At 44.7% G+C, this 57,671-nt stretch carries 50 protein-coding genes and 1 pseudogene (1 of these 51 only partly in view); 21 read left to right on the top strand and 30 right to left on the bottom strand.

Annotated features, from left to right (window positions below; genetic code table 11):
- Window positions 1-154 precede the first annotated feature (154 nt).
- Together AB4507_RS03020 and AB4507_RS03015 are read left to right on the top strand one after the other, a co-directional pair.
- Window positions 155-2,752: a molybdopterin oxidoreductase family protein gene (locus AB4507_RS03020; protein ID WP_372170871.1), complete on the top strand. Its 2,598-nt coding sequence runs from the start codon at window positions 155-157 to the stop codon at window positions 2,750-2,752.
- A 337-nt stretch (window positions 2,753-3,089) separates the two neighbouring features.
- Window positions 3,090-3,902 (top strand): DUF2971 domain-containing protein, encoded by an 813-nt coding sequence (locus AB4507_RS03015; RefSeq protein WP_372105136.1) that lies wholly within the window; start codon window positions 3,090-3,092, stop codon window positions 3,900-3,902.
- Between the two features lie 67 nt (window positions 3,903-3,969).
- On the opposite strand, the gene AB4507_RS03010 is transcribed toward AB4507_RS03015, so the two are convergent.
- Complete coding sequence (locus AB4507_RS03010) at window positions 3,970-4,368, bottom strand: hypothetical protein (protein ID WP_136974402.1); 399 nt, start codon at window positions 4,366-4,368, stop codon at window positions 3,970-3,972.
- A gap of 195 nt (window positions 4,369-4,563) precedes the next feature.
- Here AB4507_RS03010 and AB4507_RS03005 point away from each other — a divergent pair, with 195 nt between their 5' ends.
- On the top strand, window positions 4,564-5,043 hold the full coding sequence (locus AB4507_RS03005; protein ID WP_017068825.1) for an Sbal_3080 family lipoprotein: 480 nt from the start codon (window positions 4,564-4,566) through the stop codon (window positions 5,041-5,043).
- Window positions 5,044-5,208: 165 nt separating this feature from the next.
- Here the strand turns inward: AB4507_RS03005 and AB4507_RS03000 are convergent, their stop codons facing one another.
- Together AB4507_RS03000 and AB4507_RS02995 are read right to left on the bottom strand one after the other, a co-directional pair.
- Window positions 5,209-5,562 carry a membrane protein gene (locus AB4507_RS03000; RefSeq protein ID WP_017068500.1) on the bottom strand — a complete coding sequence of 118 codons (354 nt, stop codon included), beginning with the start codon at window positions 5,560-5,562 and terminating at the stop codon, window positions 5,209-5,211.
- 385 nt (window positions 5,563-5,947) lie between these two features.
- Window positions 5,948-7,525: an EAL domain-containing protein gene (locus AB4507_RS02995; protein WP_372105138.1), complete on the bottom strand. Its 1,578-nt coding sequence runs from the start codon at window positions 7,523-7,525 to the stop codon at window positions 5,948-5,950.
- 336 nt (window positions 7,526-7,861) lie between these two features.
- Between AB4507_RS02995 and AB4507_RS02990 the strand changes: the two genes are divergently transcribed.
- Window positions 7,862-8,272, top strand: a complete 411-nt coding sequence (locus AB4507_RS02990; RefSeq protein ID WP_372105140.1) for a lysozyme inhibitor LprI family protein — start codon at window positions 7,862-7,864, stop codon at window positions 8,270-8,272.
- Window positions 8,273-8,439: 167 nt separating this feature from the next.
- Window positions 8,440-9,231 carry a carbon-nitrogen hydrolase family protein gene (locus AB4507_RS02985; protein ID WP_372105142.1) on the top strand — a complete coding sequence of 264 codons (792 nt, stop codon included), beginning with the start codon at window positions 8,440-8,442 and terminating at the stop codon, window positions 9,229-9,231.
- Window positions 9,232-9,341: 110 nt separating this feature from the next.
- Here the strand turns inward: AB4507_RS02985 and AB4507_RS02980 are convergent, their stop codons facing one another.
- From AB4507_RS02980 to AB4507_RS02945, 8 genes are all read right to left on the bottom strand, one after another.
- Complete coding sequence (locus AB4507_RS02980; protein ID WP_372105144.1) at window positions 9,342-11,801, bottom strand: CHASE3 domain-containing protein; 2,460 nt, start codon at window positions 11,799-11,801, stop codon at window positions 9,342-9,344.
- Window positions 11,802-12,022: 221 nt separating this feature from the next.
- On the bottom strand, window positions 12,023-13,024 hold the full coding sequence (locus AB4507_RS02975; RefSeq protein WP_017071159.1) for a substrate-binding domain-containing protein: 1,002 nt from the start codon (window positions 13,022-13,024) through the stop codon (window positions 12,023-12,025).
- A 167-nt stretch (window positions 13,025-13,191) separates the two neighbouring features.
- On the bottom strand, window positions 13,192-14,121 hold the full coding sequence (gene rbsK, locus AB4507_RS02970; protein WP_372182211.1) for a ribokinase: 930 nt from the start codon (window positions 14,119-14,121) through the stop codon (window positions 13,192-13,194).
- 191 nt (window positions 14,122-14,312) lie between these two features.
- Window positions 14,313-15,191, bottom strand: coding sequence for a ribose ABC transporter substrate-binding protein RbsB (gene rbsB / locus AB4507_RS02965; protein WP_017060856.1), 879 nt, complete (start codon window positions 15,189-15,191; stop codon window positions 14,313-14,315).
- A 127-nt stretch (window positions 15,192-15,318) separates the two neighbouring features.
- Window positions 15,319-16,305, bottom strand: a complete 987-nt coding sequence (gene rbsC, locus AB4507_RS02960) for a ribose ABC transporter permease (RefSeq protein WP_017060855.1) — start codon at window positions 16,303-16,305, stop codon at window positions 15,319-15,321.
- Window positions 16,302-17,807 carry a ribose ABC transporter ATP-binding protein RbsA gene (gene rbsA / locus AB4507_RS02955; RefSeq protein WP_009844906.1) on the bottom strand — a complete coding sequence of 502 codons (1,506 nt, stop codon included), beginning with the start codon at window positions 17,805-17,807 and terminating at the stop codon, window positions 16,302-16,304. Before rbsA ends, rbsC begins: the two co-directional genes overlap by 4 nt.
- Window positions 17,808-17,906: 99 nt before the next feature.
- The gene (gene rbsD, locus AB4507_RS02950; protein WP_017060853.1) at window positions 17,907-18,326 is read right to left on the bottom strand and encodes a D-ribose pyranase; all 420 of its coding nucleotides are present in this window, start codon (window positions 18,324-18,326) and stop codon (window positions 17,907-17,909) included.
- A gap of 200 nt (window positions 18,327-18,526) precedes the next feature.
- Window positions 18,527-18,841 carry a transcriptional regulator gene (locus AB4507_RS02945; protein ID WP_372182210.1) on the bottom strand — a complete coding sequence of 105 codons (315 nt, stop codon included), beginning with the start codon at window positions 18,839-18,841 and terminating at the stop codon, window positions 18,527-18,529.
- A gap of 64 nt (window positions 18,842-18,905) precedes the next feature.
- Between AB4507_RS02945 and AB4507_RS02940 the strand changes: the two are divergent.
- Window positions 18,906-19,376 (top strand): annotated as a pseudogene (locus AB4507_RS02940) (porin family protein); the annotation flags it as partial.
- 115 nt (window positions 19,377-19,491) lie between these two features.
- Here the strand turns inward: AB4507_RS02940 and AB4507_RS02935 are convergent.
- Complete coding sequence (locus AB4507_RS02935) at window positions 19,492-20,535, bottom strand: endonuclease/exonuclease/phosphatase family protein (protein WP_372182209.1); 1,044 nt, start codon at window positions 20,533-20,535, stop codon at window positions 19,492-19,494.
- Window positions 20,536-20,871: 336 nt separating this feature from the next.
- Here AB4507_RS02935 and AB4507_RS02930 point away from each other — a divergent pair, with 336 nt between their 5' ends.
- The 5 genes from AB4507_RS02930 to AB4507_RS02910 all read left to right on the top strand — a co-directional run bounded on the left by AB4507_RS02930 (window position 20,872) and on the right by AB4507_RS02910 (window position 27,208).
- Complete coding sequence (locus tag AB4507_RS02930; RefSeq protein WP_372182208.1) at window positions 20,872-22,767, top strand: extracellular solute-binding protein; 1,896 nt, start codon at window positions 20,872-20,874, stop codon at window positions 22,765-22,767.
- 12 nt (window positions 22,768-22,779) lie between these two features.
- Entirely contained in the window at window positions 22,780-23,868 is a 1,089-nt protein-coding gene (locus tag AB4507_RS02925) for a microcin C ABC transporter permease YejB (protein WP_017102574.1), read from the top strand.
- Between the two features lie 31 nt (window positions 23,869-23,899).
- Entirely contained in the window at window positions 23,900-24,922 is a 1,023-nt protein-coding gene (locus AB4507_RS02920; RefSeq protein ID WP_017060847.1) for an ABC transporter permease, read from the top strand.
- 9 nt (window positions 24,923-24,931) lie between these two features.
- Window positions 24,932-26,554, top strand: coding sequence for a microcin C ABC transporter ATP-binding protein YejF (gene yejF / locus AB4507_RS02915; protein ID WP_372182207.1), 1,623 nt, complete (start codon window positions 24,932-24,934; stop codon window positions 26,552-26,554).
- Window positions 26,555-26,671: 117 nt separating this feature from the next.
- Window positions 26,672-27,208 carry an RNA-binding S4 domain-containing protein gene (locus AB4507_RS02910; protein ID WP_017064730.1) on the top strand — a complete coding sequence of 179 codons (537 nt, stop codon included), beginning with the start codon at window positions 26,672-26,674 and terminating at the stop codon, window positions 27,206-27,208.
- Between the two features lie 156 nt (window positions 27,209-27,364).
- On the opposite strand, the gene AB4507_RS02905 is transcribed toward AB4507_RS02910, so the two are convergent.
- The 10 genes from AB4507_RS02905 to AB4507_RS02860 form a co-directional block, all read right to left on the bottom strand.
- Window positions 27,365-27,808, bottom strand: a complete 444-nt coding sequence (locus tag AB4507_RS02905) for a F0F1 ATP synthase subunit epsilon (protein ID WP_019820614.1) — start codon at window positions 27,806-27,808, stop codon at window positions 27,365-27,367.
- A 14-nt stretch (window positions 27,809-27,822) separates the two neighbouring features.
- Window positions 27,823-29,208 (bottom strand): F0F1 ATP synthase subunit beta, encoded by a 1,386-nt coding sequence (gene atpD, locus AB4507_RS02900; RefSeq protein ID WP_017060843.1) that lies wholly within the window; start codon window positions 29,206-29,208, stop codon window positions 27,823-27,825.
- A gap of 44 nt (window positions 29,209-29,252) precedes the next feature.
- Window positions 29,253-30,122, bottom strand: a complete 870-nt coding sequence (gene atpG, locus AB4507_RS02895; RefSeq protein WP_017064727.1) for a F0F1 ATP synthase subunit gamma — start codon at window positions 30,120-30,122, stop codon at window positions 29,253-29,255.
- 46 nt (window positions 30,123-30,168) lie between these two features.
- A complete protein-coding gene (gene atpA, locus AB4507_RS02890) occupies window positions 30,169-31,710 on the bottom strand; it encodes a F0F1 ATP synthase subunit alpha (RefSeq protein ID WP_104216112.1) in 1,542 nt (513 codons plus the stop codon).
- 9 nt (window positions 31,711-31,719) lie between these two features.
- Window positions 31,720-32,271: a F0F1 ATP synthase subunit delta gene (locus tag AB4507_RS02885; protein WP_017060840.1), complete on the bottom strand. Its 552-nt coding sequence runs from the start codon at window positions 32,269-32,271 to the stop codon at window positions 31,720-31,722.
- An 11-nt stretch (window positions 32,272-32,282) separates the two neighbouring features.
- Complete coding sequence (locus AB4507_RS02880; RefSeq protein ID WP_017068483.1) at window positions 32,283-32,753, bottom strand: F0F1 ATP synthase subunit B; 471 nt, start codon at window positions 32,751-32,753, stop codon at window positions 32,283-32,285.
- Window positions 32,754-32,807: 54 nt separating this feature from the next.
- Window positions 32,808-33,044, bottom strand: coding sequence for a F0F1 ATP synthase subunit C (atpE, locus tag AB4507_RS02875; protein WP_004730405.1), 237 nt, complete (start codon window positions 33,042-33,044; stop codon window positions 32,808-32,810).
- A 47-nt stretch (window positions 33,045-33,091) separates the two neighbouring features.
- Window positions 33,092-33,862, bottom strand: coding sequence for a F0F1 ATP synthase subunit A (gene atpB / locus AB4507_RS02870; RefSeq protein WP_017060838.1), 771 nt, complete (start codon window positions 33,860-33,862; stop codon window positions 33,092-33,094).
- Window position 33,863: 1 nt separating this feature from the next.
- On the bottom strand, window positions 33,864-34,265 hold the full coding sequence (locus tag AB4507_RS02865) for a hypothetical protein (protein ID WP_017060837.1): 402 nt from the start codon (window positions 34,263-34,265) through the stop codon (window positions 33,864-33,866).
- A 717-nt stretch (window positions 34,266-34,982) separates the two neighbouring features.
- On the bottom strand, window positions 34,983-35,867 hold the full coding sequence (locus tag AB4507_RS02860; RefSeq protein ID WP_017060836.1) for a LysR family transcriptional regulator: 885 nt from the start codon (window positions 35,865-35,867) through the stop codon (window positions 34,983-34,985).
- Window positions 35,868-36,024: 157 nt separating this feature from the next.
- On the opposite strand from AB4507_RS02860, the gene AB4507_RS02855 reads away from it, so the two are divergent.
- The 7 genes from AB4507_RS02855 to AB4507_RS02825 all read left to right on the top strand — a co-directional run bounded on the left by AB4507_RS02855 (window position 36,025) and on the right by AB4507_RS02825 (window position 45,591).
- Window positions 36,025-36,423, top strand: a complete 399-nt coding sequence (locus AB4507_RS02855) for a RidA family protein (RefSeq protein WP_004730412.1) — start codon at window positions 36,025-36,027, stop codon at window positions 36,421-36,423.
- Between the two features lie 187 nt (window positions 36,424-36,610).
- Window positions 36,611-38,071 carry an aldehyde dehydrogenase family protein gene (locus tag AB4507_RS02850; RefSeq protein ID WP_102393758.1) on the top strand — a complete coding sequence of 487 codons (1,461 nt, stop codon included), beginning with the start codon at window positions 36,611-36,613 and terminating at the stop codon, window positions 38,069-38,071.
- A 206-nt stretch (window positions 38,072-38,277) separates the two neighbouring features.
- Window positions 38,278-39,273 carry a membrane dipeptidase gene (locus tag AB4507_RS02845; RefSeq protein ID WP_017060833.1) on the top strand — a complete coding sequence of 332 codons (996 nt, stop codon included), beginning with the start codon at window positions 38,278-38,280 and terminating at the stop codon, window positions 39,271-39,273.
- A 230-nt stretch (window positions 39,274-39,503) separates the two neighbouring features.
- Window positions 39,504-41,111 (top strand): BCCT family transporter, encoded by a 1,608-nt coding sequence (locus tag AB4507_RS02840; RefSeq protein ID WP_372182206.1) that lies wholly within the window; start codon window positions 39,504-39,506, stop codon window positions 41,109-41,111.
- Between the two features lie 254 nt (window positions 41,112-41,365).
- A complete protein-coding gene (locus AB4507_RS02835) occupies window positions 41,366-43,168 on the top strand; it encodes a hypothetical protein (protein WP_372182204.1) in 1,803 nt (600 codons plus the stop codon).
- Window positions 43,165-43,902 (top strand): DUF3726 domain-containing protein, encoded by a 738-nt coding sequence (locus tag AB4507_RS02830; protein ID WP_372182202.1) that lies wholly within the window; start codon window positions 43,165-43,167, stop codon window positions 43,900-43,902. The genes AB4507_RS02835 and AB4507_RS02830 overlap by 4 nt, the downstream gene beginning before the upstream one ends.
- 396 nt (window positions 43,903-44,298) lie before the next feature.
- Window positions 44,299-45,591 carry an alpha/beta fold hydrolase gene (locus AB4507_RS02825; protein WP_372182200.1) on the top strand — a complete coding sequence of 431 codons (1,293 nt, stop codon included), beginning with the start codon at window positions 44,299-44,301 and terminating at the stop codon, window positions 45,589-45,591.
- Window positions 45,592-45,762: 171 nt separating this feature from the next.
- Here the strand turns inward: AB4507_RS02825 and AB4507_RS02820 are convergent, their stop codons facing one another.
- The 6 genes from AB4507_RS02820 to AB4507_RS02795 form a co-directional block, all read right to left on the bottom strand.
- Window positions 45,763-45,945: a hypothetical protein gene (locus tag AB4507_RS02820; protein ID WP_004730424.1), complete on the bottom strand. Its 183-nt coding sequence runs from the start codon at window positions 45,943-45,945 to the stop codon at window positions 45,763-45,765.
- A 282-nt stretch (window positions 45,946-46,227) separates the two neighbouring features.
- Window positions 46,228-46,455, bottom strand: coding sequence for a PAS factor family protein (locus AB4507_RS02815; protein ID WP_004730426.1), 228 nt, complete (start codon window positions 46,453-46,455; stop codon window positions 46,228-46,230).
- A gap of 265 nt (window positions 46,456-46,720) precedes the next feature.
- Window positions 46,721-48,877: a c-type cytochrome gene (locus AB4507_RS02810; protein WP_372182199.1), complete on the bottom strand. Its 2,157-nt coding sequence runs from the start codon at window positions 48,875-48,877 to the stop codon at window positions 46,721-46,723.
- Entirely contained in the window at window positions 48,874-49,488 is a 615-nt protein-coding gene (locus AB4507_RS02805; RefSeq protein ID WP_017064719.1) for a cbb3-type cytochrome c oxidase subunit II, read from the bottom strand. The genes AB4507_RS02810 and AB4507_RS02805 overlap by 4 nt, the downstream gene beginning before the upstream one ends.
- Window positions 49,489-50,913: a cytochrome-c oxidase, cbb3-type subunit I gene (gene ccoN, locus AB4507_RS02800; protein WP_017069846.1), complete on the bottom strand. Its 1,425-nt coding sequence runs from the start codon at window positions 50,911-50,913 to the stop codon at window positions 49,489-49,491. It abuts the gene before it with no gap.
- A gap of 37 nt (window positions 50,914-50,950) precedes the next feature.
- Window positions 50,951-51,325 carry a cytochrome c gene (locus tag AB4507_RS02795; RefSeq protein ID WP_029235248.1) on the bottom strand — a complete coding sequence of 125 codons (375 nt, stop codon included), beginning with the start codon at window positions 51,323-51,325 and terminating at the stop codon, window positions 50,951-50,953.
- A 462-nt stretch (window positions 51,326-51,787) separates the two neighbouring features.
- On the opposite strand from AB4507_RS02795, the gene AB4507_RS02790 reads away from it, so the two are divergent.
- The gene (locus AB4507_RS02790; protein ID WP_017069847.1) at window positions 51,788-52,243 is read left to right on the top strand and encodes a hypothetical protein; all 456 of its coding nucleotides are present in this window, start codon (window positions 51,788-51,790) and stop codon (window positions 52,241-52,243) included.
- Between the two features lie 9 nt (window positions 52,244-52,252).
- Window positions 52,253-53,278, top strand: a complete 1,026-nt coding sequence (locus tag AB4507_RS02785) for a GGDEF domain-containing protein (protein WP_017069848.1) — start codon at window positions 52,253-52,255, stop codon at window positions 53,276-53,278.
- Between the two features lie 230 nt (window positions 53,279-53,508).
- Here AB4507_RS02785 and AB4507_RS02780 read toward each other — a convergent pair whose 3' ends face one another.
- Together AB4507_RS02780 and AB4507_RS02775 are read right to left on the bottom strand one after the other, a co-directional pair.
- The gene (locus AB4507_RS02780; RefSeq protein ID WP_372182198.1) at window positions 53,509-55,941 is read right to left on the bottom strand and encodes a putative bifunctional diguanylate cyclase/phosphodiesterase; all 2,433 of its coding nucleotides are present in this window, start codon (window positions 55,939-55,941) and stop codon (window positions 53,509-53,511) included.
- 3 nt (window positions 55,942-55,944) lie between these two features.
- Window positions 55,945-56,976, bottom strand: a complete 1,032-nt coding sequence (locus tag AB4507_RS02775; RefSeq protein WP_102393763.1) for a PotD/PotF family extracellular solute-binding protein — start codon at window positions 56,974-56,976, stop codon at window positions 55,945-55,947.
- Window positions 56,977-57,563: 587 nt separating this feature from the next.
- Between AB4507_RS02775 and AB4507_RS02770 the strand changes: the two genes are divergently transcribed.
- Window positions 57,564-57,671 carry the 5' portion of a PhzF family phenazine biosynthesis protein gene (locus tag AB4507_RS02770; RefSeq protein ID WP_065584627.1) on the top strand. Its footprint extends 693 nt past the window's final position, so 108 of the gene's 801 nt are visible here — the first part of the coding sequence; the start codon lies at window positions 57,564-57,566; the stop codon falls past the right edge of the window.

The raw sequence follows: 57,671 nt of genomic DNA, 5'->3' as shown, positions 1-57,671 counted from the left end.
TTAAGTTTCTATCGTGGTTAATTTCTATTTTTCTCATTTCTGATAGGTTTGTGTTTATTAAGTTCTTGTTTTTATTGTTAAATATTTCTTGCTTGTTGATTGCTATGAAGTGGCGTGTTATTTGCTTATTTTCAGTTATTACAATTATGGATAATTGAGCGAGAAACGGATGACCGATTCAAACAGCGGCTGGATAAAATCGACCTGTGCTTATTGTGGTGTAGGGTGTGGAATAGAAGCGAGACCGACATCGTTAGGAAAACTAGAAGTGCGTGGTGATAAAGATCATCCATCAAACTATGGAAAGCTATGCACTAAAGGGATTGCGCTCGGCGACACCGTCACGCCTTTAGGTCGTCTTACACAGCCTGCTCATATTCAGAATGAGCAAAAACAAGAGCTAGATTGGAACAGTGCCACTCAGTTGGTCGCAGACAAATTCAATCAAACCATCGAAGAATTTGGGGCCGATTCCGTTGCGTTCTATGTATCTGGTCAGCTGCTTACCGAAGACTATTATGTTGCCAATAAACTGATGAAAGGCTTCATTGGTAGTGGCAACATCGACAGTAACTCTAGGTTGTGTATGGCTTCAACCGTGGTCGGGCATAAGCGAGCATTTGGCGCAGACACAGTACCGGTTTGCTACGAAGATCTCGAGCAAGCCGAACTCGTCGTGATTACAGGTTCCAACTTAGCATGGTGTCACCCGGTACTTTTCCAAAGATTAAGAGCCGCGAAACAAGCCAACCCTGCATTGAAAGTCATCGTCATAGACCCGCGTTATACCGACACTTGTGAAATCGCAGACATTCACTTGGCATTGGAATCAGGCTCAGACGTCGCATTGTTCAATGGTTTATTGGGTTACCTCGATGATAACGACAAGCTAGATGCAGACTACATAGAAAACCACACCCAAGGCTTTACTGAATCGATTCGATCTGCGACTCACTACCGTTATACAGAGTCAGGTTATACCGAATCAGGCTGGGGCGACAAAAGTGTTCCTGAGCTTACAGGGTTAACAGAGCAGCAGCTAAAACAGTTCTACAGCTTGTTTGCATCGAACGAGAAGGTGCTGACCATTTACTCCCAAGGTGTGAACCAATCGACACAAGGGTGTGACAAGGTGAATGCCATTATCAACTGCCATTTAGCGACCGGGAAAATCGGTAAACCGGGCATGGGGCCATTCTCAGTAACAGGTCAGCCGAACGCAATGGGCGGGCGAGAGGTGGGCGGGTTAGCCAATACCTTAGCGGCGCATTTTGAATTTGGTGATCCGCAATCACACAAAACGGTGAGTGAGTTCTGGCAAACCGACAGCTTAGCCACACATGCGGGCTTAAAAGCGATTGACCTGTTTGATGCCATGAATGAAGGCAAAATCAAAGCGGTGTGGATTATGGCAACCAACCCAGTTGTGAGCCTGCCTGACAGTGAAAAGATCAAAGCGGCATTAGAGAAGTGCCCATTTGTGGTGGTGTCGGACTGCATTGCCGATACTGAAACCACTCGCTTGGCCGATGTGGTGCTTCCCGCGCAAGGGTGGAGCGAGAAGTCGGGCACCGTGACTAACTCTGAACGCCGAATCTCACGCCAACGCCGTGTATTACCAAGCCCAGGGGAAGCCAAACCCGATTGGTGGATTCTAAAAGAAGTCGCACAAAAAATGGGATTCAAAGAGCAATTTGAGTTCCGTCACGAAGGTGAGATCTTCAAAGAGTATTGCGAGATGACAGCGCTCGGCAATGAAACGGGCAAAGCGCGTGATTTGTGCTTAATTGGATTAACCAAACTGGATGAAAAAGGCTATGGCGAACTCACTCCACAGCAATGGCCAGTGTTAGAGTATCAACCAGAGATCATTGAGCAACGCATGTTCACCAATGGTGAGTTCTTTACCGAATCAGGCAAAGCGCAGTTTATTGCAGTTGAGCACGACAAACCGATTGCCGATACCAGCCTTGAATTCCCACTTATCATGAACACAGGCCGAATCAGAGACCAATGGCACACCATGAGCCGCACAGGTTTGGCGGCAGGCTTAGGTGAACACACCCCAGAACCGTTTGTCGCCATCCACCCAGATACCGTTTCAGAACTGAACTTGGATGAGTTTGGGCTAGATGCTTTCAACCACGCGACTATTAACCCTGTGGTGAAAGTGCGCAGCGCACAAGGGGAGTGCCAAGCGCGCTTAGTGGTGACCAAAGAGATGCGCCGTGAACAAGTCTTCATGCCTATCCATTGGAACGCACCGACTGCCAAAGACAGTAAGCCGTGTGACCTGATCCTACCTCATACCGATGCCGCATCAGGTCAGCCAGAATTCAAACACACCCCAGTGGTGGTTGAACCGTGTGGCTATCGCAGCGAAGCCGCACTGGTCAGTGATAAGGTGATGGATTGCAGCGGTTTTGATTACTGGGTGCGCCAAAGAGTGGAGGGCGGTTTTCTGTATCGCATCTCATCATCTAAGAACCCAATGGAGCTGGTGATTCAACTTGCCAACACCCTCGATGCCTTACCAGAACCTAACGCGGAGGCAATCAAATCACTCCATTACCACGGCAACAAATCATTCAAGAACTATGGCTCTGCGAAGCTAGGTCAGTCTGGTGTAAAGCAAGCCTTCGTGGTGAACAGTAAGCTAGACCATCAAAGCATTGAATGGCTAGTGGAGTGCCTAACAAGAGAAGCCGATGAAGAGTTCGAAGCCGAGTTTTTGAGTACTATGGCGAAGTAGTTACTTCCTCTTACTTATCCATACCTACAGCGTAAACGCCGACAATCATGTCGGCGTTTTTGTTTGAGAATACAACTTCCAAGATACAACCTTCATAGCCTGAACTGCGGTTTACTCACATATTGGGGAGTTTTCTGCATTTTGCCGGAACTATATGGAAAATTTCTGCTTTTCGTCATGTTTGATACAAAGATAAGTAGGTAAGATGATGTTATTAAATGAGTTATTAGACTAAGTGCAGCGAGTCTTGGAAACTAGACAGAATTGTTTCAGGGACAAAATGCAGAATTATTCTGTCTAATATAGCTGTTAGTTGCTTCGAGGAAATAGGTTAATCATGATTCTTTATAAATATATGTCATTTCAGTCTGCTTCGAAGGTAATGAAGAATAGCTCAATAGGCTTTTCTTGTTTAGAAGACCTTAATGATCCATTTGAAGGAACAGCTATCTGTTTTGAAGAATCAGATACATTGAGTCGTAAGCCACAGAAAAATCCACACCGCGAGCGCCTAAGTCGTAATTATGGGGTGTTGTCTCTTACGCGCAACCCGTTAAATCCTCTGATGTGGTCACATTATGGTGATGACCATAGAGGTGTCGTTATTGGCATTGATATGAGTAAGGCCAATTTGCTAGATGAAAGCTCATGTGTAATTCCTGCCCAATATGGTGAGATAGTTTACACATCAACCATGCCACAAAATATGCTCCCGACCTCAAGTGCTGAGTCACTAATGTCTGTAGGTACAGAATATAAGTGTTTCAGACATCATAATTACGATCTGTTTAAGAACGCATTTCTCATGAAAGATCTAACATGGGGGTACGAAGAGGAGGTGAGAGTTGTAAAAAGTATTAATGGCTCTCAGAAATCTCGTTACTCAGCATGTGAGTTTGTGAATGAAGCAGGAAAATGGAGTCAATTAACAATTATGGGGCGTCCACTGTATTGCTTATCAATTCCCAAAGAATCAATAGTTGAAGCATATTTAGGTTGCTCTACCTACAGCAATGTTACCCGTTTGGGTATGAGTGAAGATGATTACTTTAATATCCGCAAAGCTTGGCAATCAAGTGGTGTAAATGTTCAATTAGTACGTCGCAAGGAAGGCACTTGGAACTTAGAAGTTTCTGACCACAAAATTTAGAACGCAACTAACAAACGTTTAAGAATCAACCCAACCAAAGAGGGCGCCAATAACGGCGCCCTTTGTATTAGTTGGCAACGCTGTAAGTGTCGTAGTCGCGCAGTAAGAAGAGTGCGACACAGGCTGCGAGCATTGGCCAAGAGGCGAAGAATAGAAGGTTATTGAACGGGTCCATGTATTTTCCAAAAGAGGCGAAAGTTGAGCCTGCATGCAAGACCAAAATGGCTCCGTAGGTGTACTTTTTCCACATGCCTACAACGAATGCGCCTAAAAATCCGAGCTGCGCGACACCCAGAGCCATCATCGCATTGTTCGAGATGTCGATGCCGTAAAAGCCAGACAGTACTTTTGTCGCGTGCTCAGGGACAAGGATCTTATCCAAGCCCCAGAATAAGAAGACGATAAAAATGCCGATTCTCAGCAGTAGTAGGCTAGTCGCCAGTTTGGTTTGAAGTGTCTTTTCCATGATATCCCTTGTGATGCATTCAATGATGCGATGATTTAAATGTTCATCAAAGGAGACCCATAGCCTTCGCATTTTCTTTCGTTGTTTTTTAGTGCCTTATGTAACAAGGAATGTCTGATTAACCTTTGCTTATATAATATGTCATTTTTTTGATGTGGTATCATTCACGCAGTTAACTGTTAATGGATATATAACGTGAAAAAATACCTACTATTATCGCTTTCGGTTTTAATTTTGGCTGGTTGTGGAGCCCCTCGTTACACTGGGAGCGCGATTCCAGAACCTACGACTGAAGTTGATGTTGTTATCGTTAAAGACGCTGAAACACGTGAAGGGTTTTTAAATACTATGGAAACGTGGCTGCAAGATAACGATTATACCTACACCGTCGTACCTGATAAGTCGAAGCACGATCTTGATAAGCTGACATTGGAGTATGAAGGCCATTGGAGCTGGGACTTAGCGTTGTTCTTAAAGCAAGCGGAGATCAATGCTTATCAGAACGGACAAAGAGTAGGTGAAGTAGAATTTAAAGTCCCATACACGGCTAACCCAAACAAATTTGGTAATGCAGCTAAGCGTATTGGTTTTATGATGGATACGGTATTTGGTAAGAAAACTGCTGAAGAAGCAACGAAAGCAGCTAATTCATCAGATTCAAAAGCGACGAACTAGTCTAATTAGTTTACTAACTTATACCTTTGTTCGCTTTCTATTTTTCTTTAAGCTCTGCTCGAATAGACGAATAGACGAATAGACGAATAGACGAATAGACGAATAGACGAATAGACGAAGATGTGAAGCCGTCGCTTTAAAGCTGCGGCTTCGCATCTTTTCATATTAATTAAAACTCTTGTCTGAAGTAATTTTTGCTAAACCAGCAATCAACTTCCAAAGCGTGTAGATCGCGGCAACAAGAAGAACAACATAGCCAATAACAAAAACGGCTGTTAGAGCGCCAATGATAGTAAGCACAATCGAAACAAAGAATGTTTTGGTGATGTTGTCGTAGTGATCCGCAAAGACAGTCCCTTGAGCATCGGACTTTTTAACGATGCCCCAAATACCACCTGCAAGAAAACTAATACCAGTAAAGAAGCCTAATAGCATTAACGCATACGCGATGATGGCATGAGTTTTTGCATTTTTGTCCTTCTCTGAGAGCCCCGTATTAATTACTTCAGTATTTTCCATGTGATTGATTCCTAGGTTAATTTAATCACGCACATGATACGGTATTATCTTGTTGATGGTCACGAATTAGTTGCTTGTTGCATATGTTACATGCTGCGTTGTGATGTGTTTGGTATTGTGTGTAGAGTGTATGTCTCACTGGGTCTTTGTTGATAAAAAAGACATTAACGAAAAGATTGATTGGAACAAAAATCACGCTGATAGCATGCTAGCGATTACGAGTAGTCATAAAACCAACCAAAACACGCGTCGATAATTTAAGTCACAAATATGGTAAAAGCCTGCCTGGGTGTAAGAGTGGGGAAACGTACCGTAAGCTAAAGTGACGCGTTGTACTAAGCATTATTCTGAACTGTATCTTCAGCGCTTATCCCATCGAACCTGTTTAAAGCTGCTCACATTTTGGTGTTGAAAAGGATGATTCCTCAACGTTATCGGACTCAAAATGCTGCTGCCTGAGTAAGCTGACAGTCAGGTTTATCGGCATCGGCTTATAAAAATAGAAGCCTTGGATATAGTCGACACCGAGCTTAGATAAGATTTTCACTTGGGATTCATACTCGACACCTTCGACGATGACTTGCATGCCTAAGGAGCGTGATAGTTGAAGCATGGACTCTAGCAAAGGGAGACCAAAGCTGGATTCGTCGGATATGTTTTTCACAAACACGCGATCGATTTTGAGAATGCTGAACGGGAACTGTCTTACGAAATCTAACCCTGCGTAGCCTGTACCAAAATCATCAATCGCGACTCTGACGCCCCTGTTCGATAGCTTGGTTAGGTTGTCTCTAATTTTGACCATGTCGGCATCAGAACATTCACCATATTCGGTTACTTCAAAAACCACCTGCTTGAGGATCTCAGGGTGTCTTTTAAAGATGCTGATCACTTTGTTAGAGAAGTTACTGTTAGACACTACGTTGCGGCTGATGTTGACGCTGATGTACTTTGAGTCGAACACATCTTGATTGCTTTTCAACGTCATTAATACTTTGCGCAGCACGAAGTAGGTGAGCTCCTCAATTAAGCCTAAGCTTTCAGCAAGCGGAATGAAAATAGCCGGGGAGACGTTACCTTCAATTGGGTCGTTCCATCGTAATAGTGACTCACAGCCGACGATCTCATTGGTGTTTTGGTTAACGATAGGCTGCATGTGAACATGAAGGTGTTGGTTTTTTAGCGCACTTGAAAGCGAATATTCTAAGCTGCGTTGGCTCTGCTTTTTATGCTTGATGGAAAGGAGAATAATGGTGGTGATTCCGGCCATCAAAAAGCCAAACCATAAATAACTCAACATGAAGTGAAGATAAAACTGATACCCAATGTATGAGGTGATGGTCAATGGGTAGGTGTTTGATTGTATCCGCACCTTGGCGATTGATGAGTCAATATCGGTAGGGTGGATATCTCTTTTGATCACTTCAACTTTAGCCTGTATTCCATGGTTGCTCAGGTTTGATTCAACAAGGTCATAGATGAAGTGTGGCGGAATCATCAGGCTCACTCCGGCATCTTCTTTGTTCGAGAAAATGAGCATGATGGACTGAACTTGTGTGATGGCCGAGTTGGAATACGACAGGGTCGCTAAATTCGGGTCGTCATTGAGCCGCTGCCTGATGGTGCTGTATAGGCGAAATGAAACGTCACCATCGGTGGTTGAACAGTAAAATCGGTTCTCTTTATTGAATACCGCTGCTTCTTTTACCCAATCGGCTTCAAAAACGTTTTGTCGAAGCTGTCTAACGATCGCGTCGCATGACTGTTCAGGTCTAACTTCAGATAAAAAACGGTCGAACCTTGATTGGATCCCTTCTAACCTGGTTTCGACTAACCTTGATGTGTCTTCGGTTAATGTTTGGTAGTGATGCGGTGTAAAAGGAATGAGCATTGCCATGGAAAAAAAGAAAGAAATGGCAAAGTAAAATGAAGTCTTGGCAATGTTTTGGTACTTGATATCCATAGTTGGAGAAGCGTTACCGATTTATGTGAGCATTCGATTTAATTTATAAAGTTAACGATTACGTAGCAATATAAATAATTAATATTGTGAATGCAGGCACAAATTATTGATATAAATAATATGTTTTCTAGTTTTACCAGCAAAATCTGAGCGTTATCTCATTTATTTGAGTTGGCGAGGCGTCATTTTTGATGATTTATGCGGATAATAAATGCTTATATCCTGATAAATTTTATTGTTATTTGCTCTGGCTGAATGAGCTAAATATTGAGCCACGTTTAAATAAATAAAGTCACGACACGATTCGTTTTGGTGGTGGCAGCATAAAGGATGATTATGACAAAACTGATATCGGCACTCATAGCGGTGTGCTTCTCATTCTCTGCGTTGGCCTACGAAGGTGTTGTTGATTGCGAGAATGCGATGAATACCATCGAGATCAATCACTGTGCGGCAATTGAGTTGGAATCTGCACAAGCGGAACTGGATAAATACCTTGCAGCCAGCTTTGAGCACAATGCTTATGATGCTGAGCTGGTGGCGTCAATTAAGAAGGCTCAGGAGAGCTGGCAGGCGTACATGACAGCACATTGTGATTCTGTGTACACCCAATGGCGTGAAGGTTCTATTCGAGGGGGTATGGCGCTTTCCTGCAAGATGACGTTAACCAAGCAGCGCACGCATGAGGTGTGGGTGAATTTCTTAACCTATATGGACAGCACGCCTCCCGTTTTACCAGAGCCTTAATTAGCGCCGTAGGCAGGTTTAAAATACGTACAGGACTGTGCACCTGCTTCAACCTTTGGCGGGCGAATAAGAAAGCGATAGGGGATTGGCCTACTCTGTCGTTCTTAGTTCTTAGTCTCCAGCTTGAAGCATTACAGCTTTAAGTATTACCTAGTAAGGAATCGATTTTGAATAATGTCAGTATCACGCTTATTCAGCTTGAAGTTGAATACAAAAACAAACAAAAGAATATAGATTCGGTCTCTGATCTTTTGCAAGCGGAGCCGTCAGTTGGCGATATTACTTTACTGCCTGAACTGTTCACTACTGGGTATATTTTTAATGAGGCTGAAGAAATTCATGAATTGGCTGAAGACTTCGCCGACAGCAGTACTATTGATTCATTAACGCAGCTTGCAGCGAAGCATCACACCTTGATTGTTGCTGGTATTGCCGAGAAAGATAGCGGCCAATATTACAACAGCGTCGTGGTTGTGGATGCTTCCGGTTTACGACACAAATATAGAAAAATCAGTCAAACCAAATTCGATAAGCAGTATTTCTCGAGAGGGGAGGAACGCCTCTCGTTTGAGCACAAAGGCTTAAAGTTTGGTGTCGCGATTTGCTTTGATATTTGGTTCCCGGAGATCATGAGAGGGTATCAGTCGGTCGACGTTATTCTTCACCCTGCCAACTTCGGTGGGCATCATAGTTTTGCCATTGCTCAAGCGAGAGCCTTGGAGGAAGGGTGTCACATGGTTACTTGTAATCGCGTCGGGCAAGATGTGGTTAATGCGTTTACCGCGACTTATTGTGGTGGAAGCCGAGCCTACTCACCCAAAGGGGAGTTAGTGACTAAACTTAACGACAAGCAATCGGTAGAAACCGTGAGTATTCAAGATCCCTCGATTGCGCCACAATACAATGGCATTGATGTTGAAGATGAGATGCGGCAAATCACCTCTCTCTTAAACCGCTAAACCGTTAGACCGTTAGACCGTTAAATCGCTAGAACAGAGACTAGCTCGATATAAGATCGAAAAACGCAAGGTGATTAAGCCTTGCGTTTTAGTTTGGGAACGAAGCGTTCTTAAGCTTGATCGTTCATTTGATTCAGATGCTCGACTGAATGAGCATTTTTCATCCGCTGAGCTTGATGGATATTGACCATAAGGCGATTGAGCAGTTTTTGCAGTCGTTCAATATCCGGCAATTGTTGATTTTTTGCTTCGACTTCTAGCTCTAGTGCTTGCTTAGAAAGCATGTTAAGACCTAAGTTCAGCGACATGCCTTTAATGGAGTGCAGAGTACGACAAAGTGGCTCTAATTCTTTCGCTAAATAGTATTCAATGACGCGATCTACTGACTGTTCGAACTCAATAATGGTTGAGTCGATGAGTAAGCTGAACCCTTCCGTGTCATCTTTCAGTATTTGTATCACTTCTGAATGGCTGATCTCTTCTTCCGTTAACCTTAACGTTTCAATAGGCTTACGATGAAGCTCGACAATGTTTTCATTCTCACTCGAACCTTCGGCTGCGGTTTGTTTCGGTAATCGACTTGAGAACTGTTGTAGGGCGTCGAAGAAACTCTCTTGCTGCAGAGGCTTGGTCAGAATATGGTCGACACCCGCCTGAATAAAGTTGTCATGCGCCTCACGGAATACATCGGCCGTGTAAGCGAATATCAAGGTATCGAGTTTCAGTTTTTCACGAATGTAATTTGTTGTCTCGACCCCGTTCATTTCAGGCATATGATTGTCCATCAAGATAAGGTCATATTGAGTGGTTTTGAGGCGTTCAATCGCCAATTTCCCGTTCTCCGCATGCTCAACATGATGGCCGAGTTTTTCACAGAAGCCTTGTGCAACAATGGCATTAATACGGTTATCTTCCACCAACAGGATGCTTAACGAGTCAAAGCTGAGAGTTTCTGAATCGACTGTATGGGTCGCGATGTCTTTCGCTTTGCTTTCTTGCCATGTGATAGGCAGAGAGACTTGGAATTTTGTGCCAAGCCCGACAGCACTGGTTAATGTGATTTCTCCGTTCATGAGGTTGACTAGGTTCTTGACGATTGCGAGACCAAGCCCTGTTCCGCCATACTTTCTTGTTGTCGAAGTGTCGGCTTGTTCGAATGAATTGAATACCTGTTCGTGCTTATCTTTCGGGATACCAACCCCGGTGTCTGTCACCGTGAGGATCAGCTGGTTGTTGGGGCGGTTGAGGTCAGCTTGAATGGACACATGACCTTCTTTGGTGAATTTGGTCGCATTGCCGCCCAAGTTGAACATGATTTGGCGTAGCCTTGCACAGTCTCCGACGAGTTGGATGTTTTTCGGTATGTTATTTTCGATCAACAGGCGAATGCCTTTTTCATCGGCTAAGGGTTTTAGAGCGCTGCATACCGGCTGCATGACTTGAACAAAATTAAAGGGTGCCACATCTAGCTCAAGCTTGTTTTCTTCGACTTTTGAGAAGTCCAGAATATCGTTGAGTATCGTCATCAAGTGGTGACCAGAATCGAGAATGATGTTGATGTTCTCTTTTGTTTCGGGTTCTTGGGTCTGGCTTGCAATGATTTGAGATATTCCAAGAACCCCGTTCATTGGTGTTCTGATCTCGTGGCTCATGGTAGACAGAAAATCGCCTTTGGCTTTAACAGCGGCTTCTGCTTTGGTTCGTTCTGCTATTAGCTCCTGATTTTTCGCTCGCATTTCATTGTCGTTTTTTACCAGGTTTGTTGCCATTGTTTGAAAGCTATGGCTGAGGTGAGCTACTTCGTCTTGAGCGTTAATGTTTGAGGAAAGTTTGAGGGTCGATGCCCCTTCTTTTAAATGGCCAGCAGCAACTTGGTTTGCGGCTGCGAGCAGTATGTCTATTCTTCTTTTTATGCGGCTTGAAGACCAAGCGGCTACAACCAGCGAAATGAATACTGAAAACAGGGTACCGACAACCAGTACGTAAGTGGTTTGGTTGGCGGAGTTAACGGACTTATCGACTCTGACTCTGATAATTTGCTGTTCAATATCGATAAATTGAGCGATCTCTTTACGGATCTTATCGATCAGTTGTTTTCCGGTCTGTTGTTGAGTGAGGTAGACGACACTTTGCATGTCCGCTTCACCTTTATTGACGAGGTTGCGTTGCATGATCTCTTTTTCGCCCGACTCCTTTAGCCATGTCTTATGAATATCATCGATTCGTTTGAGGCGTTCAACTTGATGGGGGGTGTCACTCACTTGAGTTGATAGGCTTTGCATTTTTTGACGCCAAACATCCAGTGCCAGATGATAGGGCTCTAAAAATACGGGATCGCCAGTGATTAGGTAGCCGCGTTGTCCGGTTTCCATATCCACGATTAGGTTGAGTAGCTCTTGAGCTCGGGCTATGGCTTTTTGAGTGTGAACAACCCAATGGTTATCTTTCACAATAGATTGGGTGTTTTCATACACAGAGAAAGAGACGATGACCATCAAAGTGATAGGAATTAAAAAGCTGACTAATAGCTTTTTTTGTAGGGATATATTGTCAAACCAACCCGCGATCATACAACTACGCTCTCCATGCCGTTGTTATTTAATATTAGTGTAGATGATCATTAGTTGTTAAGTGCGTGAATAGTTGCTGAGTGCGTAAATACATACTTTAGCGTGTAAGTTTCGCATATTAACGGCATTTTAGGGGCGATTAAGCGGCGTTATTATGTTTCAAAGACAAAAAAGCTAGCTCAATAAGCTAGCTTTCAACGGTGTGGTGAGTGTGGCGAGTATTAAAGCGCTTTTACGCTGCTTCGTTCAACAAGAGTAGGTTCAAGTTCAACGACTTGTGGATAAGCATCTGGAGTTTGTAATCTGCTCAAAAGCGTATCCACTGCGGTTTTACCTAAACGATGTTTTGGCTGGTGGACAGTGCTTAACGCGGGTGTCATGTACTTCGACAGGTGGATGTCATCGTAGCCAATGATAGACAGATCATTCGGAATCGATGTGCCATCTTGCGCCGCAGCGTGAATCACGCCCATCGCCATCATATCGTTACTGACGAACAAGGCAGATGGCATTTCGCCACGAGTTTTCAGTGTCTGATAAGAGTCAAAACCACCGTCACATTCAAAGTTTGATTCAACAATCCACTTAGGGTTGATCTCTAAATTGGCTTCTTCCATTGCTTGCTTGAAGCCTTGATAACGAGACGAAGCTTGATTGCGGTGCAGTGGGCCAGTGATACAACCAATTTGAGAATGACCGTTATCTATCAAGTGCTTAGTTGCCATGTAGCCACCTTGGTGCGAGTTGTCTTGGATCTTATCGCTCGCAAACAACATAGGGCCCCAATCCATGACTACAACAGGCAGTTCTGGGTAGCGCTCGAATACATCGATATGTTCGCCTTCAAGGGTAGAACACATTAGCATCAGGCCATCGACTCGCTTTTGCAGCAAGGTATCGATAGAGGATTTCATGCGTTCGCTATCGCCTTCGGTGTTACACAAGATAAGGTTGTAGCCTTTTTCGTAGCAACGACGTTCCACACCTTTTACCACTTCGCCAAAGAATGGGTTGGTGGATGTGGTCACTAGCATTCCCAAGGTTTTGGTTTGCTTCATTTTCAAGCTGCGAGCCAATGCAGAAGGCGCATAGTTGAGTTCTTTAGCCGCACTGTTAACACGCTCAGCAATCTCTTCACTGACAAAGCGTGATTTGTTGATCACGTGGCTCACGGTAGAAGTCGAAACCTTTGCGAGCCGTGCGATGTCTTTCATTGTTGCCATAAAAAATCCTTGTGGGAATAACCTTCCACGTTGGGCGATATTCTGCCTGAAAACAGGGGCTTATTCTTGTTATTTGTTGTTACCGAATTTGAAGGCTAACATCCGTTAACCACGGTTTAGCTCAGAAGTTAGGCCTTCAAATAGGTATCAAACTAAGCAGACAGTTGCTATGCCAAAAACGCATCGGTTTCAGCACGGCTTGGAATCGACGTTTGAGCACCAAAGCGTGTCACAGAGATAGCAGCTGCAGCATGAGCAAATTTAATCGCACGCTCAAGTGGCATATCTTCAAGCAAGCCTGTCACCAACGCGCCGTTAAAGGTGTCACCTGCGGCAGTTGTATCTGTTGCTTCAACACGGAAACCTGCGATTAATTCACCTTCGCTGGCTTCATTGCCTTGACCGCGTTGACTCACCCACACGCCTTTCGCGCCTAGCGTGATCATTACCGTTTCTATGCCTTTAGCATGCAGAGCCAACGCAGCCTGATGAGCAGACGCGTTGTCCGTCACGGTAATGCCTGTCAGCACTTCTGCTTCAGTTTCGTTCGGTGTAATCACGTCAACACAAGCAAGCAGTGAATCCGATAATGGACGAGCAGGAGCCGGGTTTAGAATGACTTGCGTGCCACTCTCTTTTGCTACTTTCGCAGCGTATTCAATGCCTTCAATTGGCGTTTCAAGCTGAGTCAGCAAGTATTTAGCGCCGCGAATCTTCTCTAGATGTGGTTCGATTTGGTCGCAAGTCAGCTTGTCATTAGCTTCTGCAGAAAGACAGATGCTGTTTTCACCCGTTGCGGATACTTGGATCATCGCGATGCCAGTTGGCGTGTTGTCTGCCACGATAACACCGTCGATGTTGATGCCGTCTTTAGCGAAGTCTTGACGAATGTTGATGCCGAATGGGTCGTCACCGACACAGGCGATGAAGCCGATATCTGCGTTTAATCGCGCAGCAGCGACTGCTTGGTTTGCGCCTTTACCGCCAGGGATGACCTGATAGTTACCGCCAATCAAGGTTTCACCCGGACGAGGGAACGAAGGAACTTGCAGTACGTGGTCAGCGTTAACGCTACCTAAAACAATCAGTTGAGTCATGATACGAGCCTTATGATATATCGTATTTGAAAATGCATGGGTCTTTCTCATGGTGTTAAGTGCGCTCTCTTTTGTGAGCGGAATGAGAAACAGCGATGCACTGTCGGGGTTTGCTTTTGTTTGAGTCAGCGAGCCAATCAAAGCAGGGAGATAGGGAACTCCCTGCTTTATATCGCGTTACCTAGTAACGATTACTTAGCGATGATTTTTAGAGGTACTGGTACGTACTCGTCTACTGTTTCGCCTTTCAGTACTTTGTCTGCCATTTCGATACCTAGAGAACCGATTAGGTCAGGTTGTTGTGCAACTGTAGCGCCTAGTAGGCCGCGGTTAACAGCAGCGATGCCGTCGTCTGTGCCATCAAAGCCAACGATCATCACTTCTTTACCTGACGCTTGAACTGCGCGAAGTGCACCTAGTGCCATTTCATCGTTTTGAGCAAATACTGCTTGTACATCTGGGTTAGCAGCAAGCAAGTTTTCCATTACGTTCAGACCTTTAGTACGGTCGAAATCAGCAGGTTGGCTTGCAAGAAGCTCAAGGTCGCTGCCGTTTACTGCATTCATGAAGCCTTCACCACGTTCACGAGCTGCAGAAGTACCAGCAATACCTTCAAGTTGGATTACTTTCGCTTTTTCGCCCACTTTTTCCATGATGAAGTGACCTGCCATTTCACCACCGATTACGTTATCAGAAGCGATGTGGCTTACTACGTCACCACGGCTTGCACCACGGTCTAGTGTTAGTACTGGGATGTTTGAACGGTTAGCCATGCGAATTGCGTTAGACACGGCGTCTGAATCTGTTGGGTTGATCAGGATTGCCTTAACACCACGAATGGTTAGATCTTCAATGTTCGACAGCTCTTTGCTTGGGTCGTTTTGAGAATCCAGAACGATAAGCTTGTAGCCTAGCTCTTCAGCTTTCGCTTCTGCGCCATCTTTCATGGTTACAAAGAATGGGTTGTTCAATGTAGACAGAACGATTGCCATTGTATCTTGCGCCTGTGCAGACACAGATACTGTTGTAGAAAGAAGAGCAGCAGAAATAAGAGTCGCTAATTTTTTCATGGTGTAAGTCCTTTGTGTAGGGGGAGCTAAGAGGTGAGTCCTAGCTCGTTGTTACATTATTTATAGATTCTAATATTTTAAGGTAAAACAGGGTGTTACTTGTATTGACCTAGAGTGTGAATAGGTTTTATTTGTTTTTGTTGTCGACCAATACTGCCAGAAGAATAACCACTGCTTTTGCAATCATCTGGTAGTAAGAAGATACGTCTAGTAGGTTTAGGGCGTTGTTTAGGAAGCCGATAATCAGAGCACCAATCAATGTGCCCATGATACGGCCACGACCGCCAGCTAAGCTTGTCCCGCCAAGAACTACGGCTGCGATAGCGTCTAGCTCATAACCCATACCTGCGGTTGGTTGAGCAGATGACAAACGCGATGCCACGATGATGCCTGCCACTGCAGCTAGCAGACCACAGATTGCGTAAACACCGATTTTTACTTTGTCTACGTCGATGCCTGATAGGCGAGTTGCTGATTCGTTGCCACCCAGTGCGTAAACGTAGCGACCAAAGCGTGTGTGGTTAAGTAGGTACCATACTGCTGCGAATACCACGACCATGATCCATACTGGAACCGGTACACCCATTGCGTAGCCAGTACCGAACCAAGCGAATGCGTCTGCTGTGTCTGTGAAGCCTGTTGAAATAGGACGACCATCTGTGTAAACCATCGTTACGCCGCGAAGTAGTGTCATGGTGACAAGCGTTGCGATGAAGGCTTGAACCTTACCCTTAGCGATAATCACACCACTAATCGCACCTAATGCTGCACCTGCTACAAGAGCGGTTGGTACTGCGATCATCACAGGGATTTCCATGCCAATCATGCTGGCTGCGAACGCACCACAAAGCGCCAGTACAGAACCAACACTCAAGTCGATACCCGCGGTTAAGATAACCAGCGTCATACCTACAGCGATAATTGCGTTAACCGAGGTTTGGCGCAGAATGTTTAGGATGTTGTCGACAGTAAAGAAGTTCGGGTTTAAGAAAGAAACGACAACAATCAGGAAGAGCAAAGCAATCAATGACTTTTGATCAATCAGCCACTCTTTGCTGATTAACGGTTTTTTCTTTGGAGCTTCAGTTGTTTTGCTCATGGTTTTAGTACTCATGCTGCGTCCTCGTTGATCTTTTTACCGACCGCACACGCCAGTAATAATTCTTGGTTTGCTTCTTTAGCATCAAATTCACCGCTTACACGGCCTTCATGCATCACCATGATGCGGTCACTCATTCCTAACACTTCTGGCATTTCAGATGAGACTAAAATGATGCTCATGCCGTCGGCTTTAAATTTATTAATGAGTTGGTAAATCTCTTTCTTAGCACCGACATCGACACCGCGCGTTGGCTCGTCGAGAATCAGTACTTTTGGTTTGGTCATCAAGCCCTTAGCGATAGCCACTTTCTGTTGGTTACCACCAGAAAGGTTGCCAATAATCTGTTCGCGCGTCGGGGTTTTGATGTTGAATAGCTTGATGAAGTCATCTACTGCAATCACTTCGTCTTTATGTTGGATTTGACCGCTCTTTGTTAGTAGGTCAAGTGAACATAACGACATGTTTTCTTTAACAGAAAGCCCTAGAACTAAGCCATCGCCTTTACGGTCTTCAGAGATGTAAGCAATGCCATTGGCCAAGCCGTCTTTCGGGCTTACAGGGTTGATGGTTTTATTTTCTAGGTTGATGACGCCGCGTTCACTTGGAAGGGCACCGTAAATCACTTTCATCAGTTCAGTTCGGCCAGCACCCATTAGGCCAGATACACCCAGGATTTCACCGCGTTTTAGCGTAAAGCTCACATCGTGAACACCAGAACCCGTCAGGCCAATCACTTCAAGACAAGTTTCACCATGGCTCTGGCCGATACGTGGATATTGTTCGTCTAACTTACGACCAACCATCATTTCGATTAGGCCATCTTCGTCGGTGTCTTTTACTTCACACTGACCAATGAACTTACCGTCACGCAGCACGGTGATGTCATCACAAATCTCGAAGATCTCTTTCAAACGGTGAGAGATGTAAACAATGCCACAGCCTTCATCGCGCAATTCGTTAATCACCTTAAACAGAGATTCAGTTTCGGTATCGGTTAGCGCATCGGTTGGTTCATCCATGATGATGACTTTAGATTCAAACGATAGGGCTTTCGCAATCTCTACCATTTGCTGCTCACCAAGGCTCAACTGACCTAGAGGCGTTTTCGAGCTGTGTTTCACGTTAAGGCGTTTAAGTAGCTTGTCTGCTTCTTGGTACATCTCGTTCCACAAGATACGACCCATGGTGCCCGTGATTTCACGACCTAAGAAGATGTTCTCGGCGATGGTCAATTCAGGGATTAGATTCAGCTCTTGGTGAATGATGCTAATGCCTGCTTGTTGAGAATCACGTGGCCCTTTAAATGCAGCAGGTTTTCCTTGGTAGGCAATAGTGCCGCCGTCCAAGTGGTAGATGCCTGTCAGCACTTTCATAAGCGTTGATTTACCCGCACCGTTTTCACCCATTAACGCCATTACGCGTCCTGGATAAACGTTGAGGCTTGCCTTATCCAGTGCTTTCACACCAGGGAAGGCTTTCTCAATTGAGCTAAGTTCTAAAATGGCTTGAGTCATGTCGGTTCCTTTACTCGGGGCCAGTTGTATTTGATTGTTCTGTCTATGTATTGTTTTGGTTCAGTGATGTCACTGAGCTGTCGTTGCGTTTTGCTTGAGCTAAAAGGTTACGCCAGCTTGGAAAATAACATTTGCGTATGGTGTGCACTCACCGGTGCGAATTACCGCGCGGCTTTCATGCGTACGCTGTTTGAATTCTTCATGAGTGATGTAAGTAATAGAAAGCGATTTGCCACAACGCGCTTCTTCTGTCTTGATTAAATCAATCAGCGCAGCGTGGTGCTCTGGGCTTACTTTCGCAAACTCTTCTGCAATCACAACACCTTCGATTTGAGATTCATCCAGCATGGTTTTTACCGTTTGCTGAAAGCTTGGGACACCGTGAGTTAAAGCAAGATCAATACGAGTTACGTGGTCTGGAATTGGTAAGCCCGCGTCACAAATCGTGATTTCATCTGTGTGGCCAAGAGTCGCCACTAGGTAAGAGAGTTCAGAGTTTATTAGAGTACTTTTTTTCATATCACGACCTATCGAAAAATAACGCTTGATGGGTTGAGAACAACTCAAGAAAAGCCATCGAAACGTTTCGATAGTGATAATAGTGTCTGATTTATCATTTGCACGTTTGATTGTTTTAGAGTGTGATAATGATCATCGAAACGTTTCGATGGGGCGTTTTTTGGTGATCTTAGTCACCGCCATTGATTGCATAAATCCTTTTACGTGGGTTCAATCGATAGCGCATATTCGAACTTACTAATGGTAATGATCTGGACGTTGGATGCTCTTAATCGCGCGAACACATTGCATAGGTTATAGACTACGTTTGCAAGAACATGTGGTGACGAGAGTTGTCCGTCCCAACACACATCAACAATATGCTCTCTTGAAATCGGTCTTCCCACATTTTCCAATAACAAGCAGAGCACTGCTAATAGGCGAGGGCGCAAAGTGATTTTGTTTCCTTGCTGGTTGGTAATCGTTCGAGCGTCGATATCAATGATTAAGCCGTTGAAGTCTATTGTGTGGTTCATCGTGTTTTCTGTTCGTCTTATTCTAAATTGTGGAGATTGAGCAAATTGGCCTGCTGTTGGAGCGGGTAATTATTTAAGTGTGCTAATGGTCGAAGTGGGCGGGTTAACTGACACGATCAGTGAGCCTATTACTTTTAAAGCCGAAGACAATACTTACCGATTAATTGCTGGTTACAAATTTAACCGTATTGTATCGGTTGAAGCTCAATACACAGATTTTGGTGATATAGCCCTGAAAACGAAATCTGGTAATAAGGTTTTCACTTGGACACCTCAAATCTTTTCGGTAACGGCGAACCTCGGTTACACGTTTGATAATGGCTCTCGCCCGTCAGGAGATGGTTTTGATGATTCGGGAGATGGCATCCGTATGGGTGTTGGTGTTGAATACACGCCACCTACAATGTCTTCGTTGAGCTTTCGCTTAGCATACGAAGCCGATGCTTTTGATATCGAAGATTACGAAAACGGACACAAGACAGAAGATACTGTTGTTCTGGACTCTTTCTACTTAGGCGCAATGTACACATTCTAAGTTTCACACTTTGCTAAACGGTAAATCGGTTTCTAAATGGGGCGTCGGTTGGCTCAACCCGTTTAACTAAAGTGGAAGGCCGCAGTTTTTGACTGCGGCTTTTTTATGTTTAACTCTAGGCTTCACGAATATGAGCGGTAACAGACACGATGGCATGGTCCGTACTGAATTGGTCGTGTTCAAAGCTTGGATTGGTGAGGTGATGGTCTAACACTGTGTAGCTAGAGATCTCCATCAAACTAGACGAGTTCTGACAATCAAACTCGTTCGACATCAAAATGTAGTCCAGTACAGACCCAGATGCGCCGTAGTAATGGGTTGGCTTACGCTGTTCAAGCAAATCTTCTTCATGTAGCTGATGGTAAAGATCCCAGCTGTCTTTTAATCGAAAGTGGGATAGCCAATGCTTGCTGTTTTCGTCTCGGTTGATTGAGTAATTCAACAGCCCTTTAAACTCATAATTAAACAGTGGCTTATTAAAGTCACCCATCAACACAACAGGTTGCTCGGTTTGGTAGCGTTGGTTGGTGATGTATTGATGCAGCATCTGAGCTTCTAGACCGCGTTGGACACTTGATAGCCAAGAGCCAAGCTGTTCTTGGTGAAAACGAGTGAGCGTGTCACTTTGTGGTTTTGCACCTTGCTGAGTGTTGTCCGCATCGACAGATTCTGCTTTTGGCTCTGTCGGACGTTGTGATTTGAAGTGCACCACATAACAGTCGGTTGAACCTAAATGGGGTAACGTAATCGTCGCGTGAACAGGCGTTCTGTTGAATGAGAATTTGTCGTCAAGGTTGAATGCTTTCAGTAACTTCGAATCTGGCGTAACAGGCTGCACGTTTTCAATCGGGTAACGGGAAGCGATCCCAACGACTGGTGAGGTGTATAGGTAATCATCTTCAACGTTGGCGCTATCGACCACTGCAAAGTATGGATAACCTAGCTCGTTCATCAATAGCTCTAAAGATTGCGGGCTAAATATCTCTTGGAAGCCAATCACATCGCAATCTAATGAGCGAATCGCTTCAGCCATCCAATGTTGCTTCTTCTGCCATTCTTCGAAGCTGTAGATGTTCTCAAAATCATAATAAGCATTCGGTGGCTCGAGATAGTTCAGAAGGTTGAACGTTGCGAATGTTATTTGGTTTGGTTTGTTCAAAGTGTCATTCCATTTAGACCTAGGCTGCAAGGATACTCCAGTAAAAGTATAGTTTGTTGATTATTTAGAGCCTAAATTTCACTTTAGAAGCCAACCAAAGGAATCTTAGCCGTTGAGGCTTGTGTCATTCAGGCTAAGCAATCAAAGCTCACTGCATCCAATAACTTCGAGCGGTGACGAGTAATTTGTAAATAAACCGTCAGAGATAGAGTGCTGATGGTTTTATTAGTTATTACATGATGTTAGATTTGAACCTATACTTGATTTAACGGCATGCATTCAAAGCCGATAAATCAACTTGAATATAGAATTCATGACATTTGAAGGGAGAGTCAAATGGGAACAGTTTTTCGACGCAAAGCCTCGCAACGCACTCAGTTTTTCAGGTTTAATTTGAAGTCATGTGCAATCATGTTGCCGCTTATTGCTTTACAACCCTCCGTTACTTACGCTTCTGAAACCCAATCAACTCCTGCTGTCACCGTTATTGAAACCACACAACTGGTTGGTTTTGGTGAAGCAAAATATCCAGCCGATTTCACTCACTTCGATTACGTTAATCCTGATGCGCCAAAGCAGGGCAAAGTGACCTATGGCAGCATAGGTACGTACGATAGCTTTAATCGATTCGGTTCCCGCGGCGTTGCTGCAAGTTATACCGGAGAGATTTACGATACCTTGATGTTTTCTCCGAGTGACGAGATTGATGCGTACTATCCATTGATCGCTTCAAAGGTTCGCTACTCCAGTGATTTCACTTGGATGGAAATCGACATCAACCCAAATGCTAAATTCCAAGATGGCGAGCCTATCACTGCGCATGATGTTGCCTTTACTTTTGACAAGTTCTCAACCGAGGGCGTGCCTCAGTATCGTGTGTATTACAAAGATATTAAGTCAGTAAAAGCGGTCTCTGATTTGGTTGTTCGTATTGAAATGAACATTCCAAACCGCGAAAAACTGTTCAGCTTTGCGCAAAGCACTCGTGTATTACCGAAACATTTCTGGAAAGACAGAAAGCTGTCTGAACCTCTAAGCGAGCCACCAGTCGGTAGTGGTCCTTATAAGATCATCAGTTATAAATCAGGCCAAAGTGTTACCTATGGTCTAGATGAAAACTACTGGGCAGCTGACCTACCGGTTAACGTTGGTCGTAATAACTTCAAGCAAGTGCAATACGATTACTACCGTGACGACACGGTAATGTTGGAAGCCTTTAAAGCTGGGGAGTTCGATCTTCGAACCGAGAACTCGGCTAAGTTCTGGGCAAACTCTTATACAGGCGCGAACTTCGACAAAGGCTACATCATCAAAGAAGAGATTAACCATGAGAAGCCTGAAACGACTCAAGGTTTTGTCTTCAACATTCAATCTCCTGTGTTTTCTGATCCTAAGGTGCGCGAAGCATTAACCTACGCGATGGACTTTGAGTGGATGAACAAGAACATGTTCTACGGTCAATACAAACGTACTCGTAGTTACTTCCAAAACACAGACTATGAAGCGAAAGGCTTACCAAGCGAAGCTGAAGTAGAGTTGCTGTCTCAATACAAAGATCAGATTCCACCGAGAGTTTTCACAGAAGAATTCCAACCTCCGGTCACCGATGGTAGTGGCCGTATTCGTAGCCAAATGCGTACAGCTTTCAAACTCTTGAAGGAAGCGGGTTGGGTTCTGAAAGACAAAGTCATGACCAACGAAAAGACTGGCAAGCCGATGTCTTTCGAGTTGTTGATTTACAGCCCAACCACGGAGCGTATTGCAACGCCAGTTCAAAAGAACCTGAAGCGTATGGGTATTGAGATGAAGATCCGTACCATCGATACGACGCAATACATTAAGCGCTTGCGTGATCGTGATTTCGACATGGTTTCGTCGTCATTTTCTGCAAACCCTTATCCAAGCCCGAACTTAATGATCGTTTGGAACTCTAACTACATTGATTCTACTTACAATACGGCAGGTGTGATGGATCCTGTGGTTGATGCGTTAACAGAACAAATCGCACGTAACCAGCAGAACCCTGAAAAGCTACTTACGCTGGGTCGCTCGCTTGATCGTGTGTTGCAGTGGAATTTTTACAACATCCCTCAATGGCACGTTGGCGAATACCGCGTAGCGATGTGGGACAAGTTTGAGCGTCCGGATGTATTACCTAAATACGATTTAGGCATCGATACATGGTGGATTTCAGAAGAGAAGGCGGCTTTGCTTCCTGAAAAACGTCGCTAGGAGTTAGTTAGCATGGCCGCGTATATATTTCGGCGTTTACTGTTGGTGATCCCCACGCTGTGGGCGATCATCACCATCAACTTTTTTATTATTCAGATCGCGCCAGGTGGTCCGGTAGAGCAAGCCGTGGCTCAGTTAGAAGGGCACAACTCCGGTATCATGGAGCGCTTTTCTGGTGGTGGACAAGAAGTTGATTTAAGCGAAAGTGACCAAGCGTCTGCCAGTGGTTATAAAGGCTCTCGAGGGCTTGATCCGGAAGTGGTTGAAGAGATCAAAAAGCAGTTTGGTTTTGATAAGCCGATTCACGTTCGCTACTTTGATATGTTGAAAAACTACGCGACCTTTAACTTTGGTGAAAGCCTGTTTAAGGGCGGAAACGTGATTGATTTGATCATTGAGCGTTTACCTGTCTCCATTTCCTTAGGGTTGTGGAGTACGTTAATCATCTATGTGATTTCGATACCCTTAGGCATCATGAAGGCGATACATCACGGCTCGCGCTTTGATATTTGGTCGAGTGCGGTGGTGATTGTTGGTTATGCGGTGCCGGGATTCTTGTTTGCGATTATTCTGATTATCTTATTCGCCAGCGGTAACTACTTCAGTTGGTTCCCATTGCGCGGGTTAGTCTCGAGTAACTTCGACCAGCTTAACTGGTATCAGCAAATTGGTGATTACTTCTGGCATTTAGCTTTGCCTATTTTCGCCATGGTGATCGGTGGTTTTGCCACGCTCAGCATGCTGACCAAAAACTCCTTCCTTGATGAAATCAACAAGCAATATGTAGTAACGGCACGAGCGAAGGGTTTAGACGAGAACAGTATTCTCTACAAGCACGTTTTCCGTAACGCAATGTTGATCATTATTGCCGGTTTCCCAAGCGCATTTATTAGTATTTTCTTCACGGGTTCTATGTTGATTGAAGTGATGTTTTCACTTGAAGGCATTGGTTTACTTGGCTTTGAGTCGACCATTCAACGTGACTATCCCGTGGTGTTCAGTTCTCTCTATATCATGACCTTATTAGGCTTGGTTCTGAGCATTATCTCCGACCTGACTTATACCTGGGTTGATCCTCGAATTGATTTTGAAGCGCGTTAATGGCGAACGAATAACAAGGTATTGATAATAAATGTTTAACAACCCTTTAGCTGAAGCTCGTTGGTTACGTTTTAAAGCAAATAAGCGTGGTTTTATCTCCCTTTGGATATTTACCATCTTGTTTGGCTTGAGCCTGTTCGCTGAGATCATTGCCAATGATAAACCACTCTTGGTTTCTTATGATAATCAGTGGTTTGTGCCTGTTATCAATGAATATGCCGAGACGGAGTTTGGTGGTGAGTTTGAAACCGAGGCCGACTACAAAGACCCGTATGTTATCGAGCTCATTGAAGACAACGGTTACATCGTGTGGCCAATCATTCCGTTTAGCTACGACACAATAAACTTCGATATTTCAGGTGCGGTGCCATCGGAGCCCGATTCGGTGAACTGGTTAGGGACTGATGATAAGGGGCGAGATGTATTAGCTCGTATCATTTATGGCTTCCGTATTTCCGTTCTATTTGGTTTTATTCTGACCATTGTATCGAGCGTGATTGGTGTCGTGGTTGGCGCAACACAAGGCTACTACGGTGGCTGGGTTGATCTATTCGGACAACGCTTCATTGAAGTCTGGTCTGGTATGCCGACCCTGTTCTTGCTGATTATTTTGTCGAGTTTTATTGAGCCGAATTTCTGGTGGTTGCTCGGGATTATGGTGTTGTTTAGTTGGATGAGTTTAGTAGGCATCGTGCGAGCGGAATTTTTACGCTGCCGAAACTTCGATTATGTGCGAGCCGCGCAAGCCATGGGTGTTGATGACAAACGTATTATGCTTCGTCACATGTTACCTAACGCGATGGTTGCATCGTTAACCATGATGCCGTTTATTCTTTCAGGCTCGGTGACCACACTGACTTCGTTAGACTTCTTGGGCTTTGGTCTTCCTGCGGGTTCGCCTTCGTTAGGCGAGTTGTTGGCGCAAGGTAAAGCTAACTTACAAGCGCCTTGGCTTGGCATTTCTGCCTTCGTCGTGCTTTCACTGATGCTTACGTTACTGGTCTTCGTTGGTGAAGCGGTGCGTGATGCTTTCGACCCGCATCAACAGAAGTAAGGATAGGTTATGACTTCAAATACAACGCCTGCTTCTCCGGTTTTGACCATAGATAAACTGTCTGTCGGTTTCGGGCGAAAAAACTCGATAGAGCAAGTGACACAAGATGTCTCTTTAGAAATATACAAAGGTGAGACATTAGCGCTGGTGGGTGAGAGTGGTTCAGGTAAATCTGTTACAGCCAACTCGATTTTAAAACTGCTGCCTAAAGGCTCATCGCACTACTTAAACGGTAAGATTAATTTCTCAGGTACCGATATCCTGAGTTGCTCTGAAAGGCAATTGCGCGGGATTCGTGGTGGTCGCATCGGCATGATCTTCCAAGAGCCTATGGTGTCGTTGAACCCACTGCATAGAGTCGGAAAACAGCTTGTTGAAACCCTAGCGATTCACCGAGGTATGCGAACTAATAAAGCGCAAGCCTTGGCGATAGAGTGGCTATCCAAGGTGGGTATTCGCTACCCAGAGCAAAAGATTTCAGCTTACCCACATGAATTGTCTGGTGGAGAGCGTCAGCGTGTAATGATCGCAATGGCTCTGATCAACGAACCTGAGCTGCTTATCGCTGATGAGCCGACAACCGCATTGGATGTGTCGGTACAAGCGCAGATCCTCGACCTGCTTAAGGAGCTGCAACAAGAGCTGGGTATGGCGATGCTTTTTATTACCCATGACTTGAGTATTGTTCGTAAAATTGCTGACAGAGTGGCGGTAATGAAAGATGGTCGCTTGGTTGAAAGTAACGACTGCCAAACACTATTTAATGCGCCAGCTCACCCTTATACGCAAAAGCTTATCAACTCTGACCCGAAAGGGTTGCCCGTTCCAGTTTCTCCGGAAAGTGAACCTCTGCTCGATGTTAATCAACTTCGTGTTTGGTTCCCGATTACGGGCGGTTTATTCAAGCGAACCATTTCTCATGTCAAAGCCGTAACAGACATGGAGTTCACTTTGAAGAAAGGGCACTCAATCGGTTTAGTTGGCGAAAGCGGCTCTGGTAAATCGACAACCGGTATGGCGATACTCAAATTGGTGCAAAGTGAAGGTTCAATTACCTACGCTGATGAACAAATCCAAGGCTTAAACCGCCAACAGATGCTTCCGTTTCGAAGCCGTATGCAAGTTGTATTTCAAGACCCATTTTCTGCGTTGAATCCAAGAATGTCGGTAGCTCAAGTGATTGGTGAAGGTTTGTTAGTGCATCAACAATTGGATGAGAATGAACTCGACCAACGCATCTGTGACGTAATGAAAGAGGTCGACTTAGACCCAGAAACTCGTCACCGTTACCCAAATGAATTTTCTGGCGGACAAAGGCAGCGTATTGCGATTGCTCGTGCTTTGATTTTAAAGCCAGAGTTTATCCTGCTCGATGAACCAACATCGTCATTGGACAGAACCGTTCAAGCTCAAGTATTGGATTTGCTGAAGTCACTTCAAGAAAAGTATGGCCTGACCTATTTGTTTATCAGTCATGATCTGAATGTCGTGAAATCCTTGTGTCATTACACCATCGTCATGAAAGCTGGCGAGGTAATAGAGAAGGGCGACACTGAGACTTTGTTTGGTAATCCGCAGCATGAATATACTAAGCAGTTGGTGAGTCTTTCGAATGTTGGTGGTGTTTTATAACGCAGAGGGTTTGTTTAAAACAAATGGGCTCTGGTTGAATTCAACATGGTCATTTCGTTGTTTTAAGATTACACTGCGCCCAATATTTCAGAAGTACATATTTAGGTAGAGGTCACCATGGACCAAGAACATTACGAAGACGCTGATTACGAAGGCCAAGAGCTGGGCGAAGAAGGCGAAGAGATTGAAATTGAAGCAATTGGTATTGATGTTTCATCACAGCCAATCGAGCTCTACAAAGTGTTTAAAATTGCTAACCTAGTGAGTGGTGGCGGTGAAGCTAAGCACATCATCTCTGAAGGCTACGTAGCGGTAAATGGTGAGCTAGAAACCCGTAAGCGTCGTAAAATGTACGATGGCGACTTCTTTGAATTCAACCAAGAATACTATGTAGTGGTGTGTGATCAGCCAGTACAAGAAGAATCAGAAAAGCCGAAAAAGAAAGAAACGCCTAAAAAAGAGAACAAGGCGAAGAAAGGTCAGTCTAAAAAGGATTCTAAGAAGAAGGAATCTAAGAAAAGCAAAGCAGAAATGCTAAGCGCAAAGGCTGAACCAAAGAAAGAGAAAAAAGAGAAGAAACCGAAAAAGAAAGCGGATACGCCAAAGCCAACACGTGATGACAAAAGCGGCCGTAATTCGATTGAGTTCTTCTAAGTTATAGCTCTAACCTACTGATCTAAAGCTATTCTTTCAAAACGCAAGCAACCTTAGACTTAGGTTTACGTTAAGAAAATATCAAAAGGCTCACTATTTAGTGAGCCTTTTTTGTATTTGTTTGCTAGCACAGCTAACGGCAAATAACGCTTCTTCTCAGTGACGAGTGCGAGAAGATGTCAATTCTGATGCACGTAACTGAGCAACGGCTTTCGCTAGTTCTAGCTGAGCTTGTGCAAAGTTAATGTCTATGTTGCCCTTGTTGATGTTCTCTAGAGCGGCATATTTCGCTTCTTCTGCGCGAGCGCGGTCAATGTCTTTACCATGCAAGGCCGTGTCGGCTAATAACGTAACCACATCCGGCTGAACTTCCAGCATCCCACCAGAGACATACAGCACTTGGCCTTCTGATTTAGGGTCTGTAACGAACACGGTTACGCCCGGTTTGATCTTACTGAGAAGCGGGGAGTGACCGGGGCGGATCCCCAGTTCACCGTCAGCGCCAGAAACGGCTAGGGCATACGCTGGACCTGAAAACAGCGTACCTTCCGCACTTACAATATTAAGTTGAAATGTATTATCTGTAATTCCGATAGCCATGGTGCACCTGCCTCTTAGAGTGATTTTGCTTTGTTAAGCACTTCGTCGATAGAGCCACAGTACAAGAACGCTTGCTCTGGGATATCGTCATATTCACCGCTCAATAGACCTTTAAAGCCTCTTAGTGTTTCGCTTAGCGGTACAAAGACACCTTTCTGACCGGTAAACACTTCGGCTACGTGGTAAGGCTGCGTTAAGAAACGTTCAATCTTACGAGCGCGAGATACGGTCTGTTTGTCTTCAGTAGACAGCTCATCCATACCAAGAATCGCGATGATGTCTTTTAGCTCTTTGTAGCGTTGCAGCGTTGTTTGTACTTTTTGTGCAATGTCGTAGTGCTCTTGGCCTACGATCAGCGGATCTAACTGACGTGACGTTGAATCTAACGGGTCAATCGCAGGGTATAGACCCAGTGCCGCGATGTTACGAGACAGTACAACGGTCGCATCTAAGTGAGCAAAGGTTGTTGCTGGCGATGGGTCAGTCAAGTCATCCGCAGGTACGTATACTGCTTGGATAGACGTGATAGAGCCTTGTTTTGTTGACGTGATACGCTCTTGAAGTACGCCCATCTCTTCAGCCAGTGTTGGTTGGTAACCTACTGCTGAAGGCATACGACCTAGCAGAGCTGATACTTCTGTTCCGGCAAGCGTGTAACGGTAAATGTTATCAATGAACAACAGTACGTCACGACCTTCATCACGGAAGCGCTCAGCCATAGTTAGGCCTGTAAGTGCTACACGTAGACGGTTTCCCGGTGGCTCGTTCATTTGACCGTAAACCATGGCTACTTTGTCTAGTACACCTGCTTCTTTCATCTCGTAGTAGAAGTCGTTACCTTCACGAGTACGCTCACCTACACCGGTAAACACAGAAAGACCTGAGTGGGCTTTGGCGATGTTGTTGATAAGCTCCATCATGTTGACGGTTTTACCTACACCAGCACCACCGAACAGACCAATTTTACCCCCCTTAGCGAATGGACAGATAAGGTCGATAACCTTAACGCCTGTTTCTAGAAGCTCAGTGCTGTTTGCTTGTTCTTCATAAGAAGGGGCTTCACGGTGAATCTCGTAGTTTTCTTTCTGACCGATTTCACCACACTCATCGATAGGTTGACCAAGCACGTTCATGATACGGCCTAGCGTTTCTTCGCCGACAGGAACCGTGATTGGAGAGCCTGTGTTTTCAACCGTTAGGCCACGACGTAAGCCATCTGACGTACCCATTGCAATACAACGAACGATATTGCTACCCAGTTGTTGTTGTACTTCCAATACTAACGAGCTTGCTTCGTCGCTAGTCACTTTCAATGCATCATAAACGCGTGGGCTGTTGCCGCCGCTGAACTCGACGTCAACCACCGCGCCGATTACTTTAACTATTTTTCCAACACTCATTCTTAAATCCTCAAATTCTGTTCTTGACCCAGTCTTTTCTAGCCCTAGACAGCTTGGGCACCTGAGACTATTTCACTCAGCTCTTGGGTAATGGCAGCCTGACGCGCCTTGTTGTAGACCAACTGCAAGTCATCAATGAGTTGGCCTGCGTTATCAGTCGCCGCTTTCATAGCGACCATTCGGGCTGCTTGCTCACAGGCAATGCTCTCTACGATGCCTTGATACACTTGCGATTCGATGTATCGATGTAACAGTTCTGAGAGTATGTCTTTGGGTGCTTGCTCATAGATGTAGTCCCAACGACGCGCTTTTTTAGGCTCACCACCTTCCTCAGAATCCGAAGGGTGGGGGAGCAACTGCAAGGTCGTTGGCGCTTGAACCATGGTGTTGACGAACTGGTTGTAAACGAGATACAAGCTATCGATTTTACCTTCGTCGTAATGCCCGAGCATCGCATTCACCGTACCTAAGATGTCTTCTAACTTAGGTGTATCGCCAAGACCTGACGTTTGTGCAATAACGTTGCCGCCGCGTTGGAAGAACGAGATAGCCTTAGATCCCACTAAGGTTGTTTCTACCTCGACTCCCTTGGTGCGCCATTGCTCCATTTCTTCTAACACTTTCTTGAACAAGTTTGAGTTCAAGCCACCACACAAGCCGCGATCGGACGAGATAATGATGTAAGCGACACGCTTAGGTTCACGCTGTTGCAGGTAAGGGTGCTGGTACTCCAGGGAACCCGATGCAACATGAGAGATAACTTTTCGCATGTTCTCGGCGTAGGGCCGAGTTAGCGTCATGTTGTCTTGAACCTTGCGCATCTTACTTGCTGCAACCATTTCCATTGCGCTAGTGATTTTCTGAGTGTTACTAACACTGGCTATCTTGGTGCGAATTTCTTTAGTACTTGCCATAATCTGCTCCTATTTGTTTTGATTTCCAGCTAACAAACCGGAGCACTTACCAAGCTTTCATCCCAACAAAACCTTCTAGGATCTCTTTAAGAGCACCGTCGATTTCGTCATTGTAATCGCCTGTCGCGTTGATTTTTTCGAACAACGCAGGGTTCTGACCTTTGGCATAAGCAATCAGCTCTTCTTCAAAACGGGCAATGTTGTTTAGCTCAACACCGGCCAAGTAGCCTTTCTCTGCTGCGTAGATAACCGTTGCTTGCTCAGCGACTGACATTGGAGAGTATTGTTTTTGCTTCATTAATTCGGTAACACGCTCACCATGGTCTAGCTGTTTGCGCGTCATCTCATCTAAGTCAGAAGAGAACTGAGCAAAGGCCGCCAGCTCGCGATATTGAGCTAATGAAGTACGGATACCACCAGACAGTTTCTTGATGATCTTGCATTGCGCCGCACCACCCACACGAGATACCGAGATACCTGGGTCTACTGCAGGACGTAAGCCTGAGTTAAACAATTGGGTTTGAAGGAAAACCTGACCATCGGTGATTGAGATTACGTTGGTTGGTACAAACGCTGATACGTCACCCGCTTGAGTTTCAATGATCGGAAGCGCCGTTAATGAGCCAGTTTGACCTTTCACTTCACCGTTAGTGAACTTCTCTACATACTCTGCATTCACTCGTGCTGCACGTTCTAGAAGGCGTGAGTGAAGGTAGAATACGTCGCCAGGGAAGGCTTCACGACCCGGTGGGCGTTTCAATAGCAACGAGATTTGACGGTAAGCAACGGCTTGTTTTGATAGGTCATCATAGATGATCAGTGCATCTTCACCGCGGTCACGGAAGTACTCACCCATAGTGCAACCGGCATAAGGTGCTAGGTATTGAAGTGCTGCAGACTCTGATGCTGATGCCACGACTACGATGGTGTTTTTTAGCGCATCGTGGTCTTCGAGTTTACGAACCACGTTAGCGATAGTGGAGGCTTTTTGGCCAATCGCCACATACACACATTTGATGCCAGAATCTTTCTGATTGATGATCGCATCGATAGCTAACGCTGTTTTACCCGTCTGACGGTCACCGATGATAAGTTCACGTTGACCACGACCGATTGGCACCATGGTATCAACCGCTTTATAGCCAGTTTGAATTGGCTGATCAACAGACTTACGTTCGATTACACCGGGTGCAATCACTTCTACAGGGTCGAGTCGGTCACAACTTACTGGGCCTTTGCCATCGATTGGCTCGCCTAATGTGTTCACAACACGGCCAAGAAGACCGTTACCGACGGGGACTTCCAAGATACGACCTGTACCTTTCACTTTCATACCTTCAGATAGGTCAGTGTAGGGGCCCATAACCACCGCACCTACTGAGTGGGTATCGAGGTTAAGTGCGAGTGCGTATTTGCCACCTGGTAGCTCAATCATCTCGCCTTGCATAACATCAGCAAGGCCATTGATTGTGATGATGCCATCACGAACCGATACGATAGTGCCTTCATTGCGAGCCTCTGTGCTCACATTAAATTTCGAGATGCGTTCTTTTATTAGATCGCTGATTTCATTTGAATTTAATTGCATAATTGTTACCTATCTCGCGTGAAGTTGATGAGCCAATCGGTCAATTGATGTGTTTAAAGAACCATCGATAACGGTTTCACCCGCTTTGATGACCATTCCACCCACTAACGTGTCATCAATAACCTGCTTCATTTCAACCTGACGCTCTAATTTCTTCTCAAGTGCAGCTGTTAGTGACGTAACTTGATCTTGTGTCAGCATTTCTGAACTGGTGACAGTGACAGGCACTACACGTTCATGTTCGTCCTTTAGCTCGCAGTACAATTCAAACAGGTCTCTTACAACAGAAAGGCGGCCGTTCTCGGCCAAGACTCGAATGAGATTAATGACGTGGTCATCAACGAGTCCTTGGCAAATATGAATGATGAGGTTTGCCAGCTCTTCTGTTTGGTGTGTAGAAGCACCTTCTGCTGAAGAAATCTGACTAGCGATCGTTTCTTCTTCCGCGACAGCCACAAGAATGGACAGCATTGAGTGCCACTCTTGTAACTGGTTTTCACCTAAAGCAAATTCAAACGATGCTTTGGCGTAGGGATGAGCAATATTGGTGTAATCTGACATATTGCCTCTCCTTAGAGTTCGCTAATCATTTGGTCAACTAGCGCTCGGTTCGTTGCGGAATCTAGGTTTTTGCTAATCAGTTTCTGTGCACTTTGAATTACTGCGTCTGCCATATCTGCCTGAAGTTCACGGCGTATCTTTTGGCGTTCGCCTTCTAGCTCAGCTCTACCTTGTTCTAAGATGCGTGCCTTTTCTTGCTCGGCTTCTTGTTGCGCTAAGCTGATGATTTCATTGCGGCGTTTTCGGCCCTGTTCAATCAGTTCAGTCACATCTTTTCTTGCATCTTCGATGAGTTGCGCGCCATTTGATTTTGCTAGTTCTAGCTCTTTCGCAGCGTTCTCTGAGTGGCGTAAACCATCAGCGATTTCTTTTTGGCGCTCGTCTAACATCGCGGTGAGAGGGGGCCATACATATTTCATGCAGAGCCAAACAAAAATCACGAATGAGATTGCTTGTCCAAACATGCTTGCATTTAAGTTCATACCTTCCTCACTAAATCTTGATTATGTATAAATCGATCTTTCAAAGCGGTTTGATTAAGCCACGGCGAAGATGATGTATAGACCGATACCAACACCGATCATCGGTACTGCATCCACAAGACCCATCATGATGAAGAATTGAGTACGAAGCATTGGAGTAAGGTCTGGTTGACGCGCAACACCTTCAAGGTATTTACCTGCTAAGTTACCAATACCAGATGCTGCACCTGCTGCACCTAAACCGATCAGTAATGCACCTGCTACATATAAAACTGCGCTTACGATATCCATTTGTATCTCCGATAAATAATTTTTTAGTTAAATTTTTTAGTTATTAATTAGTGGTGTTCTTCTGTTGCCATACCTAAATAAACAACGGTCAGTACCATAAATATAAATGCTTGCAAGAATACGATTAATATGTGGAATAGTGCCCAAGGAACACTCAGTGCCCATTGCATCCACCATGGCATTAATGCGATCAGAATAAATATCATCTCACCTGCATACATGTTTCCAAATAATCGTAAGCCTAGTGATATAGGTTTTGAAATTAATGTTATTAATTCAAGAACTAAGTTAACAGGGTATAAAAGAGGGTTATCAAATGGCTGCGTAGTAAGCTCTTTGATAAAGCCTTTCAATCCTTTATTTTTAAATGTATAAGTCAACAGTAAGATAAATACACCGAGTGCCATCGACATTGGAATATTTACGTCCGCCGTTGGTAGATCTCTAAAGTGTTCTAGACCCATTGCACGACTTAATGCTGGTATGAAATCTATTGGTAATAAATCGACCGCGTTCATTAACAACACCCAAACAAAAGTGGTTAATGCCAGTGGCCCTATTAATTTATCCTCCGCTTGAAAAATCTCTTTTACTAGGTTGTTTACAAAATCAAATATCAGTTCGATAAAACATTGAAATCGACCTGGAACACCGCTGGTGCCCTTAGTCACTACGTATCGAAAAGCTCCAATAAACAGTAAACCCGTAATCCAAGATACCAACATCGAGTCGATGTTGAACGCCCAGAAACCATCACCTGTAGTTAAGAAGGTTAAGTGATGCTCTATGTATTCGTGAGCGGTAGTTACTTGATCCATACTACACGTACTCCGATCTTGTAGAGGCAGTAATAAATGGTGTTAAGAAGTACCCAACCATAGTGAGAATATATGCGTACAATATTACTGGGTTATCCAATTTGAAAAACTGGAACGCCAAGATAAACATTAAGAACGTATAAGTTATTTTCACGACACGACTCATTTGCATTAAGTCACGTAAACTATAATTAGGATTCTTGCGCACCTTTAGGCTTGCATATATAAAACCAAACAGCGGAGGTAGCATCGCAATTCCGATACCCAAAGCCGACGATTCCATATCTACTTTATTACCAAAAAACACTTCATATAAAACTACACCGACGGCTAATACTACTTGGCAGAGAACAACTCTTTTAGCAGCAACAAGAATGTCACCACTTATCCCATTAAGCCTCATAATAAAACCTTATATTTAACAGTGTAAGCTCATATAAAACACAGTTTGAATATGTCTTGCTACTCGCATTTACTTGTTAATAAAACTTTGCTTGTTAACAAAGAGATAATCTTGCTGGTCTTATATCTCCTGACGAAATAGAACGATATAAACTAGTTCGCTCTCGTTTCGACAAAATATAAACTACGCCTAAAATTATGTGATCAAAACGACAAATATTGATATCAATAATTCCATTTTTGAAATGAATGTTTTTCATTTATGAAAGTAATAGTTCTATCACTTTATTCATGAATATTTAAGATGCTTTATCCTTGTGAAAAAGAGGGTCTTTTTAGAAGGGAGTAGCGAGCTAAATTTTCAACTTATGATCTTATCAATTAAGACTATTCAAACACTTAGGTTCATTTACAAGCTGAGTTGTGAAGTGTGATTTTGGTAGGGGTTAAGCTTGTTTGAGGCAATGATGGAAGATCTGGTTTTTCTGGTAAATTAAACGTACGTCGCTCCTTATCAATAAGCGAATATTTTTTATATTGTCGTCAGCTTGTCACTATTTGCGTGCGCGAGAGTGAAAATTCAGCGCCTAAATGTTGATGATATAGGAGTGAAATGGGGGACTGGGTGTGCGAGAAGCATGGTGCGGAGAAGAAACACCGAGTTTTGAGGAAGTAAATGGCAGCAGAGCGCTGCCTAATTTACTTAATCTAGGCTCTCTTATGACTCTTCATAACTGAGGTATTGAATACATAAGTCATGGAAAGCCTGTGCTTGTGGCGAGATCGTACGATCAGACAGTCTGAAAATGCCGATTTGTCGTTGCAAGGGTGGGTCAATTAGCGGAATCCACACCAAGCGGGTTTCATTGGTTGGGAAAGCCAGCTTAGGTAGCGTGGTCACGCCTATCCCGAGCTCTAACACCGAAAAAAGCGAGGTAATGTTCTCGACAGAGTACAGGGCTTGTTCGCTGAGCATGCGCGCAGGTGTTGGGTCCAGTAGGGTGCAAGTCCCGTTACGAATGAAGGGCTGCTTTAACAAGGTTTGCCATTCGATTCCTTCCCGTTGAGAGGCGATAGGGTTATCTTTGAGGCACACCACACCGATAGGATCAGAAAGCAAAGGCGTGAAGTCGATGCTCTCTTCTTCTAAATGGGAGCTATTACCGAGGGCAACATCCACCTCGCCAGAGAGTAATCTTGCTTCTACCCCTGCCGCATTATCATCAATCAAACTCACTTCTACATTCGGGTACTGCTCACAAAATGCCCCTAAAACACTAGGGATGAGTTTTGCGGCCACCGAAGGCACGCTCGCTATTCGAACTCTTCCTTGTTGTCCTGCTGCCGCTGCGCGTAAGTCATTGTCTAATGCTTTGTAAACGTTCAGAAATTGAATGATCTTGGGCAAACATATTTCTCCAAAAGGCGTCAGTGTCGATTTGTTGCCTGTTTCAAACAGAGGTTGGCCGAGTATTTTTTCCAACTCTTTTATCGAAGTCGAAAGTGCCGCTTGCGATCGATTTGCACGGTGAGATGCCGCTCTAAATCCACCTTCTTCGACCACCAAAACGAAATGTTTTAACTGTTGTAGCTTAATACTCATGACTCCGATCCTTCTCTAGCCCTTGCTATACCTTACTTTTTGCAAGGTGATAGATTTTATTTATCAAATGCACAAAATTTACCGTTAGATTTATCAGTCGTCAAGGTGCAGTATTTAACTATCTTGAAACATAGTTGTTACAAAGTTGGATGGAATCGTGAACGCACAAACTAAAAAACACCCAGTAAAAACCGAGCTTTTCGCTTCAAAAGCACCCCTAGAGTGGGCAATCGTTAATAACGGCACTCTATACACCGCGCAGATTCCAATTGATGAAACTGGCGCAGTAGTAGAAGGCGGTATTGAAGCGCAAACGCGTCAGACTTTTAACAACCTTGTTCATACCTTGGAGTGTGCAGGCGAATCGATGGATTCTGTGCTGCAGGTTCTGATTTACGTGACTGACCGTGAATACCTGAAAACGGTAAACAGCGTATACGGAGAATACTTCAACGCACCTTATCCAAATCGTGCAGCAGTCGTTGTTGCAGGGCTAGCTAGAGAAGAGATGTTGGTTGAGTTCGTGGTTTATGCATCGGCGTCTCAACCTGAATAAATGGACTGTGAACTGAGGCAATTTGCCAATCAAAGCTGTTTGTCTACGCAGATCTTTACTGATACAAGCGAATAGTTTTACGTTTAGATACAAAATCAATACTTATTCTCTATATAAATTAACAATTTATTAATTAATCCGATGGTTGCCAGACTCAACCGCAACCTAACGTTACAAGGACAGAATGATGACTCACTTACAGAATGTTCAAGCAGAAAACGCACTTTACATTGGCGGCGAATGGCAAGCGGGTGTAAGCACCGTAGCGAACATTAACCCATCAGATATTTCTGAAAATATTGGCAACTTTGCACAAGCAAGTGCTGAACAAGTTCAACAAGCGATTTCAGCGGCGAAACACGCTCAACCAGAGTGGGAAAAAACGCCGATTGAACGCAAGCAAACGGTGCTTCAAGCGATTGGTGATGAGCTGATTGCCCGTTGTGATGAGCTGGGCACTTTGCTATCTCGTGAAGAAGGTAAGCCTTTTGCTGAAGGTCGCGGTGAGATTTACCGTGCAGGTCAGTTCTTCCAATACTTTGCGGCTGAAGTGCTTCGCCAAATTGGTGACAACGCAGATTCTGTACGCCCGGGTGTTTCTGTTGAAGTGACTCGCGAAGCGGTGGGCGTTATCGGCATTATCTCTCCTTGGAACTTCCCGACAGCAACAGCAGCTTGGAAAATTGCTCCAGCATTGGCTTTCGGTAACAGTGTTATCTGGAAACCAGCAAACCTAACACCAGCAAGTGCGGTTGCGCTTACTGAGATCATCCATCGCCAAGGTATCCCTGCAGGTACGTTTAACCTTGTATTGGGTAGCGGTTCAACAGTCGGTGATGCACTGATCAACTCTAAAGAAGTGAACGGTGTGAGCTTTACCGGTTCTGTTGACACGGGTCGTAAAGTGGCAGCGGCTACCGCACCAAACTTCGTTCGTTGCCAACTGGAAATGGGCAGTAAGAACGCGCTGGTTATCGCTGATGATGCAGATATCCAAACCGCAGTTGAAGCAACTATTGCCGGCTCTTTCTCTGGTGCAGGTCAAAAATGTACAGCGTCTTCTCGTCTTGTTGTTATGGATAGTATCCACGACCAGTACGTTGAAGCACTGATTAAACGTATGAGCGAGCTGAAAGTGGGTCACGCATTAGAGGAAGGCGTTTTCATGGGCCCAGTTGTTGACGGAAACCAGCTTGAAGCAAACCTAGGTTGGGTTGAGAAAGCGCGTCAAAGCGGCGGTGAACTGGCATTCGGTGGCGAACGCTTGAGCATGCAACACGAAGGTTTCTACATGTCTCCAACGTTGTTCTTGAACACTAAGAACGATTGGGAAGTGAACCAAGAGGAAGTGTTCGCACCAATGGCAAGTGTGATTCGTGTCGCTGACCTAGAAGAAGCGATTGCGACAACCAACGACACTCGCTTCGGTCTAACAGGCGGCATCATTACTCAGAGCCTACGTACTAGCGCAATGTTCAAGCAACAAGCGCAGACCGGTTGTGTGATGGTCAACCTACCAACAGCAGGCACGGATTACCACGTACCGTTTGGTGGTCGTAAAGAGTCTAGCTTCGGTCCTCGTGAGCAAGGTCAATACGCGAAAGAGTTCTACACAGTGGTTAAGACGGCTTACCAACGTCCTTACTAATCCACTTTCTAAATAAGAATTGGATAGCTGAATTAACTTCCTAGCTATCCAGCTATCGAATTGGCCTGATTCACAGAGTCAGGCCAACATTCAAACCAAAGCAGCAAACGAACTTAGACAAGTGATTTAACCCATTTTTGAAAACATGTTATTTGAGCGTGTTTTCAAAACCGAGCTAGAACACTGAGCTTTCAATAGGAGTGGTTATGTACCAGCAACGGATTGTTATAGATGGATTGCAATACTGCAATTGGAACAGAGAATATTTCCAAACACTAAAGGCGAGCGGCATTACAGCAGTTCACGCTACCGCGGTTTACCACGAGACGGCTCGTGAAACCTTATCTCGCTTTGCAGAATGGAATTTAAGATTCGAGCAGAACGCAGACCTTATCATGCCGATTCACTCAATGGCTGATGTCGAGACTGCAAAAGCGACTGGCAAAGTCGGCATTTTCCTTGGTGCTCAAAACTGTTCTCCAATCGACGATGAGATCGGTCTTATCGAAGTGATGCGTAAGCAAGGTCTTTTGATCATGCAACTGACGTACAACAACCAGAGCTTATTGGCGACGGGTTGCTACGAGAAGAACGACACAGGTATTACTCGCTTTGGTAAACAAGCCATCGAAGAGATGAACCGAGTGGGCATGATCATAGATATGTCTCACAGTGCAGAGCGCTCAACACTTGAAGCTATCGACTTGTCTTCTCGTCCTATTTGTATCAGCCATGCGAACCCGACGTTTGCTCATGATGCACTACGAAATAAATCAAACGATGTAATTAAAGCTCTAACCGCACGCGGCGGCTTAATCGGATTCAGCTTGTACCCATTCCACCTACCAAACGGCAGCCAATGTACCTTGGAAGATTTCTGCCAGATGGTTGCGACTACGGCTGACATGGTCGGCGTAGAGCACCTCGGTATTGGCAGTGACCTATGCTTAAACCAACCTCAAGCCGTTCTTGAATGGATGAGAAATGGTCGTTGGTCTAAAGCAATGGACTACGGCGAAGGCTCTGCGAACAACTCAGGTTGGCCAGATGCGTTGCCTTGGTTCTGTGGTAGTGCGGGTATGGAAAACATATATAACGGATTGATGCGTCATGGTTTCAGCGAGTCTGAAGCTGGGCAAGTCTTGGGAGAAAACTGGTTTAACTTCTTGAAAGATGGCCTAGAGCCTCAAACCAAGGGTTAACGGTTTCTCGCGAGCCATCATCGAATTAGCAGCCTTCTAACAAACGTTCAATAAGCAAGTGCTGCTTAAACCAATTTCACTATTCAAAAGGAACAACGGTCTATTTCGCAACGCGGTAACCCAAACATGGATCAGCCTGCCCAACACAAAAAACAATAGGGCAGGTGTTAAATACACCCTTGTAGTTATCATTCAAATGACAGCTGCAAAGAAACCTCTGGAGTCAGAGTATGTCTGATTTAACCAATAGCGTGAAATCTTCAAGCTTAAATGCGGGTCAAGCACACACAACAATTAATGCAAAAAGCAACACAAACGAGTCTGAGTCTACGTCAGACAAATTAGGCCTATCCAACCCAGCACTTTGGTACAGCGGCGGTTTTATCGCTCTGTTCGTGGCACTTGCTCTATTTGATGGCGAGCTGTTATCAAGCCTAGTAAATACGGGCTTTGCATGGTCTGTAAAAGTATTCGGTCCTTACTGGCAAATGCTTCTTCTTCTGACTTTTCTTATTGGTCTTGGCCTGGCGGCAGGGCGAACAGGCAAGGTTATCCTAGGCGGCATCGCTAAACCTGAAATGGACGGCTTCCGTTGGATGGCGATCATCTTCTGTACGCTACTGGCAGGTGGCGGTGTATTTTGGGCAGCAGCAGAGCCTATCGCTCACTACGTTAGCCCACCACCATTGTACGGCGCACAAGAAAACGCACAGCAAGGCGCGGTGAATGCTTTATCGCAATCCTTCATGCACTGGGGTTTTCTAGCATGGGCCATTGTCGGTAGCTTAACGTCTATTGTGGTGATGCACCTTCACTACGACAAAGGCTTACCGCTTAAACCTCGTATTTTGCTTTACCCAGTTTTAGGCGAGCGAGCATTGAAAGGTCACACCGGCGCATTGATTGATGCATGTTGTATTGTCGCAGTAGCGGCGGGCACCATTGGTCCTATCGGCTTCTTGGGCTTGCAAGTGAGCTACGCGCTGAACGAACTGTTTGGTATTCCAGATGGCTTCACAACACAGCTGATCATCATCTTGTTCGCTATCGTGCTTTACACACTGTCGGCATTAAGTGGTCTTAACCGCGGAATGCAAATGCTAAGCCGTTACAACGTAATTTTGGCGATGGCATTGATGGTTTACATCCTTATCTTTGGCCCAACGAACTTCATCTTCAATGGCTACATCCAAGGTGTAGGGAGCATGATTGATAACTTCATCCCGATGGCAACATACCGCGGTGACGAAGGTTGGTTGAGCTGGTGGACAGTATTCTTCTGGGGTTGGTTCTTAGGTTACGGCCCAATGATGGCAATCTTCATCGCACGTATTTCACGCGGTCGTAGTATTCGCCAATTGGTATCAACGATTAGCTTGATTGCACCGTTTGTTACTTGCTTCTGGTTCACGATTGTTGGCGGCTCTGGTCTTGCGTTCGAAATTGCAGATCCAGGCAGTGTAAGTAAAGCGTTCGAAGGCTTTAATTTACCTGGCGCGCTACTGGCAGTAACTCAGCAACTACCAATGCCAATGCTTATCTCTATTCTGTTCTTGATCTTGACGACGATCTTCATCGTAACGACAGGTGACTCAATGACTTACACCATCAGTGTGGTAGTCAGCGGTGAGACAGAGCCTAACGCAATTATTCGTACTTTCTGGGGTGTGATGATGGGGGTAACAGCATTGATTCTGATTTCCCTAGGTTCCGGCGGTATTTCAGCGCTGCAATCATTCATAGTTATCACAGCGGTACCGGTGTCCTTAATCTTGCTGCCATCACTTTGGAATGCACCTCAAATCGCAATCAAGATGGCGAAAGATCAAGGCTTATAAAACATCAATGCCGGTATAAAGAAGAAAATGTAGAGATAAAGCTCTCTAAAAACTGAAGATAAACAAGGTGTGAGCCTTTGAAAGAAGGCTGATACAAGATTCCGGAAGGAAGATAAAAACCGTACTGGTGAAGATACACCGGGCGGCACGTATTTAGGTCAATCGATCTAGTCAGGACAAATAATAAGGGGTGAGCTCGCTTGCCCCAAATAACGTGAAAGCTAACCAACACACTGTAACAACGAATGCTTCAAATGATGGCAACGATCGGTTCTGAATGGCTAGCAAAATCCTATAACTATAAGGTGGTGAGCAAAATGGATGCACATCGTTCTACCTACACTGAATCAGCACTACGTGACGCGACTGTCGTCATGGCACCGGAAAGGCTAGGTGCAATGCACCAAACACGTATCAGCTTCGTTAGAACTCTGATTCGTAAAATGGCGCAACAAGAATGGAAAGTGACCAAACATGAATGGCAATTAGACGCTCAAGGTTTTGGTCATGTTATCTATAAGCTTGCGACGCCAAACCATGTTTATCATTTGGTTGTTTTCTGCGATGAGATTGCAGATGACGAACGAAATGACCGTGTAATTGCTGAAAAGTGGGACGTAACGTTTGCGCTTGTTCTTGGTGATGTTGATGTCGCCCTACTTGAAAGACTTCGTGCGAATGTACCGCTTCAAGAAGCAGGCCGTAATCCAAATAACGTGCTTGTGTTGGCGCGTGCAAACAAAAGTGTACGTGTGTTTGAACATATCGTTAGTCACTTGGCTAAAGGTGTTCAACCAACGCCAAAAGAGCTGGCTGAAGTGGGTTACATCCTGCGAACGACAGCGGTATACGGTAATGGCAAATTTGGTATTGCTGACTTTAAAATCTTAGAGAAAAATGAAGATTTTAATCAGTCGTTTAGTGCGCAAATGTGTGCGGTTTATATGCTGCGTGAGTTCAGCCTAGATTGGGTTCATTACCTAGCTGAGCAGCAGGGCGGCGAACAAGCGATTACCTTGCACAGAGGATTACAACGTTACCTTGGTGTGGGTAATGCGACTGGTTTAGGTATGGCGCCATACCTTATTAACCACCCAAGTATTGTCGATCAATGGATGACAACACGTGAGCATGCATTGGCGGACGTGTTGGCTAGTCAGACCGATACGGCGTTGATCGAGCCACTACGTAGATACGTTAAAAAAGCGATTTGTCATTTAGAACAGGTTGTTACCATCAATGAAAACCAGCAAGAGTTGAACAAAACCGCTGTTGATGAGTTAAAACACGCAGAACAGTCACTAGAAGCTTCTGTAAACCATTGCGATACATGGGCGCAGTTAGTTGAACAATCTAAGCACATGAGTATGGAAGCCCAAGAAATCCTTATCTCATGCTTGATGGAATTGTACCCAGAATTAGTGGACGCCCATCAAGAGCATATGAATTGTAGCGAAACACTCTCGCTTCCTAGTGGCAAAAAGATCCAAGACCTTTTGGTTGTGTTAGAAGAAAAGTACCGTTGGGCAATCACCATCGACTTTACGAAAGCAGAAAATAACTACTGGTTCTGGTATCGCTCTCAAGACAAAGAAGAGCCAAGACTAGGTGTTCGAGGCGAGGAACTCGGCGAAGAGCGTGAACTGCCGTTAGATATCGGCCGTCAAGCTTACCGCTTGTACCATGCTTTATTGCCATTCGCGCCAGAGCTTTCATTGGCAGAGTTTCTTGTTAAGCAGCCCCAGCATCGTGCCATTGCGCGCCGTGTATGGACGCTAGGTAACAAGGCGATGGGCGACATTCAAATGAACGTGCTGCACCAAGACTCGCCACCAATGCACTTGCTGCGTTGCAAGCTAGCAATGTTTGGTGCGACTAAGTTTGATCCTCGCTCAGACCGTTGGGTACGAGTGACGTTTTTCCAAGGTGCACCGTTGCTTGATGAAATTCATCAGGACGAATGGGTGTTCCCAATCTTACCAAGTGAAGCGGAGATCGCTGACTCAAATAAAGTTCCTACACATATCAACGCTCAACATGGAGGTAAATCGTTATGATCGTTTCTCACAATGAACTGGTAGCGGCCGTTAATAAAGCCTTTCTGGGTATGCGTCGTACATGTGGTGAAGCCGATGTGATAGCGAACATGGTGGCAGATTTACAAATGGTTGGCTTGGATGGTGTTCGTCATTTTAACAATGCGAGCAACTTTATGGGGCTAGAAGACGATTGCCCTGTAGACATCCAAGTGACAAGCGACAACACAGTTGAAGTGGACCTGCACAAGGCGAGCTTAGCGTGTCATCTTCCTGTGGTGATGGATTACGCCATTGAAAAAATGGTCGGTAAAAAGACGCTGAAAATCGAGCTAAACAACTGCCATAACCGTTGGTTAGCGTACAGTGAGCTTGTAAAACTGGCAGCGAAAGGCATCGCATGTACCGCACGTTGGGATAATGGCTCAAATCCTAAGAGCACCTTGTATGTGCTTAACCGTGGTTGCGTTGCACCAGAACTGTTTTTATCAGATTTGCCTCTGGCATCGGACGATCATATCCACAATATGACCATCGAGCTTTCCGTCCAGGATTTCGATATCGAACGCTTGTCAGATGGCTACCAAACACATGTCACGTCGGAGTCGTTATTTAAGACACAAGAAAACGCGTGGCGTGATGGCATTGAGGTCAACGACGCAGAGTGGGCGACATTAAAAGAAACGGCCACCGCGATTCTGGTTGAAAACAGCCAACGTTCAATTCAAGGTGCAGGTGAGCTCGAGGCTTCTTAGCTTTGTTTTATAGAGCTATAAGTTACAGAAGCTCAGTTTATAGATCTTTGGCTTGTAGAAACTAAACCTATAAAGCCTGAGCTTGTTCAACCTAAAAACCTCATTTACAACAGATAAAACCAAAGAGCTTAACGTATCCTCACCTCGTTAAGCTCTTTTTATTTGTGTCCCACTTTTGTTCTTCTTCTCAATAGATCACATCTTAAACTCTCTGTTTTGACACAAGTTGTTACGCGTATAAAGCTAATTTGGCGATTTAATGAAGTACCTTCACATTCAGGTTCAACAAACGGTTTCATTTACAAGCTAGTATGCGTATCTTGCTAACTACGGTGCCAAAGGGTGCCATTTTTATTCGTACCAATGACTTTAGAATCAGATAAAAAGGAATGAAGCGTGCAAGCTAACTTTATTGATGGAACCACCCTGTACCGTCAGCACTCTTTCGAGTTGCCACTTGATTATCAAGCCAAAGATGGACAACAGATCCAAGTCTTCGCACGTGAGCTGGTTGATCTCGCTAAAGATGAGCAAGAGCTGCCGTGGTTGATCTACTTTCAAGGCGGCCCAGGTTTTCCTTCTCCAAGGGTGAGTGGTCAATCGGGTTGGCTAAAGCGTGCATTACAAAACTACCGTGTTCTGCTTCTAGACCAACGTGGTACTGGCAACAGCACGGTTATCAGCCATGAAACTTTGGCGCATTTGTCTCCAGAACAACAAGTCGAATACTTAACGCATTTCAGAGCGGATAACATCGTTCGTGACGCTGAAGCGATTCGTGAACAGTTTGGTATTAAGCAATGGTCGACGATTGGTCAAAGCTTTGGTGGCTTCTGTACACTGAGCTATTTGTCACTGTTCCCACAGAGCTTGCAGCGTTGTTATGTGACGGGCGGCATTCCTTCTATTGAACGAGAAGCTGACGATGTTTATCGTGCGACTTACAAGCGTGTAGAAGACAAAAACAGAGCTTTCTTTGCTCAGTTCCCACAAGCACAAGCTATGTGTCACGAGATCTCTGATTACCTGCTCAACAACGATGTGAGACTGCCAAACGGTCAGGTGTTCACAGTTGAACAGTTCCAGCTAATAGGTATTAATCTTGGTGGCGGCGAAGCAAACCTTCCAATGTATTTCACACTGGAGAGTGCGTTTGTTGAAGTGAACGGTAACAGACAGCTGAGCTACAGCTTCCTAAATCAAATGCAGCAAGAGCAGGGTTACTTAACTAACCCAATTTACGCAATCTTGCATGAATCGATTTACTGTCAAGGTACAGCGTCTAACTGGTCTGCACATCGTGTTCGTGAGCAGTACCCACACTTCAACTACCAATCGGGCAGTGAGTTCTGGTTTACTGGTGAAATGGTGTACCCATGGATGTTCGACCAACTTGAAACGCTGAAGCCACTGCGTGAAGCCGCGAACATGTTGGCTGAAAAGTCGGACTGGGGCACTTTGTACAACGCAGAGCAGTTGAGCAAGAATACAGTGCCAATGGCGTGTGCCGTTTACGCCGATGACATGTACGTTGAGTTGGATTACAGCCGTGAAACACTGGCGAATATTCCAAACTCGAAAGCGTGGATCACCAATGAATATGAACACAATGGTTTGCGAGTAGACGGCGAAAGAATTGTCGATAAGTTAATGACGATGGTGGAAGCGTTAGAAAATCTGCCAAAGTAATCAAGCTATTTGCACTAGAAACAAGATGCGTTAGAAGCTTTCTACTTTAGAAACTATCTACGTTAGAAATACGATACGCCAGAAACAAGAAAACGCTGCACCCATGCAGCGTTTTTTTATGTCATCGAACTATTCGATTTAAGGAACTAGGAGGGGTAGCCCTTGAAGCCTTTAAGGTTGGATGACGATATCTTGATTTTCAGTGGTCGATAAGCTGGCGCGGTTCTGTTCGATAAGCTGAGCCGCATAAGAGGGAGTTACAGCTTGAATTTCGCCTTTTGAACGAATCGTTAATGCTTCCCACGCATGATCACGGTATTTGCCTGTTTGTGTATATTCAATAAGTACTCTCATGATTCTTCCATCCGATGTGTGGTTAACGTGCTACTAACATTAGCGCCATTATTGTGGTTACACACCTGTTAAAAATGGAACATAAGATTAACCAAATGAGAATACGTGTAACTTGAAAAACAGACCTAACTGCACTTATCTTCTTAACCGCGTTTATCGCAACTAACCGTATTTATCGCAACTAACAGCATTTATCGTAACCAACCTTACTTATCGTAAATAGCGTCCATAAAAAAACGCTGCACAATGGCAGCGTTAAAGTTGAGATAGGTTGAAGATTGCTTAGCTGTTTTCTAAGCCAACAATCTTGCGTGCAGACATCACTGCACTATCCAAATCGGTCAATCTACCAGCACTTGCTGGACCAAGAACTGATGAATACAAAGCCAACTGCTTCTCAAATGATAAATCTAATTGGTTATATAGATTTTGGCGGATTTGAGCGTGTTGCTGAGGCTTTGCGCTCGACAGGCCTTCCAACGTATCGTAGATGAGTGTAGTTGTATCCATAACTGTCCTTAGTACATCTTTAGAAAATTTTGCATATTATGCACTTGGTATCATCTTTGTTCTGCGAGATTGATCGCATTATGTGCAGCTCTGCTTAATTGTGTAATCAGTTAGTTACAATTGTGTTGTACGGCAAAGTGTCGGAACTCGGGTTTGGGCAAAAGAAAAGGAGACACAGTGGTCTCCTTTTGGCTTGTTAGCAAAGATAAAAGTTACGTGCTGTTCGCTGTTTATTGAGCCAATCGGCTACGCACAGCTACAGCGCCTATCGTATGTTAATGTTCTTATCTCGATTTTCGTACATTTCAGGTGTGGTGTGTAATCCACCTGCATAGCCTGCTGCTTCAAGTGTTTCTCTTACCTCTCGAACATGCTCAGCCGTGACCGGTTCATTTCTGTCGCCAAGGTTTAAACGCACAAACGTGATTAACTCAGCTAAGCGTTGATCCGACAGTACATCCTCAAAACTTGCCATTGGCATGAAATTTCTGTCTTTGTCGAGATAGGTGGGTTGCAAGCCGCGCACCGTTACCGCAATGGTATTGAATGGGTCGCTGTGCATGATAATACCGTTGTTCAACAGAGTAGGGGCGATTGGATCGCGACCTTTACCATCGTCACCATGACAGGCCCCACAGGTTTGACGATACGTGGTGTAGATTTCACTGGCATACGCAGCTTCATCAAACCCTTTAGGCTGTAACTGAACGGCATCACTGGCAATGGTGTTGTTGATGTCCCCACTGAGTAGGTAATAGGACATCGACTCAATATCTTCACGCGTCATCAAGCTTAGGCTGTTTTTCACTACATCAGCCATACCCGCAAAAGCGGTGCCTTTGTCTGAATGTCCTGTGTGTAAAAAGTCTGTGAGTGTTGCTTCATCCCAACCATCGATATAGAGCTCATTGGCTGTAATATCAGGCGCGTTCCAACCGTCGATCAAGTTACCTTGGAAAATACGTTCTGGTATCAGTGCTTGGGCAATATTTCGAGGTGTATGGCACTCCGAACAGTGACCAAGTCCTGCGACCCAATATTTGCCTTGTTGCCACTTATCGACATTCTCAATTTCTCCTTTGAGTTCCTCTGGCACTTCATAATCAATAGGGTCGGTATCCATGAATACGATGTTCCAGCCAAGCAAACCTAAGCGAATATTGGATGGAAACATCATGCTGTTGTCATCATTGCGTCGCGGCACGGCGGTGATTGACTGCATGTATTCCCATAAATCCACCATGTCTTGGTCGGTGAGGTATTGATAGGAGGTGTAAGGCATTGCAGGGTACAGGTAACCATTCTTGCCTTTACCTGCGACTAACGCCGCTCGGAAATCATCGAAGTCATAAGTCCCAATACCTTCGGTAGTGTGTGGCGTTATGTTGGTTGAATACACGGTGCCGAAGGGGGTGACAAAGGGTAGGCCGCCAGCAAAGGGTTCGCCACCTTCTGCACTATGACAAGCCACACAGTCACCGGCATAAGCGAGATATTCTCCGCGCTCAACAGATGATGCTTTCAAACTCGCGAGCCGTTGTTGCTCTACGTCACCAGCGTGTCGGATATAAGCCCCAAGCGCGAGTATCTCGTTCTCACTGAGCTGCTCATCAAACGCAGGCATTAGGTTGTTCAAACCGTAATTGATGGTGTGCTGAATCTCTTCAATACTCCCTCCGTGAAGCCAGATATCATCGGAAAGATCAGGTACGCCAATCGCTGGGTTAGCGACAGCACCATCGGCATGACAAGACGAACAGTATTGGACGAACAAGGTTTTTCCGAGCTCGACTTTAATCTCCGGCACATCGGTATGACGTTGGTTGAGGGAGGCTAGATAGTAGGAGACTTTTGCCACCTCGTCTGGGCGCATGATTTCACTCCAACCCGGCATCGCTCCATTTCGCCCTTTGGCAATCGAATGGATCACAGCTTCATCACTGCCGCCGTATAACCATTCTTGGTCGATAAGATTAGGGAAGTGTTTCTGACCTTGTGCATTATCGCGGTGACAAGCGGCACAGTGAGTTTGGAATAGAATCCTACCGCTGTTCACGATCTCTGGGACAGCAGCTAATCCCTCTAACGTGGTTTCGCTGGTTTGTGCAAATTGCTCATTGAGAGTGGTGGATGGTGAACTGAGCTTATCGTCGCTTTGTTCCCAATCGACTAAGCCTTCCCATTCTCCAAGCCCGGGGTAGAGCACCAAATAACCCGCAGACAAAAGAAATGCCACTGCATAACCGATAAATAACAGCTTAGGTGGAGGCGCATCTTTCTCTTCAATACCATCAAAGGTGCCAATGGTGTGGTCGTGATCGGCCTTGTGATTGCTACGCCAGTATTTAACGACAACAGACACCATCAGAACAAAGAATATTAAGGTTAAGAGTACCGCCCATAGATTCCAGAATGTGCTCATTGTGATACCTCCTGTGACGTATCTTTACCCAGGCTTTGTAAATAGCGAATCAGAGCTTCACCTTTGGTTTTGCCTCTTACTTGCAAACGGGCATCACCAATTTCTTGATCGGTATAAGGCACACCTAAGGTACGTAACACTTCCATTTTGGCGCTAATATCATCGCCAGTCAGAGTCTGCTCAAATAGCCACGGGTAAGAGGGCATGATCGAGGTCGGTACGACTTTTCGAGGGTCAATTAAGTGAATAGCATGCCATTGGTCAGAATACTTTCTACCTAAGTTAGTGAGGTCAGGACCAGTACGTTTAGAGCCCCACAAGTTAGGAAACTCATAGATATCGTCTGCTTCTTGGTTCGGGCGACCATTACGCTTCACTTCTGGCTCTAGAGGGCGAACCATTTGTGTGTGACAAACATGGCAGCCTTCACTGATGTATATGTCTCGGCCTGCTAACTCAATCGGTGTGAGAGGCATCGCTAAGCTGCCTTTGGCAATATCATCGCCACGGACAATGCTTGGCACTACCCAGACCAATAAAGAGAAGGAGGCCACGACAACAGTGGTCAAAATTAAAATGACGATTGAATGTGTAAAGTCTTTACTCATCATTTAAGCTCCTTCATTAACAGTGTGTTTAGCATCATTTGTTACGGGCATACGAACCGTTTTGTACAAGTTGAAAGCCATTAAGAACAATCCAAGTACAAACAGCGCGCCACCAAAGAAACGCATGAATAGCCAAGGTGCTTTAAAGTCCATAGCTTCTACAAAACTGTAAATCAGTTCGCCATTTTCATTTTGAGCGAGCCACATATATCCCTCGCCGATGCCTGCGATCCAAAGTGCTATTGCATAGATGGCGACGCCAGCATGAGCAAGCCAAAAGTGCCATTTAATCAGTCGTCGTGACCATAGATCGGTTTGGCCCCATAAGCGAGGAATGAAGTAGTAAAAAACCGCTATCCCTGACATCCCAACCCATCCGAGAGCCGCGGAATGTACGTGTCCGATGATCCATTCGGTGTTGTGTGCCACCATGTTGAACCAGCGAATAGCGAGTAGCGGACCTTCGAATGTTGCCAAGCAGTAGTAAAGAATCGCTGAGAAAAAGAATAAAAGAATGTAGTCGGACTTCAGCTTTTCTTTATTTTGTAGGAGGGTCATTGCGCTATTGAACGCGCCTGCCCAAGAAGGGAGCCACAGGATCAAAGACATAACGATGCCGATGTTCTGAATCCAGATGGGAACAGAAGAATAAACCAAATGGTGCGTTCCGGCCCACGTGTAAAAGCCGACCAAGCCCCAGAAATGGATCACAGACAAACGGTACGAGTAGATAGGTCGATCCGCCGCTTTGGGTATGAAATAGTAGTTCATACCAATCACACCAGCGGTCAGCAAGAAACCGACGGCATTATGTCCCCACCACCATTGAACAATCGCATCTTGAGCGCCTGCAAACACAGAGTAGGACTTCATCGCCAACACAGGCATCGCGAGGTTGTTCACGATGAAAATCATTGCAACGACGATAATGAATGCAGCAAAGAACCAGTTAGCCACAAAGATATGGCTGACCTTTCGTTTAGCAAGGGTGCCAAAGAACAACACCGCGTACAGCACCCAAACCAACACAATCATCAAGTCGATTGGCCATTCAAGCTCCGCATACTCTTTTGAGGTAGTGTGGCCTGCGGGTAAGGAAATGACCGCAAGTAACAGGATGAATTGCCAGCCCCAAAATACCATCCATGAAAGGCTTTTGTTGAACAAGTCACAATGGCCTGTTCGCTGGGCAATGTACAAAGACGTCCCCATCAAGATATTCACGACGAAGCCGTAAATTACTCCAGAGGTATGTAGCGGACGCAGTCGACCAAATTGGAAATACTGAGAATCAAAGTTTAAGACTGGCCAATATAATTGCGCGGCGAGAATCACGCCGATGATCATACCTACAATCGCCCACACTAAGGATGCAATGATGAAGTACTTCACGACCTTAATGCTGTATTGCGTTGTCACTTGTTCCATAACAAGGCTCCTTGCCTAGAGGTTTTGAATCGCTGACTTAATTTGAATCGCTGAGCGAGCCTGCTTCGTTGCCGAGCACAGAATAGAAATAGGAAATGTCACGGATGTCTTGGTCTGAGAGCGTGTCGGCTTGTTGTTGCATGAGAATCGCTAAGCCACTGGTTCTTTCTCGAGTCTGGTAATCTTTCAATGAAGAGATGAGATAACCCACTTTTTGACCGCGAAGGTTCGGGTAGGGATCTTGTGTTGAGATGCCATCAGCGCCATGACAGGTCATACACACTTTAGCTTTTTGTTTACCTAATTCGAATTGTTCTTGATTAACTTCAGCAGAAACAGGAAACATGACCAGCGTCATTACTAGGGTAGAAAGTGTCGCCATGGGGTTAAATTTTTTTATATTCAAACTCATTCTCGATTCCCTTGATTATGAAATGAGTAAGCTTTCTAAGATCAATACACGAGATCAACTGGTGAAGTAGAAACGACTGGAACTCGTTATTAAGTCTCTTAAAGCTGCTTACGTTCGATTAAAGGTTATGCAGCAACCAGCATTCTCGCTACTGACTTACTCATATTTATTGTTAATTTTGTTGTTTCATACGTATTCATAGGGCTTATTGGTTTACTTACGCAGAGTAAAATACGAGTTTTTGTTACTAGACGGTTGAGAAGGAATACGTCAAGCGGGTAGGGAGTGCTGAACGAGAGCGGTGATGGAAGAGACAGAGAAACGGCGAAGTTATTGAAAAACAGCGAGGTGTAGGGGCATTAGGGATAAAGCGATACCAATCAATCTGAGTGGTATCGGTACAAGTTAAATGGTCAATTTATACTAGACTCAAATTAGTGACCTTTTTAAATGGAGTTTAGAATGAGAACTGTATTCTTGTTGATGCTTTGGCTTTGCTCGTTTTCGATTTTTGCAGCCTCAGAGTTAACGGTTTTCGACCACTCCGGGCAAAAGCATGGTTTTAGTAGAGAGCAACTCCTGTCACTTCCTCAAAAAGAAATTACTACCACCTTGCCTTGGGTCGAGGGTCTGACCGTTTATAGTGGTGTGACGTTACAAACGGTGCTTGAAAATATGGATCTACCGATATCATCACAAGTCACTTTCGTAGCATTGAATGACTATAAAATTGCGGTGCCCAAAGAAGATTTTGATACCTATGAACCCATCATTGCGATTAAAAAGAATGGGGAGTTTATGTCTGTGAGAGAGAAAGGCCCGTTTTGGTTGATTTACCCAATCTCTGCGAACCCTGAAACCAATACCCCTGATTTCCATGCCAAGATGATTTGGCAGATTCGTGATATTCACCTGTAGAGGCTAATTATGAAGAAGCTGTTGTCTATGGCCGCAATCAAAGTCGTTGTTTTGTCTTTGGCCGTGGTTGTTCTATCCGTCAATATCTACAGTGTCACTCGAATTAATGACATCAACAAGAGCTTTTCTAACCGCCAAAATGAGGCCACTTGGTTTGTTTTTCAACTCGTCAAAGAGTATGCAAACTTCTTGATGGTTAGCCACGCAAAGACGATCGATTATGATGAACTTTGGTTGGCATATGACATTACTTGGAGTCGTTTTGATATTCTGATCAACAGCACTGAATCGTCCAATTTTATTCGCTCAGCAAACTTTAAACCGTACTTTACCGCAGAGTTTGAAAAGTTTAAGTCGTTAGAATCCTCAATTAAGTTGGTGAATCAAGGCGCTTTGCCTAAGGAATCACTGCAGAAGAAAATTGATATTTGTTACAACACGCTGGTCGAATTTATTAACGAAAAGTTTCGACTTCAAAGCCCGGTTATTGAAGAAAACACCACAATGGTCGACAAGTTGGTGATGATGCATCAGATAAGCAGCGTATTTCTGGTGTTGCTACTGCTTGTGACAGGAGCGATTTTTTACGTCGACTTTGCAATCAAACGAAAACTTCATTCTACCGACTTCATTACTGGCTTTCGCAATCGAGTCTCGCTCATGCAGTTTGTTAAGAACAGCTATCCAACAAACGGTAATTTCGACCTTTACTTTGTAAGAATCAGAAACCTTAGTGAGATAAACCAAAAGTATGGACTTGAATATGGAGACTTGGTGGTGAGTTCAGCTGCTAAGTCCCTGACGGCAAAGGTACCGGAAAGTACTATCTCGTTTCGTAGTAGTGGCAGTCAGTTTCTATTCTTCATTCCTGAGCAATTGTACACAAGTGATGAGATACAGGAAAAATTCAATGACGTGCTTAAGGATTATATCTCTGCGGGGAATTTAGAATTGATGATTGACGCTGTAGTCAGGCATAAGAAGAACATCAGCTCTAAAGATATGATGGAGCTACTAACGACGATGCAGAGTTAATCCCCGCATCAGCGATAAGTTAGATCATTAGGTTTTGTTGACTGTACGCTCACCATTCTCCCGCTTCACTATCATGGCTTTTGCCATTCTTTATTTGCCTCCTCATTCAATGTGCAGCCAATAGAGAGCTCCTGCTCTGATGAAGATAGTTCTACTACTAGTTATAGCTATAGTGGCTTTCCGCGCTTGAATAGGAAGAGAGGCTTTGAGGTTTAGGTTTAGGTTTAAGGTTACTGCTTTTGAGTGAGTGCAACGATTCGCTCGTTAGATCTCGAACTGCTAACAGACTGCGGGTTTAAAATTGCTTGCGGGTTATGGTTTCGAACAAACTCGATGAATTCCAGATAAGTGAGTGGCTGACTGAAGAAGTAGCCTTGTATTAGGTTACAGTTGGCTTTTCTGAGGTAATGATACTGTTCTATCGACTCAACACCTTCTCCGACGACTAGCGTGTCACAAGAGTGGCCTAAGTTAACCATAGATTCGACCATCTTGCGGTCGGCCTTGTCGTCTACCATGTTATCGATAAAGCTCTTATCAATTTTGAGCTCATCCACAGGGTAGTGGAGAAGTTGGTTAAACGCTGTGTAGCCCGTACCAAAATCGTCAAGGGAGACCTTTAAACCTAAGCTTCTGAGGCTCTCGATAGTCTGCACCGTAAGCTTGGTACTTTTCACGTAACTGGTCTCGGTAATCTCTATAATAATGTTGCCAGGTGGCACTTGATAACGTTCGAGTACTTTACGGATGTTGTCGGCAAAATTACGGTTGTAGAGCTCCATCGCCGAGATATTAATTGACAGAGTGCCCTTGTATTTATGAAGTTCTGAAAGCTCTTTATAGCTTTTGATCGCGGTGCCAATGACCCACATGTCGAGCCTGGCAATAAGGTTACTCTTTTCTGCAACTGGGATAAATTCTTCTGGTCCCGCATCGATATCGAATAAGGCTGGGCAACGAATCAGGCACTCCGCGCCATCTATCTGAAGTGTCTTGGCGTTAAAAATAGGCATAAAGCGAAGTTCAAAGTTGTCACTTTCGCAGCACTCTAAGAGTCTTTTCTCTACAACGTCATGGCGTTCCAAGGTATGTAACAACTCTTCGCCATAAACAATACGACTTTCGCCATCACTATGAGACTTCGCATTAGCTAACATTTCATCGATGCATCGGTGCCAAATCTCATCGAACTTTGGCGTGTCGAGCGGTAAAACACCTGTTGCGAGTGATAATCGAAACCCATAGTAGTCAAGGAAGGTGGTGCCGGTCAGCGTATTGTTGATGTTCTCAATTTCTTCGTTTATCACTTGGTTCTTACCCATCTCCAAGATCGCGATAAACTGATTCCCTCCCAGTCTGGCTAAAGAGTAATCACTGCAACTAAAGCCCAAAGAGGCTTGTTGGTTTTGTAGTGTCTCTTTCAGTGCTTTAGCTAAGCTTATCAGTACATTATCACCAACTTTTGCCCCGTAGAGATCGTTAATTTTACGAAAATCGATGATGTCCCAACAAACCACATAGCAGTGTGGGCTCATCGAGCTTTTTAGTCGTACATCAAGGTGTCTGATGAAAGAGCGTCGGTTAGCTAGCTTGGTGAGTTGGTCGAATTCGGCTTCGAACTTCAACTCTGTTAATGAGTCTATGTACGCGTTCTTTAAACCATCAATTTCACTTTGCCCTGATGAGCGTTTGAAGTATCTAAGTTTGAGCCCGCCGATCGATATCTCTTGAAGTAAGTCTTTAAGCGGTCGCACGAGTTGGTAACGTACCACTAAATGTACGATCAACATGATCGTAAAGAGAGTACCAAAGCCACCTAACAAGGTTTGTTTAGCGATGATGGCTTTCTCATGGTTGAACTTTTGTTCTCGAATATTTACTTGCGCGATGAGATGTCGGCTGGTCATCTGCACATTGATATTATCTTGGGTTTGCTCAATTGATTTGATAACGAGTTGGGTATTTTCAATGTTGGCAGCGTCTGAGGATGGCTCGATTAAGAACTGAATATTGTCATCGTCATTGTATTTGATTAGCAGGCTAGAGAGTTGCATCAGAGGCCCGTCAGCAATCAAGATGTAGCGATTTAAACTGTTACTTGCACGTTTGTCTTGAGGAAGGAGGTAAGGGTCAATTGCTGCAACATACGAGTATCTGAGCTCTCCACTGATCGAGATATAAGAGAAGCCTTCGTAGGAGAGTTCATTTTTGCTTATTAACGAGGTGTATATATCGAAGACTCTTTCGTAAATCTTGTCAGGGATCTTTAGCCCCTCGAAAGGATCGGCTCTGAGAGTCGAAAGCGTTAATTTGAACTTAGGGTCCACGATATAAACATTGCGTTGCCCAAATTGATTGACGTGATTCTGGCTTAAGACTCGGAGTACTCGTTTTTCCAATAGCGATAGAGTCGTGTAGTCGCCAGGATTTTGAATGTAGCGGAGGAACTGCAACGAAGAACCGATATCTTTAACTAGTAAGGACAAGCCGAGCTGCTCGTATTCCGCCGCGACTAAAGCGGTGTTCACATCAGATTGCACCTTGTCCAAATACATGTGCTTAGCATGATTTGATGCGAAGTTGTACATCACGATTCCTGCTATCAGGAGCACAAATGTCAGCGTTGGTAAAAGTACAAAATAGAGCTTCTTCAATACTGGCATGAGTTATCTCAAACTGTCGACAATACGATTGCGAATTTGAATGCTACTCGGTTCTAACGGCTGATAAAGGTAGCTGCGATCTAATACTTCTTTATTCGGGAAAAGCTCGGGATCGTTTTGATACTCCTGAGAAGTGAGTGCTTTTGCTTTTGAACTTGGCGTTGCAAACCATGAATCCATTGCGTTTTGAGCGGCGATTTCGGGTTGCGATAAGAAGGAGAGAATCGTGGTTGCCTGTGGAGATCGCTCTCCGTTGTTAATTGCAGCCATACACTCTAACCATAAGGTTGTTCCTTCTAGAGGTACTGTGTAGGCCCAAGATGCCTCAGGTTCGGCATCATTAAGCACATAGCTGTCACCTGAGTATCCGTAGGCGAGGTCGATGTTGGCTAAGTGTTCGGGATGACGAATATAATCGACAACGTATTCATTACTTTCAAGGTGAGGCTTCTGTGCTTGTAGCGTTTTGTAAGCGACTCGAAGTTCTTGTTCGTTGTTGGTAAACGGCTCAAATTGATTCATCAGAAGCGCAGCACTCACCAAATCCGTAGGCTCATAATACATGCTGATTCGGCCGCTGGTTTTGGTTTCAGGGTCTAGAAGAGCGCCCCAAGACTTGGGAGTCTCAACTTTTCCGCTTCGGTATAAGATGCCGGATGTCCCCCAAGCGTAGGGGATTCCATATTCGCCACACCCATCCACCCATCTTGAGTCAAAGTTGCTTGAAAGGGATTGCTGCAAGTCGCTCAGGTTGTGGAATAAGTTCTGTTTAGCCAGCGCTTTCAGTTTAATACTTTCAATGACAACCAATTCAAACGCACCTCGTCGTTCACTCAATAGCACTTCATCACGAATGGACTCGTCAGAAAAATATTGCTGCTTTAGTGAGATGCCGTAGGTATCACTCAACTGGGTAACGACGCTGTCAGATAAAAATTCATCCCAATTGTAGAGATAAATATCATGCTGCTGGCCAAATACAGGGCTAGCCAAAAAGGATGTTGACGCAAGTATTGATACGCAAAACGCTTTCACTGACGGATTCCCTTTCGTACGTGATAACTAAATCGTAGCCCAAAATTTGCGACATGATTCAAATTTAGGCACTTAATTTAACTTCAACTTCAACTTCAACTTCATGCATTTCATGCAAATAGCAACTTGCTACTCCTACTTGATACCGAACCTTTATCGTGTGAGGCAAGGATGACTCCGTCGTATCGTATTCAACACAAGTACGTATTCCAGTTTATTGTCCGTGAATGGATTATTTAAATTAATATTCATCATAATATCCATTCTTACAAGTTATTATGCAAATATTAAGCATTAAATAATGATGCGGTGATTACCTTTTTCGGGTTTTCGCTCGTATTAATCGTCGTTATTCCTTTGTTTTTCCATCGCGATTTACTCTTATGTTCAATGTTCTTTTATCCCTAAAAACACTTCTATAACGTTTTGTTTATCATTTGTTTCGTTTCTCAATAAGTATCGATAAAGTTGTTGCTAAAGACTTGTAGCACAAGGTGATTGTGCTTATTGTGGGCAGCAATATCTAGGTTATGTCCCAACGAGCCATGATTGCCGGTTTGGGAAATGTTGTGCATTTAGGAGCCATTGTGGATTTAGAGATATATCAAGTAGATTCGTTTACAACTCAAGCGTTTAAAGGGAACCCTGCCGGGGTCTGTATCTCCAAAGAGCCGTTGGATGAGTCATTAATGTTT

Source organism: Vibrio sp. 10N.222.54.A3 (assembly GCF_041474095.1).
GTDB lineage: Bacteria > Pseudomonadota > Gammaproteobacteria > Enterobacterales > Vibrionaceae > Vibrio > Vibrio crassostreae_C.
Note: the sequence above shows the minus strand (reverse complement) of the source record. Positions and strands in the feature narration are given on the sequence as shown.

Bases quoted from the DNA above. Each gene is read 5' to 3' on its own strand.
- AB4507_RS03015 (WP_372105136.1), top strand. From the start codon at position 3,090: ATGATTCTTTATAAATATATGTCATTTCAGTCTGCTTCGAAGGTAATG.
- AB4507_RS03010 (WP_136974402.1), bottom strand. From the start codon at position 4,368: ATGGAAAAGACACTTCAAACCAAACTGGCGACTAGCCTACTACTGCTG.
- AB4507_RS03000 (WP_017068500.1), bottom strand. From the start codon at position 5,562: ATGGAAAATACTGAAGTAATTAATACGGGGCTCTCAGAGAAGGACAAA.
- AB4507_RS02995 (WP_372105138.1), bottom strand. From the start codon at position 7,525: ATGGATATCAAGTACCAAAACATTGCCAAGACTTCATTTTACTTTGCC.
- AB4507_RS02990 (WP_372105140.1), top strand. From the start codon at position 7,862: ATGACAAAACTGATATCGGCACTCATAGCGGTGTGCTTCTCATTCTCT.
- AB4507_RS02980 (WP_372105144.1), bottom strand. From the start codon at position 11,801: ATGATCGCGGGTTGGTTTGACAATATATCCCTACAAAAAAAGCTATTA.
- AB4507_RS02975 (WP_017071159.1), bottom strand. From the start codon at position 13,024: ATGGCAACAATGAAAGACATCGCACGGCTCGCAAAGGTTTCGACTTCT.
- rbsK (WP_372182211.1), bottom strand. From the start codon at position 14,121: ATGACTCAACTGATTGTTTTAGGTAGCGTTAACGCTGACCACGTACTG.
- rbsB (WP_017060856.1), bottom strand. From the start codon at position 15,191: ATGAAAAAATTAGCGACTCTTATTTCTGCTGCTCTTCTTTCTACAACA.
- rbsC (WP_017060855.1), bottom strand. From the start codon at position 16,305: ATGAGTACTAAAACCATGAGCAAAACAACTGAAGCTCCAAAGAAAAAA.
- rbsA (WP_009844906.1), bottom strand. From the start codon at position 17,807: ATGACTCAAGCCATTTTAGAACTTAGCTCAATTGAGAAAGCCTTCCCT.
- rbsD (WP_017060853.1), bottom strand. From the start codon at position 18,326: ATGAAAAAAAGTACTCTAATAAACTCTGAACTCTCTTACCTAGTGGCG.
- AB4507_RS02945 (WP_372182210.1), bottom strand. From the start codon at position 18,841: ATGAACCACACAATAGACTTCAACGGCTTAATCATTGATATCGACGCT.
- AB4507_RS02930 (WP_372182208.1), top strand. From the start codon at position 20,872: ATGGGAACAGTTTTTCGACGCAAAGCCTCGCAACGCACTCAGTTTTTC.
- AB4507_RS02925 (WP_017102574.1), top strand. From the start codon at position 22,780: ATGGCCGCGTATATATTTCGGCGTTTACTGTTGGTGATCCCCACGCTG.
- AB4507_RS02920 (WP_017060847.1), top strand. From the start codon at position 23,900: ATGTTTAACAACCCTTTAGCTGAAGCTCGTTGGTTACGTTTTAAAGCA.
- yejF (WP_372182207.1), top strand. From the start codon at position 24,932: ATGACTTCAAATACAACGCCTGCTTCTCCGGTTTTGACCATAGATAAA.
- AB4507_RS02910 (WP_017064730.1), top strand. From the start codon at position 26,672: ATGGACCAAGAACATTACGAAGACGCTGATTACGAAGGCCAAGAGCTG.
- AB4507_RS02905 (WP_019820614.1), bottom strand. From the start codon at position 27,808: ATGGCTATCGGAATTACAGATAATACATTTCAACTTAATATTGTAAGT.
- atpD (WP_017060843.1), bottom strand. From the start codon at position 29,208: ATGAGTGTTGGAAAAATAGTTAAAGTAATCGGCGCGGTGGTTGACGTC.
- atpG (WP_017064727.1), bottom strand. From the start codon at position 30,122: ATGGCAAGTACTAAAGAAATTCGCACCAAGATAGCCAGTGTTAGTAAC.
- atpA (WP_104216112.1), bottom strand. From the start codon at position 31,710: ATGCAATTAAATTCAAATGAAATCAGCGATCTAATAAAAGAACGCATC.
- AB4507_RS02885 (WP_017060840.1), bottom strand. From the start codon at position 32,271: ATGTCAGATTACACCAATATTGCTCATCCCTACGCCAAAGCATCGTTT.
- AB4507_RS02880 (WP_017068483.1), bottom strand. From the start codon at position 32,753: ATGAACTTAAATGCAAGCATGTTTGGACAAGCAATCTCATTCGTGATT.
- atpE (WP_004730405.1), bottom strand. From the start codon at position 33,044: ATGGATATCGTAAGCGCAGTTTTATATGTAGCAGGTGCATTACTGATC.
- atpB (WP_017060838.1), bottom strand. From the start codon at position 33,862: ATGGATCAAGTAACTACCGCTCACGAATACATAGAGCATCACTTAACC.
- AB4507_RS02865 (WP_017060837.1), bottom strand. From the start codon at position 34,265: ATGAGGCTTAATGGGATAAGTGGTGACATTCTTGTTGCTGCTAAAAGA.
- AB4507_RS02860 (WP_017060836.1), bottom strand. From the start codon at position 35,867: ATGAGTATTAAGCTACAACAGTTAAAACATTTCGTTTTGGTGGTCGAA.
- AB4507_RS02850 (WP_102393758.1), top strand. From the start codon at position 36,611: ATGACTCACTTACAGAATGTTCAAGCAGAAAACGCACTTTACATTGGC.
- AB4507_RS02845 (WP_017060833.1), top strand. From the start codon at position 38,278: ATGTACCAGCAACGGATTGTTATAGATGGATTGCAATACTGCAATTGG.
- AB4507_RS02840 (WP_372182206.1), top strand. From the start codon at position 39,504: ATGTCTGATTTAACCAATAGCGTGAAATCTTCAAGCTTAAATGCGGGT.
- AB4507_RS02835 (WP_372182204.1), top strand. From the start codon at position 41,366: ATGATGGCAACGATCGGTTCTGAATGGCTAGCAAAATCCTATAACTAT.
- AB4507_RS02830 (WP_372182202.1), top strand. From the start codon at position 43,165: ATGATCGTTTCTCACAATGAACTGGTAGCGGCCGTTAATAAAGCCTTT.
- AB4507_RS02820 (WP_004730424.1), bottom strand. From the start codon at position 45,945: ATGAGAGTACTTATTGAATATACACAAACAGGCAAATACCGTGATCAT.
- AB4507_RS02815 (WP_004730426.1), bottom strand. From the start codon at position 46,455: ATGGATACAACTACACTCATCTACGATACGTTGGAAGGCCTGTCGAGC.
- AB4507_RS02810 (WP_372182199.1), bottom strand. From the start codon at position 48,877: ATGAGCACATTCTGGAATCTATGGGCGGTACTCTTAACCTTAATATTC.
- AB4507_RS02805 (WP_017064719.1), bottom strand. From the start codon at position 49,488: ATGATGAGTAAAGACTTTACACATTCAATCGTCATTTTAATTTTGACC.
- ccoN (WP_017069846.1), bottom strand. From the start codon at position 50,913: ATGGAACAAGTGACAACGCAATACAGCATTAAGGTCGTGAAGTACTTC.
- AB4507_RS02795 (WP_029235248.1), bottom strand. From the start codon at position 51,325: ATGAGTTTGAATATAAAAAAATTTAACCCCATGGCGACACTTTCTACC.
- AB4507_RS02790 (WP_017069847.1), top strand. From the start codon at position 51,788: ATGAGAACTGTATTCTTGTTGATGCTTTGGCTTTGCTCGTTTTCGATT.
- AB4507_RS02785 (WP_017069848.1), top strand. From the start codon at position 52,253: ATGAAGAAGCTGTTGTCTATGGCCGCAATCAAAGTCGTTGTTTTGTCT.
- AB4507_RS02780 (WP_372182198.1), bottom strand. From the start codon at position 55,941: ATGCCAGTATTGAAGAAGCTCTATTTTGTACTTTTACCAACGCTGACA.